Annotated in this window: 61 protein-coding genes and 1 tRNA gene (1 of these 62 cut by a window edge); 41 read left to right on the forward strand and 21 right to left on the reverse strand. The window is 66.9% G+C overall.

What is annotated here, in order from left to right; genetic code table 11:
* Positions 1–136: 136 nt before the first annotated feature.
* Positions 137–1129 (reverse strand): NADP-dependent oxidoreductase, encoded by a 993-nt coding sequence (locus ABD683_RS13320; RefSeq protein ID WP_344770439.1) that lies wholly within the window; start codon positions 1127–1129, stop codon positions 137–139.
* A gap of 59 nt (positions 1130–1188) precedes the next feature.
* Between ABD683_RS13320 and ABD683_RS13325 the strand changes: the two genes are divergently transcribed.
* Positions 1189–2070, forward strand: a complete 882-nt coding sequence (locus tag ABD683_RS13325; protein WP_344770440.1) for an SDR family oxidoreductase — start codon at positions 1189–1191, stop codon at positions 2068–2070.
* Here ABD683_RS13325 and ABD683_RS13330 read toward each other — a convergent pair.
* On the reverse strand, positions 2054–2725 hold the full coding sequence (locus ABD683_RS13330; RefSeq protein WP_344770441.1) for a TetR/AcrR family transcriptional regulator: 672 nt from the start codon (positions 2723–2725) through the stop codon (positions 2054–2056). The two genes, ABD683_RS13325 and ABD683_RS13330, sit on opposite strands and share 17 nt — an antisense overlap.
* A gap of 125 nt (positions 2726–2850) precedes the next feature.
* Between ABD683_RS13330 and ABD683_RS13335 the strand changes: the two genes are divergently transcribed.
* From ABD683_RS13335 to ABD683_RS13350, 4 genes are all read left to right on the forward strand, one after another.
* On the forward strand, positions 2851–3840 hold the full coding sequence (locus ABD683_RS13335) for an enoyl-CoA hydratase/isomerase family protein (protein WP_344770442.1): 990 nt from the start codon (positions 2851–2853) through the stop codon (positions 3838–3840).
* Entirely contained in the window at positions 3837–4739 is a 903-nt protein-coding gene (locus ABD683_RS13340) for an alpha/beta hydrolase (RefSeq protein WP_344770443.1), read from the forward strand. The genes ABD683_RS13335 and ABD683_RS13340 overlap by 4 nt, the downstream gene beginning before the upstream one ends.
* A gap of 3 nt (positions 4740–4742) precedes the next feature.
* The gene (locus ABD683_RS13345; protein ID WP_344770444.1) at positions 4743–6200 is read left to right on the forward strand and encodes a class I adenylate-forming enzyme family protein; all 1458 of its coding nucleotides are present in this window, start codon (positions 4743–4745) and stop codon (positions 6198–6200) included.
* A 163-nt stretch (positions 6201–6363) separates the two neighbouring features.
* Entirely contained in the window at positions 6364–6651 is a 288-nt protein-coding gene (locus ABD683_RS13350; protein ID WP_344770445.1) for a 4a-hydroxytetrahydrobiopterin dehydratase, read from the forward strand.
* Here the strand turns inward: ABD683_RS13350 and ABD683_RS13355 are convergent.
* Positions 6648–7388, reverse strand: coding sequence for an SHOCT domain-containing protein (locus tag ABD683_RS13355; protein WP_344770446.1), 741 nt, complete (start codon positions 7386–7388; stop codon positions 6648–6650). The two genes, ABD683_RS13350 and ABD683_RS13355, sit on opposite strands and share 4 nt — an antisense overlap.
* A gap of 22 nt (positions 7389–7410) precedes the next feature.
* Positions 7411–8004, reverse strand: coding sequence for a vitamin K epoxide reductase family protein (locus tag ABD683_RS13360; RefSeq protein WP_344770447.1), 594 nt, complete (start codon positions 8002–8004; stop codon positions 7411–7413).
* A 107-nt stretch (positions 8005–8111) separates the two neighbouring features.
* On the opposite strand from ABD683_RS13360, the gene ABD683_RS13365 reads away from it, so the two are divergent.
* A complete protein-coding gene (locus ABD683_RS13365) occupies positions 8112–9578 on the forward strand; it encodes a flavin-containing monooxygenase (protein ID WP_344770448.1) in 1467 nt (488 codons plus the stop codon).
* Here ABD683_RS13365 and ABD683_RS13370 read toward each other — a convergent pair.
* Positions 9575–10378: a DNA-formamidopyrimidine glycosylase family protein gene (locus tag ABD683_RS13370; protein ID WP_344770449.1), complete on the reverse strand. Its 804-nt coding sequence runs from the start codon at positions 10376–10378 to the stop codon at positions 9575–9577. The two genes, ABD683_RS13365 and ABD683_RS13370, sit on opposite strands and share 4 nt — an antisense overlap.
* A complete protein-coding gene (locus ABD683_RS13375) occupies positions 10375–14877 on the reverse strand; it encodes an ATP-dependent helicase (RefSeq protein WP_344770450.1) in 4503 nt (1500 codons plus the stop codon). The genes ABD683_RS13370 and ABD683_RS13375 overlap by 4 nt, the downstream gene beginning before the upstream one ends.
* Before the next feature lie 113 nt (positions 14878–14990).
* Between ABD683_RS13375 and ABD683_RS13380 the strand changes: the two genes are divergently transcribed.
* The 3 genes from ABD683_RS13380 (at position 14991) to ABD683_RS13390 (ending at position 17880) form a co-directional block, all read left to right on the forward strand.
* A complete protein-coding gene (locus tag ABD683_RS13380; protein WP_344770451.1) occupies positions 14991–16010 on the forward strand; it encodes an OmpA family protein in 1020 nt (339 codons plus the stop codon).
* 2 nt (positions 16011–16012) lie between these two features.
* Entirely contained in the window at positions 16013–16744 is a 732-nt protein-coding gene (locus ABD683_RS13385) for a sunset domain-containing protein (RefSeq protein WP_344770452.1), read from the forward strand.
* Positions 16745–16827: 83 nt separating this feature from the next.
* The gene (locus ABD683_RS13390; RefSeq protein WP_344770453.1) at positions 16828–17880 is read left to right on the forward strand and encodes a DUF3048 domain-containing protein; all 1053 of its coding nucleotides are present in this window, start codon (positions 16828–16830) and stop codon (positions 17878–17880) included.
* Here the strand turns inward: ABD683_RS13390 and ABD683_RS13395 are convergent.
* Positions 17867–18547: a TetR/AcrR family transcriptional regulator gene (locus ABD683_RS13395; protein ID WP_344770454.1), complete on the reverse strand. Its 681-nt coding sequence runs from the start codon at positions 18545–18547 to the stop codon at positions 17867–17869. The two genes, ABD683_RS13390 and ABD683_RS13395, sit on opposite strands and share 14 nt — an antisense overlap.
* Before the next feature lie 141 nt (positions 18548–18688).
* Between ABD683_RS13395 and ABD683_RS13400 the strand changes: the two genes are divergently transcribed.
* Entirely contained in the window at positions 18689–19201 is a 513-nt protein-coding gene (locus ABD683_RS13400) for a hypothetical protein (protein ID WP_344770455.1), read from the forward strand.
* Between the two features lie 58 nt (positions 19202–19259).
* Here ABD683_RS13400 and ABD683_RS13405 read toward each other — a convergent pair whose 3' ends face one another.
* Complete coding sequence (locus ABD683_RS13405) at positions 19260–20030, reverse strand: MerR family transcriptional regulator (protein WP_344770456.1); 771 nt, start codon at positions 20028–20030, stop codon at positions 19260–19262.
* A 17-nt stretch (positions 20031–20047) separates the two neighbouring features.
* Between ABD683_RS13405 and ABD683_RS13410 the strand changes: the two genes are divergently transcribed.
* The 9 genes from ABD683_RS13410 to ABD683_RS13450 all read left to right on the forward strand — a co-directional run bounded on the left by ABD683_RS13410 (position 20048) and on the right by ABD683_RS13450 (position 29467).
* Complete coding sequence (locus ABD683_RS13410) at positions 20048–20596, forward strand: YqgE/AlgH family protein (RefSeq protein ID WP_344770457.1); 549 nt, start codon at positions 20048–20050, stop codon at positions 20594–20596.
* 74 nt (positions 20597–20670) lie between these two features.
* Positions 20671–20889, forward strand: coding sequence for a DUF3039 domain-containing protein (locus ABD683_RS13415; protein WP_056215665.1), 219 nt, complete (start codon positions 20671–20673; stop codon positions 20887–20889).
* The gene (locus tag ABD683_RS13420; RefSeq protein ID WP_344770458.1) at positions 20879–22570 is read left to right on the forward strand and encodes a DEAD/DEAH box helicase; all 1692 of its coding nucleotides are present in this window, start codon (positions 20879–20881) and stop codon (positions 22568–22570) included. The genes ABD683_RS13415 and ABD683_RS13420 overlap by 11 nt, the downstream gene beginning before the upstream one ends.
* Before the next feature lie 17 nt (positions 22571–22587).
* Positions 22588–23688 carry a lamin tail domain-containing protein gene (locus ABD683_RS13425; RefSeq protein WP_344770459.1) on the forward strand — a complete coding sequence of 367 codons (1101 nt, stop codon included), beginning with the start codon at positions 22588–22590 and terminating at the stop codon, positions 23686–23688.
* A 25-nt stretch (positions 23689–23713) separates the two neighbouring features.
* Entirely contained in the window at positions 23714–24646 is a 933-nt protein-coding gene (locus ABD683_RS13430) for an alpha/beta hydrolase (protein ID WP_344771604.1), read from the forward strand.
* 29 nt (positions 24647–24675) lie between these two features.
* Positions 24676–25548: an oxygenase MpaB family protein gene (locus tag ABD683_RS13435; RefSeq protein WP_344770460.1), complete on the forward strand. Its 873-nt coding sequence runs from the start codon at positions 24676–24678 to the stop codon at positions 25546–25548.
* Between the two features lie 76 nt (positions 25549–25624).
* A complete protein-coding gene (locus ABD683_RS13440) occupies positions 25625–28138 on the forward strand; it encodes an amidohydrolase family protein (RefSeq protein WP_344770461.1) in 2514 nt (837 codons plus the stop codon).
* A gap of 83 nt (positions 28139–28221) precedes the next feature.
* Entirely contained in the window at positions 28222–28392 is a 171-nt protein-coding gene (locus ABD683_RS13445) for an SRPBCC family protein (RefSeq protein ID WP_344770462.1), read from the forward strand.
* A 61-nt stretch (positions 28393–28453) separates the two neighbouring features.
* Positions 28454–29467, forward strand: a complete 1014-nt coding sequence (locus ABD683_RS13450) for an LLM class flavin-dependent oxidoreductase (protein ID WP_425548509.1) — start codon at positions 28454–28456, stop codon at positions 29465–29467.
* Here ABD683_RS13450 and ABD683_RS13455 read toward each other — a convergent pair.
* Both ABD683_RS13455 and ABD683_RS13460 read right to left on the reverse strand, forming a co-directional pair.
* Entirely contained in the window at positions 29464–30018 is a 555-nt protein-coding gene (locus ABD683_RS13455) for an isochorismatase family protein (protein ID WP_344770464.1), read from the reverse strand. The two genes, ABD683_RS13450 and ABD683_RS13455, sit on opposite strands and share 4 nt — an antisense overlap.
* A complete protein-coding gene (locus ABD683_RS13460; protein ID WP_344770465.1) occupies positions 30015–31319 on the reverse strand; it encodes a nicotinate phosphoribosyltransferase in 1305 nt (434 codons plus the stop codon). Before ABD683_RS13460 ends, ABD683_RS13455 begins: the two co-directional genes overlap by 4 nt.
* A gap of 61 nt (positions 31320–31380) precedes the next feature.
* On the opposite strand from ABD683_RS13460, the gene clpS reads away from it, so the two are divergent.
* From clpS to ABD683_RS13495, 7 genes are all read left to right on the forward strand, one after another.
* Positions 31381–31686, forward strand: a complete 306-nt coding sequence (gene clpS, locus ABD683_RS13465) for an ATP-dependent Clp protease adapter ClpS (RefSeq protein ID WP_425548510.1) — start codon at positions 31381–31383, stop codon at positions 31684–31686.
* 31 nt (positions 31687–31717) lie between these two features.
* Entirely contained in the window at positions 31718–32305 is a 588-nt protein-coding gene (locus ABD683_RS13470) for a DUF2017 domain-containing protein (RefSeq protein WP_344770467.1), read from the forward strand.
* Positions 32306–32388: 83 nt separating this feature from the next.
* Complete coding sequence (locus ABD683_RS13475) at positions 32389–33522, forward strand: sensor histidine kinase (RefSeq protein WP_344770468.1); 1134 nt, start codon at positions 32389–32391, stop codon at positions 33520–33522.
* Complete coding sequence (locus ABD683_RS13480) at positions 33519–34181, forward strand: response regulator transcription factor (protein ID WP_344770469.1); 663 nt, start codon at positions 33519–33521, stop codon at positions 34179–34181. Before ABD683_RS13475 ends, ABD683_RS13480 begins: the two co-directional genes overlap by 4 nt.
* 105 nt (positions 34182–34286) lie before the next feature.
* Complete coding sequence (locus ABD683_RS13485) at positions 34287–34538, forward strand: SHOCT domain-containing protein (RefSeq protein WP_344770470.1); 252 nt, start codon at positions 34287–34289, stop codon at positions 34536–34538.
* The gene (locus tag ABD683_RS13490; protein ID WP_344770471.1) at positions 34535–35437 is read left to right on the forward strand and encodes an ABC transporter ATP-binding protein; all 903 of its coding nucleotides are present in this window, start codon (positions 34535–34537) and stop codon (positions 35435–35437) included. Before ABD683_RS13485 ends, ABD683_RS13490 begins: the two co-directional genes overlap by 4 nt.
* Positions 35430–36287, forward strand: a complete 858-nt coding sequence (locus ABD683_RS13495) for an ABC transporter permease (protein WP_344770472.1) — start codon at positions 35430–35432, stop codon at positions 36285–36287. Before ABD683_RS13490 ends, ABD683_RS13495 begins: the two co-directional genes overlap by 8 nt.
* Positions 36288–36293: 6 nt before the next feature.
* Here the strand turns inward: ABD683_RS13495 and ABD683_RS13500 are convergent, their stop codons facing one another.
* Entirely contained in the window at positions 36294–37184 is an 891-nt protein-coding gene (locus ABD683_RS13500) for an alpha/beta hydrolase (protein ID WP_344770473.1), read from the reverse strand.
* Positions 37185–37208: 24 nt separating this feature from the next.
* Entirely contained in the window at positions 37209–37799 is a 591-nt protein-coding gene (locus ABD683_RS13505) for a TetR/AcrR family transcriptional regulator (protein ID WP_344770474.1), read from the reverse strand.
* A gap of 90 nt (positions 37800–37889) precedes the next feature.
* Between ABD683_RS13505 and ABD683_RS13510 the strand changes: the two genes are divergently transcribed.
* The 3 genes from ABD683_RS13510 to ABD683_RS13520 are packed head-to-tail and all read left to right on the forward strand — an operon-like array spanning position 37890 to position 39580.
* Entirely contained in the window at positions 37890–38351 is a 462-nt protein-coding gene (locus ABD683_RS13510) for a M67 family metallopeptidase (RefSeq protein ID WP_344770475.1), read from the forward strand.
* Positions 38351–38623, forward strand: coding sequence for a MoaD/ThiS family protein (locus ABD683_RS13515; protein WP_344770476.1), 273 nt, complete (start codon positions 38351–38353; stop codon positions 38621–38623). The genes ABD683_RS13510 and ABD683_RS13515 overlap by 1 nt, the downstream gene beginning before the upstream one ends.
* A 9-nt stretch (positions 38624–38632) precedes the next feature.
* On the forward strand, positions 38633–39580 hold the full coding sequence (locus tag ABD683_RS13520) for a PLP-dependent cysteine synthase family protein (protein ID WP_344770477.1): 948 nt from the start codon (positions 38633–38635) through the stop codon (positions 39578–39580).
* A gap of 7 nt (positions 39581–39587) precedes the next feature.
* On the opposite strand, the gene ABD683_RS13525 is transcribed toward ABD683_RS13520, so the two are convergent.
* Positions 39588–39884: a DUF4287 domain-containing protein gene (locus ABD683_RS13525; RefSeq protein WP_344770478.1), complete on the reverse strand. Its 297-nt coding sequence runs from the start codon at positions 39882–39884 to the stop codon at positions 39588–39590.
* 148 nt (positions 39885–40032) lie between these two features.
* Here ABD683_RS13525 and ABD683_RS13530 point away from each other — a divergent pair, with 148 nt between their 5' ends.
* From ABD683_RS13530 to rdgB, 6 genes are all read left to right on the forward strand, one after another.
* Complete coding sequence (locus ABD683_RS13530) at positions 40033–40941, forward strand: hypothetical protein (protein WP_344770479.1); 909 nt, start codon at positions 40033–40035, stop codon at positions 40939–40941.
* 148 nt (positions 40942–41089) lie between these two features.
* Entirely contained in the window at positions 41090–42067 is a 978-nt protein-coding gene (locus ABD683_RS13535) for a ribose-phosphate diphosphokinase (RefSeq protein WP_344770480.1), read from the forward strand.
* 61 nt (positions 42068–42128) lie between these two features.
* Complete coding sequence (gene murI, locus ABD683_RS13540) at positions 42129–42935, forward strand: glutamate racemase (protein ID WP_344770481.1); 807 nt, start codon at positions 42129–42131, stop codon at positions 42933–42935.
* 115 nt (positions 42936–43050) lie between these two features.
* Positions 43051–43812 carry an MBL fold metallo-hydrolase gene (locus tag ABD683_RS13545; RefSeq protein ID WP_344770482.1) on the forward strand — a complete coding sequence of 254 codons (762 nt, stop codon included), beginning with the start codon at positions 43051–43053 and terminating at the stop codon, positions 43810–43812.
* A 22-nt stretch (positions 43813–43834) separates the two neighbouring features.
* The gene (gene rph, locus ABD683_RS13550) at positions 43835–44554 is read left to right on the forward strand and encodes a ribonuclease PH (protein WP_344770483.1); all 720 of its coding nucleotides are present in this window, start codon (positions 43835–43837) and stop codon (positions 44552–44554) included.
* Between the two features lie 48 nt (positions 44555–44602).
* Complete coding sequence (rdgB, locus tag ABD683_RS13555; protein WP_344770485.1) at positions 44603–45238, forward strand: RdgB/HAM1 family non-canonical purine NTP pyrophosphatase; 636 nt, start codon at positions 44603–44605, stop codon at positions 45236–45238.
* 137 nt (positions 45239–45375) lie between these two features.
* On the opposite strand, the gene ABD683_RS13560 is transcribed toward rdgB, so the two are convergent.
* The 3 genes from ABD683_RS13560 to ABD683_RS13570 form a co-directional block, all read right to left on the reverse strand.
* Positions 45376–46095 (reverse strand): SGNH/GDSL hydrolase family protein, encoded by a 720-nt coding sequence (locus ABD683_RS13560; RefSeq protein ID WP_344770486.1) that lies wholly within the window; start codon positions 46093–46095, stop codon positions 45376–45378.
* Between the two features lie 86 nt (positions 46096–46181).
* Positions 46182–46658, reverse strand: coding sequence for a tRNA (cytidine(34)-2'-O)-methyltransferase (locus ABD683_RS13565; RefSeq protein ID WP_344770487.1), 477 nt, complete (start codon positions 46656–46658; stop codon positions 46182–46184).
* Complete coding sequence (locus ABD683_RS13570; protein ID WP_344770488.1) at positions 46658–47860, reverse strand: benzoate/H(+) symporter BenE family transporter; 1203 nt, start codon at positions 47858–47860, stop codon at positions 46658–46660. Before ABD683_RS13570 ends, ABD683_RS13565 begins: the two co-directional genes overlap by 1 nt.
* A 26-nt stretch (positions 47861–47886) precedes the next feature.
* Between ABD683_RS13570 and ABD683_RS13575 the strand changes: the two genes are divergently transcribed.
* A complete protein-coding gene (locus tag ABD683_RS13575; RefSeq protein WP_344770489.1) occupies positions 47887–48309 on the forward strand; it encodes an SRPBCC family protein in 423 nt (140 codons plus the stop codon).
* Positions 48310–48395: 86 nt separating this feature from the next.
* Positions 48396–49157 carry an SDR family oxidoreductase gene (locus tag ABD683_RS13580; RefSeq protein WP_344770490.1) on the forward strand — a complete coding sequence of 254 codons (762 nt, stop codon included), beginning with the start codon at positions 48396–48398 and terminating at the stop codon, positions 49155–49157.
* Positions 49158–49215: 58 nt separating this feature from the next.
* On the opposite strand, the gene ABD683_RS13585 is transcribed toward ABD683_RS13580, so the two are convergent.
* The 3 genes from ABD683_RS13585 to bcp form a co-directional block, all read right to left on the reverse strand.
* Positions 49216–49296, reverse strand: a tRNA-Leu gene (locus ABD683_RS13585).
* 118 nt (positions 49297–49414) lie between these two features.
* Positions 49415–49594, reverse strand: coding sequence for a hypothetical protein (locus tag ABD683_RS13590; RefSeq protein ID WP_344770491.1), 180 nt, complete (start codon positions 49592–49594; stop codon positions 49415–49417).
* A 38-nt stretch (positions 49595–49632) separates the two neighbouring features.
* A complete protein-coding gene (gene bcp / locus ABD683_RS13595) occupies positions 49633–50109 on the reverse strand; it encodes a thioredoxin-dependent thiol peroxidase (protein WP_344770492.1) in 477 nt (158 codons plus the stop codon).
* Between the two features lie 63 nt (positions 50110–50172).
* Between bcp and ABD683_RS13600 the strand changes: the two genes are divergently transcribed.
* The 3 genes from ABD683_RS13600 to ABD683_RS13610 all read left to right on the forward strand — a co-directional run bounded on the left by ABD683_RS13600 (position 50173) and on the right by ABD683_RS13610 (position 52147).
* The gene (locus ABD683_RS13600; protein ID WP_344770493.1) at positions 50173–50421 is read left to right on the forward strand and encodes a DUF3618 domain-containing protein; all 249 of its coding nucleotides are present in this window, start codon (positions 50173–50175) and stop codon (positions 50419–50421) included.
* 7 nt (positions 50422–50428) lie between these two features.
* Positions 50429–51544: an FUSC family protein gene (locus tag ABD683_RS13605; protein WP_344770494.1), complete on the forward strand. Its 1116-nt coding sequence runs from the start codon at positions 50429–50431 to the stop codon at positions 51542–51544.
* A 342-nt stretch (positions 51545–51886) separates the two neighbouring features.
* Positions 51887–52147 carry a hypothetical protein gene (locus tag ABD683_RS13610; RefSeq protein WP_344770495.1) on the forward strand — a complete coding sequence of 87 codons (261 nt, stop codon included), beginning with the start codon at positions 51887–51889 and terminating at the stop codon, positions 52145–52147.
* A 59-nt stretch (positions 52148–52206) separates the two neighbouring features.
* Here ABD683_RS13610 and ABD683_RS13615 read toward each other — a convergent pair whose 3' ends face one another.
* On the reverse strand, positions 52207–53076 hold the full coding sequence (locus ABD683_RS13615; protein ID WP_344770496.1) for an HpcH/HpaI aldolase/citrate lyase family protein: 870 nt from the start codon (positions 53074–53076) through the stop codon (positions 52207–52209).
* Positions 53077–53083: 7 nt separating this feature from the next.
* Entirely contained in the window at positions 53084–54133 is a 1050-nt protein-coding gene (locus ABD683_RS13620) for an HpcH/HpaI aldolase/citrate lyase family protein (RefSeq protein ID WP_344770497.1), read from the reverse strand.
* A gap of 451 nt (positions 54134–54584) precedes the next feature.
* On the opposite strand from ABD683_RS13620, the gene ABD683_RS13625 reads away from it, so the two are divergent.
* Positions 54585–55271, forward strand: partial view of an LPXTG cell wall anchor domain-containing protein gene (locus ABD683_RS13625; protein WP_344770498.1) — the 5' portion only. 882 nt of this gene lie beyond the right edge of the window; only the first 687 of its 1569 coding nucleotides appear in the window; it begins with the start codon at positions 54585–54587; its stop codon lies beyond the right edge, outside the window.

Here is a 55271-nt window from a genome sequence, read left to right on the forward strand (position 1 = left end):
GTTGCTGCGCGAGGGATCCCGGCAGCTCCACGACGAAACAGGACCTCCGTCCACAGGGCGGAGGTCCTTCGTCGTGCTCGTGAAACAAGCAGGGTGAATCGAGTCGGGCCCCACCAACGCAACGTCGTGACCTCGGTCAGTGCGTGACCACGACTTTGCCCTTGGCATTGCCCTGCTCTACGTAGGTCATTGCCTCGACGGTCTCGTCGAAATCGAACGTTCGATCAAGCACCGGCCGAAGAGCGCCGGACTCATACAGTGTGGCGATGTCGGCCAACTGCTTGCCGTCGGCTCTCATGAAAAAGAACGAGTAACGTACTCCGAGGCTTTTGGCCTTGCGGCGGATCTTGCGACTCAGTAGTCCCATGACCGGTGCCAAGATTGGCTGGCCGAGCTGCTTTGCGAACGACGCGTCTGGCGGGCCAACGACGCTGATTGCCAGACCGCCACGCTTGAGAACAGTGAGGGACTTCTCGAGATTGGCTCCGCCGAGCGAGTCGAGTACGACGTCATATCCGGCGATGACGTCCGAGAAGTCCTTGCTGGTGAAGTCAATGACCTCGTCGGCACCCAGATCGTAGGCTCGATCCACCTCAGTCGTGTGCGCCGTGGTTGCGACATAGGCGCCCAGGTGCTTGGCAAGCTGGACCACCGTCGAGCCGAGGCCACCTGCACCAGCGTGGACCAAGATCTTTTGTCCCGGCTGGAGCTGGGCAAGTTCGACCAAGGTCTGCCATGCAGCCAGAGCCACGAGTGGAACTGCCGCGGCTTCCTCAAACGACAGGGTGCTCGGCTTGAGCGCGACGTCGTCTTCGTGGATCGCAATGAATTCGGCGAAGGTTCCAATGCGAAGATCGCGCGGGCGCGAGTAGACCTCGTCCCCGACCTTGAAGTTCTGGACGTCGGCGCCGACCTCGGTGATGACGCCAGAAACGTCATGGCCCAGCACGAAGGGGCGCTTGTATTTGAGGAGCTGCTTGAATTCCCCGTTGCGCACCATCTTGTCCAGAGGGTTGATGCTGGCCGCCCGGATTGCCACCAATACGTCTTGAGACCCGGTCACGGGACGTGGAACTTCGGCGGCCTTCAGCGTGTCCTCGCCGTACTTGCTCACGATGAACGCCTTCATGTCTTCCTTCTTTCATTGGTCGTGTTGCAACTCTACTATAACCAAGTTATTCTCGCCGGATGGTGAATCAGAGCTTGGCCGGAAAGCGACTTGTCATCACGGGTGCGGCTCGCGGCATCGGCGAGCAAGTAGCTCGTCAGGCGGCCGCACGCGGGGCGTCGGTCGGTGTCATTGGACTGGAGCCCGAACGCCTTGCAGCACTGGCCGGTGATCTGGGTCCGATGGCGACCTGGCAGGAAGCCGACGTACGCGAGGTCGACTCACTCCGAGCCGCGATCGACGGGTGTGCGGCGACCCTCGGGGGTATCGATGTGATCGTCGCCAACGCAGGAATCGTGTCGTATGGAACGGTGCGCCATGCGGATGAAGCGGTTTTCGAGCGCGTCATCGACATCAATCTGAATGGCACCTTTCGTACTCTCAAGTACGCGACGCCCCATCTCGAACGAAGCAAGGGGCACGCGGTCGTCATCGCGTCTGCGCTGTCATTCCTTGCGCTGCCGGCGATGTCCTCATACTCGTCGAGCAAAGCTGGTGTCGAGATGCTTGCACTTGCCTATCGCCAAGAAGTCGCCCATCTGGGCATCACCGTTGGCTTGGTTCACCCATCCTGGATCGAGACCGACCTGGTCAAGGGTGCCGAAGCGGATCTGCCATCGTTCCCAGCCATGCGCAAAGATCTCCCCTACCCGGGCAAGGTCACGACTCGAGTCGACCAGGCAGCCGAGGCGATCGTGAGTGGGCTCATCCGCCGACGCTCCAGGGTGTACGTGCCGCGCGCCGTGGGCGCTGCAGGTTGGGGCAAGTCCCTTCTGGGCTCCCCTGCGGCATGGCTTTGGTCACGGCGCTTCGCTGCGAAGTGGGTGCCTACGCTTGAGCGTGAGATTGCCGAACTTGGCCGCAATGATCAAGTGGCGCCCAGCATCAACGCGCGAGACTAAGGTTGAGCGCCATCTCGTGGGAGGCCAAGGCGGATGCGCGCTCATCTCCGAGCCCGACGCAGAATGTCACGCCCATCGGGAGGAGGACTTCTTTCACGGGGTCGTTGAAGTCGGTGAAGTGGTTGGCCAGTTCCAAGGTGATGTATCCATGGACGAAACTCCACAGTGCTGCGGCCACTGCCACCGGATCGATGTCAGAAACTCGGCCCGAGGCGGCGACCCGTTCGCATGCACCGGTGACGTGCGCGTACGCCGACTGAAACGCTGGGGAGTGGCCGCTCAGGACTTCAGACTTCCCGCGAGTTGGCCTGTAGGTGGCGCGGTTGGACAGTCCGAACATGGCGTCATACAGGTGAGGGTTGGCTCGCGCCATGGCGCGAGCCACGAGAGCCATACCAAAGAGGTCGGCGATCGGGTCGTCGGTGATCTCAGCCTGCTCGAAGCTCCGCCGCATCTCGTCGAAGCCGTAGTCAACGGTGGCGCGAAGGAGTTCTGGAATGCCCCCGAAATGGCTGTAGACGACCATCGTCGACATGCCCGCCTCCGCTGCGACCGTGCGGGCCTTGATGGCAGAGGGGCCCTCGGAGGCCAGCAGGCTGATGGTCGCTTGGATCAAGCGCTCTGGAATGCCGCTCGGCATCGGTTCCTCCGACATGGGTCTCATATTTGCATCGGTCGTGTCCTGGTCACGCATCGCCATCGAAAAAGAACGGTTGCCCTTTGGAGATAACCTCGTTATTCTAGCGACGCTAGCACACTCCACCCACCAAGGATTCAGTCATGGCAGCAGAAGTCAGAGGCAATCTCGACGTCGAGAATCACGGGTCCGTGCTGGTCGCGCGTATCGACGGCGGCCCCCTCGGCTTGTTCGGCAATCAGATCGCCGAGCAGCTGGACGCATTGGTTGATCGGGCCGACGCTGACCCAGATATCCATGCCATCGTTTTCACCGGCACCCATCCGGACCGGTTTGTCAGCCATGCCGAAGTTCGCTGGCTACAAGAAGGCGGCGCCAAGGTGCCATCGGTTGGCCGCAAAGGCGCGTCGGCACTCTCGCGTACCGCCAAGGGCGTCACCCGCACGGGAGGTATGAAGCCCCTGCTTGGAAGAACGCCACTGTGGCCCGCCGTGCAACTGGAGCGACTTCACCGAACATTCCTGAAGATGAATCGCAGCGGGGTCATCTTCATCGCGGCGCTCAATGGTTCGGCTCTGGGTTTGGGTGCCGAGTTCAGCTGGGCCAACGACCTGCGAGTCATGGCTGACCGTGATGACATCTTTATCGGCCAACCCGAAGTCTTGCTGGGAATCATGCCGGGCGGTGGTGGCACCCAGCGGTTGACCCGACTGGTCGGCACGCATCGTTCGCTCGTCGCCATTCTCGAGGGCAAGCCGTTTACGCCAGCCGAGGCATTGGCGAACGGCGCAGTCGACGACGTCGTTGCTCCTGATCAGGTGCTGTCTCGCGCGATTGAACTCGGCGAGCATTTTGGCTCGCGGGCGAAGGAGTCACGGGCATCGATCAAGCGCGCGGTCTACTTCGGTGGCTCGATGTCACTGACCGACGGGCTCCATGTCGAAAGCACAGAGTTCCTCACCACCGCGCTGTCCACGATTGGCCAAGAATTGATGCTCGACTACATGGCCAACACCGAGGAGGCCGGCGAATTGCCGTTCTACCTCCCGGGTGGCTACAAGGAAATCTTGGAGTCCGGCACGACGCGTGGAGTGGGCAAAGTCGACGCTGTTGGAGCGGGGGACGGGAAATGAGCAACCTTCACACGTTCACCCGCCACAACGTGTCGTTCGCGTCAGGCAAAGACACGTGCGCTGCATGGCTGTACCTGCCCGATGGCGTCGAAGCCCCACCAATTGTCATTTTGGGTCACGGGCTCGGAGCAACTCGAGACATGCGCCTCGACGCTTTCGCCGAGCGGTTTGCGGCGGCGGGTATCGCATCTCTCGCCTTCACGTACCGCCATTTCGGCGACTCAAGTGGCGAGCCACGCCAGTTGCTCTCCATCAAGCGACAGCTCGCGGACTGGGATGCGGCGATCGCTCATGTGAAGACCCGCGCGGATGTGGACACCTCCAAGATCGCCGTTTGGGGCAGTTCCTTCGGAGGTGGACACGCCATCACCGTTGCGGCCCGCCATCCTGAGCTTGCGGCCGCTGTTTCACAGTGCCCGTTCACCGATGGCATCGCCGCTGCCCGGGTGATCGGTCCTCGACGGTCGATGGGAATGTTGCCGATCGTGGCGCGAGACCTGTTCGCCGGAGTCCGCCGAGGTGAACCCGTTCGGATCGCCCTGGCCGGCGATCCTGGTGACAAGGCGCTGATGACTGCCCCGGACGCCAAGTCGGGGTATTTCGCACTGGTGCCGAAAGGCGGCACTTTGATCAACGAGGTCGCTGCTCGCGTGGTGCCGACCATCACGGCCTACCGTCCGGGACGCTCCGCCAAGAAGGTCGCCTTGCCGATCCTCTTCTGTGTCTGTGACCACGACTCAGTCGCGCCTCCAAAACAGACACTCGAGTACGCGCGAACGGCACCGAAGGGCGAAATCAAGTCCTACGACTTTGGACACTTCGACATCTACCTCGGTGAGGCGTTCGAAACGGCAGTCGCCGATCAGCTGGAGTTCCTGATCCGTCATCTGAAGGGCTGAGTCATGACCTTTTCGACCCTCCCGGATCGGCGGGCCGCGACTCACCCCGATGACCCGGCCCTGGCGGACAGCAGGCGAACCCTCACGAATGGGGACTTCTTCGTCCACGTCCAGATGGCCGCAAGTCAGCTCAGCGGTCTGGGCATCACCGTCGGTGATGTCGTGGCGCTGAAGCTCACCAACCGCGTCGAGTTCGTGATCTTGCTGTTTGCGGCATGGCGTATCGGTGCAACCATCACACCAGTCAATCCAGCTTTGACCGACCTGGAAGTTGCGCGGCAGCTTGACGATTCGCGTGCACGCCTGATGGTGGTCGAGGACGGCATGCCTGCGATCGGAACGGTCCCACGACTAGAAGTGGGCAGGCTCGGGCAAGGCGACTCGGTCCCCGATGGTGCCCCGCACGCCGATGCTGCTGCGCTTGCACTGCTGATCTACACATCTGGCACGACGGGCACACCCAAGGGCGTCATGCTCGACCACGCCAATCTCGACTCGATGACGGAGATGGGTAGCAGGGCTCTCGAGGTGACGTCAGACGATCGGTGCCTCCTGATCCTGCCGCTGTTCCATGTCAACGGAATTGTGCTCAGCGTCCTCACGACGTTGCGGGCTGACGCCAGCGTCGTGATCGCAGAGCGTTTCAACCCCGAGACGTTCTTCGGCACGCTTGAGGAACACCGTCCGACGTTCTTCAGCGCCGTTCCAACGATCTACTCGATGCTCGCCGCTCTCCCCGACGCGGTACGGCCAGATACCTCTTCGGTCCGCTACGCCGTATGCGGCGCAGCTCCCGCTTCGGAGGAATTGCTCACCAGGTTTGAAGCCAGGTACGGATTCCCGCTGGTCGAGGGCTACGGGTTGTCGGAGGCGACCTGCGGCTCGACGATCAATCCGCTCGCCGGGCCCCGCAAAGCTGGCACGGTTGGGTTGCCGTTTCCGGGGCAGGAACTTCAGATCCGTGGTGCTGATGGCAGCTGTGTGGCCGATGGCGAAACAGGAGAGGTTGTCGTGCGAGGTCCCAACGTCATGCGGGGCTATCTTGGCCGTCCCGAGGAGACAGCTGACGTGCTCGTTGACGGATGGCTTCACACCGGCGATGTCGGATATTTCGACACCGATGGCTATCTGACCTTGGTCGGTCGCTCCAAGGAAATGATCATCCGGGGCGGCGAGAACATCTACCCCAAGGAGATCGAAGATGTCTTGGCCGCTGATTCGACAGTCCTTGAGGCGGCCGTGATCGGAGTTTCCGACGAGACTTGGGGCGAGGTTGTAGTCGCCTTCGTCCAACCACGTCCAGGAACGGCGGTCGACATCGCCGAGCTGAATAGGCGGTGCAAGGAGTCGCTGAGTGGCTACAAGCGGCCCACGGCGATTCACGTGCTCGAAGCGCTCCCGAAGAACGCAGTCGGAAAGCTCGACAAGAAGTCACTGCATGCTGTGCTCGTTGGCTCCTAGGTCTGGCGCGCTGGGATGTCCCATGTAAGAAAGCGAGGTGATCGTGATGTTGTAGAAGATCTTGCGGACGGGCTCGGCGAGGCCCACCCGGCACGCATCGCCGCCGGCGGACCCACCGCTCTGATCAGTGGCGACTTCTCTCACGTCACGTACCGTCGGGGACATGAGCACTTTCACGGATGACGAGATCACCGCTGCGCTTGCGAGCCTGCCAGGGTGGTCAGCCGACGGTGACGCGATCACCAAGACGTACGAGTTCGCCGACTTCCGGACGGCGCTGGACTTCATCAACCGTGCAGCGGGCCCGATCGAGGAGATGGATCACCACCCGGAGTGGACCAACGTCTACAACCGCGTCGACGTACGGCTCAGCAGCCATGACGCCGGCGGCGTCACCGACCGTGACACTCGCCTGGCAACGGTTCTGGATCGGGTCGCTGCCGCGAGCTAGATCGAGCCGAGGATGCGCTGCCGCTGGGCGGCGTACTCCTCGTCGGTGACCTTGCCTGCCTGGTGCAGACGATCGAGCTCCTCGAGCCGGGCGGAGGCGTCACCCGAGCCGTCGGCCGGCTGGTCCCAGTGGATCTCCATCGTGGTCGGTTCTTCCGGTCCGACCACGAGCGCCTTGAAGCCGCCGCCGGCCTTGACCGAGCCGAGAGCGGTGAACGGGACGGTCGCCAGCTTGGTGACTTCGTACGGGGATCCGGACTCCGGTTCGACGGTGAGCTCCAGCTTCAAGCGGGGACGTTCGTTGATGAACGTGCCGGTCTCCTTGGCTGACCTGATCCGGATGGTCGCCGGAACCGTCGCCGGGGTCCCTGCCTTCGCCTCGACGGCGGAGCCCAGGGCGTAGAGCACACCGCCCACACCGCCGATCACCAGTGCGAAGCCGCCGACGACGATCGGCAGCCAGCGCCACCCGTCGTGCTCGGCGGAGATGCCCCACGTGAACAGGCCGACCAGCAGCGAGGGGACACCCAGTGCGAGCCACAGCAGGGTGCCGTACGAGAACGTCCGCGCGTCGACGGTCGGCTTGCCGTTGGCGTCCTTCAACGACGCGAGCTTCAGGCCGTACCGCCGCATGGCGGGACCGAGGAGCACCCACAGGGCTCCGATGACGATGAGTCCGGACTCGCCGAGGACGAGGCCGATGGCGACGGTGATGGCACCGAGGGCTGCAAGTTTCATGGAAACATTGTGGCCCAGCGGCTCAGGCCCAGAGGCGTGATCCGAACTCGAACCAGATCGCGGCGGCGACCGCGACGTACCAGAGGCCGATGATCAGCACGGTCCAGTCGGTGAAGAACCGGGTCAAGCTGCTCGTGGGATGGAACTCGCGCAGTATCCATGCCGTGACCAGCACGAACAGTGGGATCATCACGGCCCACACGACCATGCAGTAGGGGCAGAGCTTGCCGATCTCGTAGATGCTCTGGAACTGCAGCCAGGTCACCAGGCCGATGCCGAACAGCGTGCCCAGCCACAGGCCGGCCTTCACGAACGACGGGACCCGGACCCCGAGGAGCAGGGCAAGGCCGATCAGCGTGACCCCGGCGAACCCTGCGATGCCGATGTAGGAGTTGGGGAAGCCGAACGCCGAGGCCTGGTCAGAAGCCATCACACCGGCGCAGCTGACGAAAGCGTTGATGTCGCAGCTGAACGTCTTGGTCGGATCGTCTGACAGGCGTGCCTTGTCGATCGTCAGGACGATCGAGGCGACGAGACCGATTGCGCCACCCAACAGGAGGAGCCACCGCGGGGGATAGGTCGGCTCGGTGACGGTGTCGACGGTCTGCTCAGTCATAGCCACGATCCTAGGGCGCGTCAGCAAGCCGATCACCGCAGACTCGTGACCGAGCGATGGATCTGGGCTAGTGTTCGCATACCGAGGGTATGCGAACGAGGAGAATCATGACGGATCACGTGGATGTCATCATCGTGGGAGCTGGGCTCTCGGGCATTGGCGCGGCCTATCGCCTGCAGACCGAGTGCCCCGGCAAGACGTACGCGATCCTCGAGTCGCGCGACGCGATCGGTGGTACGTGGGACCTGTTCCGCTACCCGGGCATCCGCTCCGACTCCGACATGTACACGCTGAGCTGGCCGTTCCGCCCGTGGAAGAACCCCAAGTCGATCGCCGACGGTGACGACATCCGTACGTACATCCGCGAGGCCGCCGACGACTACGGCATCGAGAAGCACATCCAGTTCGGGCACCGGGTCACGTCGGCCGCCTGGTCGACCGACGACGCGAGGTGGACCGTGACGTCGACCGCCAACGGCAAGACCGTCACGCAGACGGCGTCGTTCGTCTACCTCTGCAGCGGCTACTACTCGTACGACAAGGGCTACACGCCGGAGTTCCCCGGGCTCGACTCGTTCAAGGGCCAGGTCATCCACCCACAGTTCTGGCCCGAGGACCTCGACTACGCCGGCAAGGAGGTCGTCGTGATCGGGAGCGGCGCCACCGCCGTGACCCTGGTCCCGTCGATGGCCGACGACGTCAAGCACATCACGATGCTCCAGCGCTCGCCGTCGTACGTCATGGCGCTGCCGCAGGAGGACAAGATCGCCGACATCATGCGCAAGGTCCTGCCTGATGGCTTCGCGCACCGGGCGATCCGCCGCAAGAACGCCTTCTTCTCCGTCGGCATATACCAGTTCTGCCAGCGCTTCCCCAAGGCATCGCGCAAGCTGCTCACCCGCCTCGCGAAGCGCAAGCTCCCCAAGGGCTACGACCTCGACCCGCACTTCACCCCGGTCTACGATCCGTGGGACCAGCGCCTGTGCATCGTGCCGAATGGTGACCTGTTCCGCACGATCCGCCGCGGCAAGGCCTCGATGGTCACCGACCACATCAAGACGTTCGACGCCAACGGCATCCAACTGGAGTCGGGCAAGCGCCTCGACGCCGACATCGTCGTCACGGCCACCGGCCTGCAGGTTGTGGCGTTCGGACAGCTCAAGCTCAGCGTCGACGGCAAGGACATCGACCCGCACGAGCTGTATGTCTACAAGGGTCTGATGTTCAGCGGCCTGCCCAACTTCGCCTGGTGCGTCGGCTACACCAACGCCTCGTGGACGCTGCGCGCTGATTTGTCGTCGCAGTACGTCTGCCGCCTGATCAACCTGCTGGACAAGAAAGGCGTCGACTACGGCATGCCTGATCCCAGGGGCGCCGGCGAGGCGCCGCGTCCGATCCTCGACCTCACATCGGGGTATGTGCAGCGCGTCGTCAACGAGCTCCCGCAGCAGGGCACGTCGTCCCCGTGGACGATCCGGCAGAACTGGTTCCAGGACTCCCGCGACATGAAGAAGACCGATCTCGAGCAGGCCATGGTCTTCGGCAAGGCGGCTGTGGCCTCGCTCGCGTCCTAGGTCTGGCAGCTCGGGCACCAGAAGGTGTTGCGCATGCGGGTAGGTGCGTCTCCGAGCTCGCCTCGCAGGATCGTCGTGCCGCATCGACGGCAAGGTTGGCCGGCGCGCCCGAACACCCACTCGTTGTGACCCTTGCGGGCGATGCCCGTGAACGTACGGATGGCCCGCTCGCGGTTGGCCAGGATCATCGTCCGACCACGCGAGATCAGGTGTCGTGGGTCCGTGAGCCCACCGACGGGACGGGTCGGCAGCACGCCGTTGAGGAAGCAGATCTCGTTGACGTACTCGTTGCCGAATCCGGCAAGGTTGCGCTGGTCGTGCAGAGCCACGAAGACGGGGATCGACGGATCGGCGGTGACACGGCGTACGGCCTCGTCGAGGTTCCAGTCGGCACCGAGCAGGTCAGGCCCGAGGTAGGCGAGTGCCTCCGCCTCGGCCTGTCGATCGAGCACCTCGGTGATGCCGAGCGAGAAGCCGACCGCCTGCCGCTCGGGTGTCGACAGCACGACGCGTGCCGTGTGGGCAGGTCGGCGCCAGCGCTCGTCGAGCCCGTAGACGTGCCACGCGCCCTCCATCTTGAGGTGCGTGTGGATCGAGTGGCTGCCGACGCGGATCAGCAGGTGCTTGCCGCGGCTCACGGCTTCGTCGACGGTTTGGCCAGTGAGGTCGAGCGTCGCGAACGCAGGCACCCGGAAGTCGCTCACGGTCAGCTCGCGTCCGGCCAGCGTGTCGTGCAGCAGCCGGGCAGTGCGCCAGGCGGTGTCACCCTCAGGCATCGGCCCACCGGCCGCAGAGGTCACGCATCGAGTCGGAGGCCCTTGGGAGTGCGCTCGAACCCGGCCGTACGAAGCGCCTCTCCCAGCGGGGTGTCGGCGATCGACTCGCCGTCGACCGTCTCCACCGTGAGCCGGTGGATGCGACGTTCGCGTACGGTCGCCGCCAACGACTCTGCGGCGGGATCCAGTCGTGACTCGTCGAACACGAGGGCCTTCTTGCCGCCGCGTTCGAGATAGAGCACGAGGCGACCGTCGTGCATGACGACGAGCGATCCGGCCTTGCGGGCCGGGCGATGCCTGGAATCGGTCGTACGCGCGGGCCAGGGCAGGGCCGCACCGAACGGGTTGGCCGGATCAGTGGCAGCCAGGGTCACGGCCGCGGCATCGGTCACCGCGTCGTCATCGGAGACATGGGTGCGCATCCGGTCGATCGTCGAAGGTGCGGCGAACTGGGCCGCCCCGAGCGTGTCGATGTAGTAGCCGCGCAGGCACGAGCCGGTCTGCTCCAGCTCACGGAGCACGCGATAGACACCGGCGAAGCCACCGGGCGTTCCCTCGGCCATCACGGACCCGCGGGTGACGACGCCGTAGCGGCCGAGCAGCGTCTCCGTACGGGCCAGCTGCAGCGCGGTCGAGTCGGCCGGGGCGTGGGGGAGGGCGAACCAGCGACCGCTCACGGTCGGCGGACCCTGCAGGGCGACCCGCGGAGCGAGCCGGCGACCGTGGATGCGACCCCGCGGGGCAGGCCGAGTCGTACGGTGCGCTCCGCCACGACCGACCAGGGTGCGCATCGGTGCGAAGGTGTCGTTGCTGACCCGGCCGGACCAGACGAGTTCCCAGAGCGCGTCGGCGGTCTCCCGGTCGTCGTCGGCGTCGAGCAGGTCGGTGAGCTGGCGGAACAGGAACGCGCCTCCGCCCTCCAGTGCCTCGACGATCGCGGTGTGCAGCGGTGCAGGGTCGAGCGGCGGCGCGGTCGACGGGAGGACGAGATCTGCCGGCGAGAGCTGGACCCAGCCGTCGTTGCCGGGCAACGAGCCGGCACCGGACCAGATCACCTCGCCGGCCGAGGTCAGCTCGTCGAGCATCGTGGGGGAGTAGTCGCGTACGCGGGCCGGCAGCACCAGCGACTCCCAGGCCGAGGCCGGAAGCGCGAGACCGGCGAGCTGGTCGACAGCTGACAGGACGCCTTCGGCACCCCGCAGCGACGAGCCGACTCCTTGCCATGCCGGCAGGAACCGGGCGAACGTCGCCGGATCGACCGGCTCGACCTGCTGGCGTGCCGCCGCGAGCGAGCGAGACCGTATGCGGCGCAGGATGCCGGGCTCGATCCATTCGGTGCCGGTGGCCTGGGGCCGGAACTCACCCTCCGTCAGACGGCCGTCGCGGGCGAGTCGCCGCAGGACCTGCAGGGCGATCGCGCGGCCGATCCCGAAGCGTGACGCCACCTCGTCGGTGGTGAACGGCCCGTGCGTGCGGGCGAAGCGGGAGACAAGATCGGCGAGCGGATCGGCAACCGGTGTCAGCAGGGCCTCGGCGATGCCCAAGGGCAGGGATACACCCAGGGCGTCGCGCAACCGGCCAGCATCCTCGACGACTGCCCAGCGTTCGTCGCCAGCAATCACGACCGCTACGGCGCGACGAGCATCTCGCAGCTGTATGAGCCACGACTCGGCATGAACGGCAACCTCGGGCTCGAGCCTCTGGGCGATCTCGGTGACTGAGAGGGGGCCCAGCATGCGGAGCAGGTCGGCGATGCCTTCGAGATCCTTGGCCCGCCGATCGGGTGCCAGGCGTTGCAGCTCGCGCTCGGTGCGCTCGATGACCTCCGGATCGAGCAGCTCGCGGAGCTCAGCGCGGCCCAGCAGCTCGGCCAGCAGCGTCGGGTCGAGGGTCAGCGCGGACGCGCGCCGTTCGGCGAGCGGGGTGTCTCCCTCGTAGAGGAACGCCGCGACGTAGCCATAGAGCAGCGTCTGCGCGAACGGCGACGCCTTGTCGGTCGTGACCTCGAGGATCGAGATCTCCCGCGAGTCGATGCGGCGTACGAGTGCTGTGAGAGCGGGCAGGTCATAGACGTCCTGCAGGCACTCGCGAGCGGTCTCGAGCAGGATCGGGAACTCGGGGTAGTTGCGGGCGACGTCGAGCAGCTGCGCCGAGCGCTGTCGCTGCTGCCACAGGGGTGCACGCGATCCGGGGTTGCGCCGGGGCAGCAGCAGGGCTCGCGCGGCGCACTCGCGGAAGCGGGAGGCAAACAGCGCCGAGCTGCCGACCTCCTCGGTGACGATCTTGTCGAGCTCGTCGGCGTCGAACACGAACAGCTCGCCACCGGGTGGCTCGAGCTCGGTGTCGGGTATGCGGGCGACGATGCCGTCGTCACTGGCCACGACCGATCCGTCGATGCCATAGCGCTCCACGATGCGCGCGCCGACAGCCAGCGCCCAGGGCGCGTGCACGCGGCGGCCGTAGGGCGAATGGAGCACGACCCTCCAGTCGCCGAGCTCGTCACGGAACCGCTCGAGGACGAGGTTGTGGTCGGACGGGATGTGCCCCGTGGCCTGGCGCTGGTCATGGAGGTAGGCGATGAGGTTGTCGCTGGCCTCCTTGCCGAGGCCGACCTCGGTCGACCGCGAGGCGAGCTGCCTGGGCGTCAACCTCGACATCTCGCGGACGAACCCGCCGATCGCCTCTCCCAGCTCGTAGGGCCGCCCGACGCTGTCTCCCTTCCAGAACGGCAGACGTGCGGGCTGTCCGAAGGCGGGGGTGACGACGACGCGGTCGTGGGTGATCTCCTGGATGCGCCAGCTGGTCGCACCGAGTGCGAACACGTCGTTGATGCGGGACTCGTAGACCATCTCCTCGTCGAGCTCGCCGACCTTGCGTGAGCCCGTCTCTTCCGTGCCGGCCGCAAGCGTCACCGAGAACATGCCGCGGTCGGGAATCGTGCCGCCGCTCGTCACGGCGAGTCGCTGGGCACCCGGTCGTCCCGTGATGGTGCCTGCCTCGCGGTCCCAGACGAGCCGCGGTCGCAGCTCGGCGAACTCGTCGGTCGGATAGCGGCCGGACAGCAGGTCGAGGGTCGCGTCGTATGCCGTGCGGGGCAGCGTCGCGAACGGTGCGCTGCGGCGTACGACGTCGAACCACTCCTCGACGTCGAGCGCGTCGAGAGCCGTGGCGGCAACCGTCTGCTGGGCGAGGATGTCGAGGGGGTTGGACGGTATGTCGAGGCGCTCGATGAGCCCATCGGCCATCCGTGACGTGGTGACTGCCGCGGCGAGGAGGTCGTGGCGCGACGTCGGGTAGACGACCCCGCGTGACACCTCGCCCACCTGGTGCCCCGCGCGACCGACGCGCTGCAGGCCGCTCGCCACGGACGGCGGTGTCGACACCTGGATGACGAGGTCGACCGCTCCCATGTCGATGCCGAGCTCCAGGCTGGAGGTCGCGACGACGCAGCGCAGCCGGCCGCCCTTGAGGTCGTCCTCGATCAGGGCGCGCTGCTCCTTGCTCACCGATCCGTGGTGCGCCCGCGCCAGGACCGCTTCGGCGCCTGTGGTCTGTGCGCTGCCGCCCATCAGCTGTGCGGGTTGTCGCTTGGCATCGGAGCCGAGGTCGACGCCGAGCAGCGCCGCATAGGTCTCGTTGAGCCGCGCCGTCAGACGTTCGGCGAGGCCACGGGAATTGACGAACACGATCGTCGACTGGTGCTGAAGCACCCGCTCGACGATCGAATGCTCGACGTGTGGCCAGATGCTGCCGCGAGGAGCATCGGGGTCGTCGCCCGCTGACGGCGATGCCGGCAGGTCGGTCATGTCGTCGACCGGCACGGTCACCTGGAGGTCGAGAGTCTTGGTCGACTCGGGGGCGACGATGCGTACGGGAGCGACTCCGCCGAGGAACCGGGCGACCTCTTCATGGGGCCGCACCGTGGCGCTCAGGCCGATGCGCTGAGCCGGTTTGTCGAGCAGCTTGTCGAGGCGCTCGAGCGACACCGCGAGATGTGCCCCTCGCTTGGTGCCGGCCACGGCGTGGATCTCGTCGACGATGACGGTCTCGACACCGCGCAACGTCTCGCGTGCCGCCGAGGTGAGCATGAGGAACAGCGACTCGGGGGTCGTGATGAGGATGTCGGGCGGCCGCGTGACCAGCGCTCGCCGATCGCGTGCGGGAGTGTCGCCGGAGCGCAGCCCGACCGACACCTCGCGGAACTCGTCACCGCGTCGGGCCGCAGCGTGGGTGATGCCGACGAGAGGCGACCGGAGGTTGCGTTCGACGTCGACTGCCAGCGCCTTGAGCGGAGAGATGTAGACAACCCGCGTGCCGGACTGGTCTCCGGGCTTCATCAGCCGGTCGATCGCGGTGAGGAATGCGGCGAGGGTCTTGCCCGAACCGGTGGGTGCCACGACGAGGACGTGGTCGTTGCCGCCGATGCCGTCCCACGCGCCGACCTGCGCCGGCGTGGGCGCAGCAAATGAGCTGTCGAACCATTCGCGCGTCGCCGGGGCGAACGTGGTGGGCGTGCCGGGCATTTCACCATTGTCTCAGCGACATCCGACATGGAGCGTCGTAGCGCTGGCTGACCTGCGTCGCTAGGGTGGTCTCGCACTCGGCGCTGCCGAGCTTCACACCAGGGGATGGTGAAGTGACAACACCGCAGACCAGGACCAAGCAGCTCGCGGGACTGACTGGGCTCGCGCTGGCGGCAGTGATCGGCGTCGGTTCCATCGTCGGATCCAACTCGGCCCGAGACGATCTCACTCCCAAGGCCTACAAGGCGCTTGTCGACGGAGGACTCGCCAACGTCAAGGTCGACTTCGACGGACGCGAAGCCAAGCTCAGCAACGGCACGCCCCAAGAGCTCGCCCGGGCCGAGAAGATCGTCGAAGGTGTCAAGGGCGTCCGCTGGGCCAAGGTCGATTCCAGCCGCACCACGAAGCTGCCCCCGCCGCCGACCTTCTCGATCTCGACCGACGCCGACGGCGTCAACATCTCGGGCGTGGTTCCCAACGCCGAGGTCGCCGCCCAGATCAAGGCTGCCGTCGGGTCGCTCGGCAAGGTGACGGGTGACCTCAAGGTCGATCGGCAGGTCGGTACGGCCGACTGGCTCACCACGTTGCCCAAGGTCATCTCCAGCGTCGAAGGCGTCAATGACCTCTCGCTCAGCGTCGACGGAGACTCGCTCTCGGTTGGTGGCTCGCTGCCAAGCCAGGGACAGATCGATGCGGTGGCCGACCTGGTCGAGCCGTCTCTCGGATCGTTGAGCCTCGACAACAACCTCAAGGTCGGCGCGGCCGTGGTCAGCGCCCAGCAAGCCGCTGACCTGAAGGCCGCAACGGTCTACTTCGCCCGGGGCTCGTCCACATTGGACACCGAGGGCGACGCCGTCGGGAGCAATGAGGCGGCGCTGCTCACGGTGGTCGACATCCTCAAGCGGGTTCCGGGGCTTGAGCTCGAGATCGGTGGCCACGCCGGCCCGACCGATCCGGCTCGCGGCAAGATCCTGAGCGACGAACGAGTTGCTTCGGTCAAGGACTATCTCGTGGCGGCCGGCATCGATGCCGACCGTCTTTCAACCAAGAGCTACGGATCTGATCCAGAGACCGGCGCCGACGCATTCGCAGAGCAGTACCGTCGCGTCGACTTCATCGTGAAGGGGAACTGAGCATGTCGGGTTACACCATCGGAGAGATCATCGTCTGGCTCCTTCTCGCCGCGCTTCTCGGTGGACTTCTCGGCTGGTTCCTTCGCCAGCTGAAGTGCCAGCGTGAGCACGGCGAGGCGAGGCAATCCGCCACCGCAGCACCCGCGAAGGCCGAGGCCGTCACGCCGCCGCCCGCCAAGGCGGCAGCCCTGAGCGGTGCGGGCACGGTCGAGTCGGCCGGCTTTGCCAGGTCGGCGAAGCCGCTCGCAGGCGGCAAGGCGCCTTCGCCCGAATACACGATCAAGGGCAATGCCGACTCGATGTACTTCCACACGCCCGACAGCCCGTCGTACGGTCGGACGATCGCCGAGGTCTGGTTCAAGACCGAGGCCGACGCCCGCGCGGCCGGCTTCACGGCACCCGGTACGGGAGGCGGCACCAAGAAGGCGCCGGCCAAGAAGGCTCCGGCGAAGGCTGCAGCCAAGAAGGCTCCGGCCAAGACGGCTGCCAAGAAGGCGCCCGCCAAGAAGGCGCCGGCCAAGAAGGCTGTGGCTCCGGGAAGGTTCCCGGGATCGGCCAAGCCGCTGTCGGGTGGCCGCGCCCCGTCGGCCGAATACACGATCAAGGGCAACGAGGACTCGATGATCTATCACGCGCCCGACAGCCCGTCCTACGGGCGGACCATCGCGGAGACCTGGTTCAAGACGGAGGCCGCAGCGGTCGCAGCCGGCTTCCGCAAGCCGCGCAACGCCTGAGTCATCCAAAGTTCACCAGAACCGCGCATCACCCACCGTGGGTGATGCGCGGTTCTGCTTCTCCCATGAGGCATGCTGAGGCAATGCCTGTTTCGAAGACATCCGTGCGCCTCGCGCTCCTGGCCACCGCAGCCACGCTGGCGCTGGCCGGCTGCTCCGGCAGTGACCCCAAGGCCACTCCAGACCCTGACAAGGCCACCGCGGAGAAGATCGTCGAGATCTCGCCGCTGACCGGCGTGGCGATGCCCGAGGGGCGTCCCGCCAACCCGGTGTTCATCGTCAAGATCGAGAACACCTACGGCGGCGAGCCGCAGATCGGTCTCAACAAGGCTGACATGGTGGTCGAGGAGCTCGTCGAGGGCGGGCTCACGAGACTCGCGGCGTTCTACTACAGCAACCTGCCGACCAAGGTCGGGCACGTGCGCTCGATGCGTACGACCGACATCGGGCTGGCCGCTCCCGTCGGGGGACAGGTCATCGCCTCCGGTGGAGCCAACAAGACCTACAAGGAGGTCAAGAAGGCCGGCACCACGATCTTCTCCGAGGACCACGGCGCTCCCGGCTTCAGCAGCGACCCGTCCAAGTCGCGCCCCTACAACCGGCTGATCAACCTGCAGACGGTGGCGCGCAAGGCCAAGCCGACCACGATCGTCGGCCCCTACTTCACCTGGACGCCGACGAACGCCAAGAAGAAGCCGACCGAGCCGGCACCGAGCGACTCGGCAACGCCGACGCCCACGGTGGCACCCAAGACCGCGACCGGCGCGACCGTACGCTTCTCGCCCGGCACCCGTACGGAGTGGGCTTTCAAGGGCGGCAAGTGGGTCCGCACCAACAGCCATGCGCCGGCCGCGAGCGACTTCGGCGCCGACACCATGATCGTGATGTTCGCCAAGATCGTCGATGCGGGTTACACCGACGTCGCCAACAACCCGGTGCCGGAGACCGTGGTCAAGGGCACCGGTCGCGCGATGATCTTCAAGGGCAACCAGGTCACCGAGGCGACCTGGTCCAAGCCCGATCTGTCTTCGACCATCTCGTTCACCGGCGCCGATGGCCAGCCGATCACGATCGACCCGGGCCATGTGTTCGTAGAGCTGACGCCTCAGGGCAACGGAACCGTCAAGCTTCGTTAGCCGCGGGAGCGGTCGGCAGGTCGAGCGTCGGGAGCAGTCGCATCCCGGCGAGGATCGCGCCGATCGCCGCCTGGACCTCTTCACTGGCCGCGCTCGGGTCCTCAGCATCGGCGACGTACTCCGAGGCTGACTTGATCGACCCGTAGAAGATCATGCCGAACGCCTCGTTGAGCTCTTCGCCGCCACCGAGGTCTTCGAGGAGGGCGTCGACCGTACGCTGCACGATGCCGAGCGTCGAGGCCTTCTCGGCCTCCTGCCACCGCTCGTGGCCCAGGGCGACGGGGCCCTCCTGGATGCAGATGCGTCGGAACTGCGGCTCGCGGCAGACCTCGAGGAACTTCTCGAGGCCCAGCTGTGCACGCTCCCACGGGTCCTTGGAAGCGCTGATGGCCTTCTCGACCTGCGAGGTCGTGCTGCTCTGGACCCGGTCGAACACCGCCTCGAACAGCGCCAGCTTGCTGGGGAAGTGGTGGTAGAACGCGCCCTTGGTCACCCGGGCTGCTGCGACGACCTCGTCGAGTGACGTCCCGGCGTAGCCGTGGTCGGTGAACAGCTTGGTGGCGTTGTCGAGCAGCGCACGCTTGGTGCTGGAGGAGTAGTCCTGACGTCGCGTCGTCTTGCGGGCGGCGCGAAGGGTCTTGTGGACCACTTTTGTCGAGTGCGGCATCTGGCCAGTCTATGACCCCGGCCGTCATGTGCCTCGGATCACATACCGAGGGTTTGTATTTTGTCCCGGTATCGAACATACTGAGGGTACGTACCGAGAGTATGGAACTCTCGATCCGACGGTAGACGAAAGGAGCACCCCATGACCTGGAATGCTTACAACCGTCGCAAGGAAGTACTTCGCGAGATCCTCGCCATCGCTGACAAGCGCCGCGAGCTCTCCATCACTGAACTGCTCGACACGGTCGACGGAGGCCGCGAGGCCTACGCGAACGAGACCGAGCTCCTGTTCGACATCCAGATGAACTGGTTCCAGCGCCTCAGTGGCCAGCTGGATCGTCAGCTCAGCGAAGGTGTCGACACCCCCGAGATCATGGCCGTCAGCGCCTGGGTCAACGCCGCCAGCGACATGCCCGGCGCGCGAGCCCTGCTGGACGCCCAGATCGACAACCCCGCACTCGGCAAGGCCTTCGTGAAGGAGCACACGCTTCTCGCCGCGTCGGCCGGAGTGCCCTGGAACCACCCGGACCTCAGCGGTCACGGCAAGCGACTGCAGGACTCCGCTCGTGAGTCGGTCGTGTACGCCGAGCCCGTCGAGGCTGAGTCCGCACCCAGCGGGTCCCTCCTCAGCAAGCTGCGCAGCCGCGCTGCCTGACCGGGTCAGCGATCACCCTGCCCTGGCGCCATCTCCCTCCCCTCGGCGCCGGGCGGGGTTATCTCTGTCTTGACGACTTCTTGCTGAGCACGGTGAGCTGTTCGCCGATCTCGGTGTCGATCGCCTCGCGGAACTGACCGCGGAAGATGCCGAGCGTGATCTGGCTGGCGATCGGTACGAGGTTCTCGATCGTGTGGAGGAGATGTGGCCACTCGTCCTCGGGCAGTCCCGCCTCGACGAACGGGCGGACGATCTCGGCTGACACCTCGTTGACGAAGGCGTCGGCGATCTCGCGCAGCCGCGACTGGATGATCGGGAACAGTCCGATGACCGTCTCGGGCGCGAGTCCCAGGGCGACAGCTGCTGCTCCCGTACGGACCACAACCGGCTCCAGCAGGCGTACGACGTCGCGGTTGCCGTCGACCCACTCGACGAGTCCGAACTGCTCCATCGAGTCGATCAGCTTGTCGTCGCGGGGGACACCCGCCAGCGCGGCGAGGTCGTCGCGCGACATCACCTGGGCGTCGCCGTCGTCCTGGGGGAGCTCAAGGATGTTCATCAGGTCGAGCGCGTGACGGGCGCCATCCTTGGGCGTGCGTGCGATCGCCTTCTCGACCGCGGCGAGGGTGTAGCCCCGATCGATGAGCTGGCGAATCAGCTGCAATCGTTGCAGGTGCTCGAGCGTGTAGTAGCCCGTACGGCCCTCGAGCCGTGGCGCCGCAATGAGCCCTCGACTCGCGTACGCCCGCACGTTGCGGACCGTCATCTGGGCCCGGGCAGCCAACTCGTCAACGGTGAATTCCTCGACCGCCGACGTGTCTGTGGACATGGCTGCATCATAGAGGCATGGACTCGATGCGAGGACGGCTTCTGGTCGCGACTCCCGCGATCCACACAGGCCCGTTCTCGCGCAGCGTGGTGTTCCTGCTCGACCACGACGGCGACGGTGCGCTGGGGGTGATCGTCAACCGCCCGCTCGACTCCGAGGTCGACGACGTGCTGCCCGACTGGGCGGACCTGGTCAACGCGCCGGTGTGCCTGTTCGACGGGGGTCCCGTGGCGATGGACTCGGCGCTGGCGCTCGGCGTCATAGCCGACATCGCACCGCCCGTCGGGTGGCGGCAGATGGCCGGCCGGGTCGGGCTGGTCGACCTCGAGGGTCCGCTGCCGACGCACGGCGAGTTCATGGGCCTGCGGGTGTTTGCTGGCTATGCCGGATGGGGTCCCGGCCAGCTCGAGGACGAGATCGAGGAGGGCTCGTGGATCGTCATCGACGCCCGCGACGAGGACCTGGTGTCGCCGCAGCCCGAGACGCTCTGGCGCGAAGTCCTGCGACGCCAGGACAACGACTCGAGGTTCCTCACGACATACCCCGACGACCCCACGGCCAACTAGCCCGAACTGTTTAGGATGGATTCGTGGCTTTCTTCCGAAGTGGTACAGAGACGGTGGTCGACGAGCGCACTGACATGCGCACGGAGGAGGGAGACCACGAGAAGTTCTCCCACTACGTCCCCAAGGACGAGCTCACCGAGGCCATGATCATGGGCCACCCCGTCGTCGCGCTGTGCGGCAAGGTGTGGGTGCCCAGCCGCGATCCCGAGCGGTTCCCGGTCTGCCCCGAGTGCAAGGACATCTGGGAGAGCCTCAACGACGGCGACGAGGGGGACCCGTCGGGTGACGCGTAGCCAGCACCTCCGGGTCTGGCAGCGAGACGCTCTCGAGCTCTACCAGCGCACGCAACCCCGTGACTTCCTCACGGTGGCGACGCCTGGTGCGGGCAAGACCACGTTCGCGCTGACCATCGCCGCAGACCTGATGTCCCGGGGCATCGTCGAACGAGTCGTCATCGTCACGCCGACCGACCACCTCAAGACCCAGTGGGCGCTCGCCGCGTCCGGCATCGGCATCACCCTCGACCCCACGGTGACCGGGCACGGCCGCCTCGGCGACGACTTCGATGGTTTCGCGGTCACGTACGCGGGTCTGGCGGTCAACGCCAACGGGTTCCGTACGCGCATCGACAACCGGCCGACGATGGTCATCCTCGACGAGGTGCACCACGCCGCCGACGCGCTGACCTGGGGTGACGCCGTCCAGGAGGCGTGTGAGCCAGCCGTACGCCGCCTCTCGCTGACAGGTACGCCGTTCCGCTCCGACGACAACCCGATCCCGTTCGTCACCTACGCACCTGCGGACGACGGGACCGTCTCGAGCGTCGCCGACTTCTCGTACGGCTACGGGCACGCACTGCGCGACGGTGTCGTACGCCCCGTGCTGTTCATGGCCTATTCGGGTCAGATGCACTGGCGCACGCGCGCCGGCGACGAGGTGGCCGCCAGGCTGGGGGAGCCGCTCGATCGTGCGGCGACGGCGCAGGCACTCCGTACGGCACTCGACCCGCAGGGTTCCTGGATCCCGGCCGTCCTGCAGGCGGCGCACACCCGGCTGATGGAGGTGCGTCGCGACGTACCCGATGCCGGCGGACTCGTCATCGCCAGTGACCAGGACACCGCGCGCCAGTACGCCGCCGTGCTGGCCGAGCTCACTGGCACCCAGCCGACGCTCGTGCTGTCGGACGAAGCCGGCTCGAGCGCGCGCATCGCCGACTTCTCCGCCGGGATGACGCCGTGGATGGTCGCCGTCCGCATGGTCAGCGAGGGCGTCGACATCCCGCGCCTCTCGGTCGGCGTCTATGCCACGACGACCGCGACCCCGCTCTATTTCGCCCAGGCGATCGGCCGATTCGTCCGTACGCGCCGACGCGGAGAGACTGCGTCGATCTTCGTGCCCAGCGTTCCGGCGCTGCTGGCGCTCGCGGCTGACCTGGAGGCACAGCGCGACCACGTGATCGGTCGACCGATTGCGGACGAGGCCGACCTGTTCGCCGCCGAGGCCGAGCTCATGGCGCAGGCGCAGCAGGCCGAGGCGGCCTCCGACCAGCTCGGTGAATATCGCGCGCTCGGCAGTGATGCCTCGTTCGACCGCCTCGTCTACGACGGCGGCGAGTTCGGCTATGACGACCTGGCCGACGACGACGGTGAGCTCGACTTCCTCGGCATCCCCGGTCTCCTCGACCACGACCAGGTCGCCGAGCTGCTGCGCACGTCGCGCAGCAAGCGCGCCAAGGCCGCGCCCAAGAACGCGCAGGCTGCCGCCGATGTCGCGTTCGAGCGGCGGGCAGCGCTGCGCAAGGAGCTGCACTCCCTGGTCGGCGCCTGGCACCACCGCACCGGCACGCCGCACGGTGTCACCCACACTCGTCTCCGTCAGGAGTGCGGGGGTCCCGCAGCCACGGCAGCGTCAGCGGCCCAGCTGCAAGAACGCATCGACGCGTTGCGCGCGTGGGCTCTCAAGGCCTCCGGCTGAGTCATACGTTCTTGGCCATGCGATCCCTGCGGCTGTTCATCACGCTGGTGGTCATCGTTGCGGCCGGCTACATCGCGTTGACCAATCCGGATCTCTTGACCTCAGAACCGTCTTCGACCGACTCGACCGCACCCACCACGGCGCCCCCGGCGAAGCCGCCGCCGGGCGTGACCGTGACGTCGTTCCACCAGGGGTCGAGCTTCCTCACGGTGGTTCCGGAGGACCGACAGAAGTATCTCCGGGCGTTCTTCGGCACAGGGTGGATCGATGCCGACAACAACTGCCGTGACACCCGCCAGGAGGTGCTCGCCCGTGAGTCGCAGGTGCCGGTCGGCAAGGGTTGCAAGATCTTCCGGGGCAAATGGCTGTCCTACTACGACAACAAGACGTGGACCAAGAGCTTCGAGGTGCAGATCGACCACCTCGTGCCCCTCGCGGAGGCGTGGGACTCCGGTGCCTACACGTGGGACCTCGCGACTCGCATCAGGTACGCCAACGACCTCGGCGAGCTGCGAGCCCTCGTACCCACCACGACCGACCTCAACTACGCCAAGGTCGCTGACGATCCGCAGTGGTACGTGCCCAAGGTCAACCAGTGCAAGTACATCGCCGCATGGATCGCCGTGAAGGGCCGCTGGAACATGACGGTCGACAAGCGTGAGAAGGAAGCGATCGACGCGGTCATGAAGGGCTGCCCCGACTCCAAGCTGACCATCACCCGCGCCAAGATCACGTTGCTGCCGTTCGCCGCCGGCACCGGCAACGCCAACAAGGACATCACGATCGAGGAGATCGTCTACGGCGGCAAGTCCGAGAGGATCGTTCTGCGCAACAACGGCAAGGGCCCGGCGACCCTTGAAGGCTGGGTCGTCCACGATGCGGCGGGCTACGGGCAGTTCCGCATGTCCAAGACAGTGATCCCCGGCGGAGGTACGCTCACGATCTTGTCGTCTGCAGGCACCAACCGGTTCGACAAGGCCGGCAACCCCATCCAGCACGCCTCCTGGGGTGACGTGTGGAACAACTCCGGTGACACTGCGACGCTGATCGACGGCAAGCGCAAGGTCACCGACACGTGCCGCTACAAGGGCAATGACACCGGAAAGGCACGCTGTTGAAGCAGAAGGGCAAGCCGTGAGCGCCATGCCGATGCGTACGCGCATCTTCGCCGCGATCCTGGGACGCATCTCGACCCCCGTCGAGGAGGCCGAGGACTTCGCCAAGCTCCGTGCCGGCCGTCGTGCGCTGCAGTCGTCCACGATCGGCCGGCGTGTCTTCGGTGCCGTCGACAAGGGTGCCGACGTCGAGACGATCGAGTGGGGCGGTGGACGCCGTGCCATCGTCTACCGGCCCAAGGGTTCGATCGCGCCGCTGCCGTGCGTCGTCAACTTCCACGGTGGCGGCTGGGTCCAGGGCAATCCCGAGCAGTCGGGGTGGCTGGCGAGTCGTGTCGCGGTGCGCAACAACGTCGTGGTGGTCTCGACCGACTACCGCCTGGCCCCCGAGGAGCCGTTCCCCGCCGCCGTCGAGGACTGCCGCGACGCCGTCGACTGGGTCGTCAAGAACGCTGACGAGCTGGGCATCGACCCCGAACGCCTCGCCGTCATGGGCGACAGCGCCGGCGGCAACCTGACAGCCGTCGTCGCCCTTCTCGCACGCGATGCCGGCGGGCCCGGCATCCGTGCGCAGGTGCTGATCTATCCCGGCGTGGAGATGTATGACAAGTGGCCCTCAGAGATCCGCAATGCTGAGGCGCCCGTGCTGACCAGCCGCAACATGCGAGCGTTCGTCCGCCTCTACCTGGGGGAGCAGTACGGGACCGAGGACTTCCGCGCCTCGCCGATCCGGGCGTCGTCGCACGCCGGCCTTCCCAAGACGTTCATCGTGACCGCCGAGCTGGACCCGCTGCTCGACAACGGCGCGCGCTACCGCGACGCGCTGTCGGCCGCGGGCGTACCGGTTCGCTATGCGGAGTACCGCGGCGCGCTGCACGGTTTCATGAGCCTGCCGGGTGTCTCGCCGCCGGCAAAGCGGGCGCTCGACGACATCGTCGACTTCCTTCGCCAAGCATTGTGACAGTGTCACTGTCACGGTAAAGTCGTGGCATGAGGCGCGACCACTGGCAGCGCAAGATCGCTGAACTCGATCCCGAGACCGATTTCGAGGAGATCTCGCGGATCGTCAGCTACTACGAGTTCCCCTGGGACGTCCAGCAGGCGCTGAGCTTCGCGCTGTTTCGTACGTACGCCGTGCCGTCCATCGGGCGGCTGCTGCATGACACCGGTGAGTTCACCACCGACACGCAGAAGCGCCACGACGACACGGCACTCGTGCTCGAGTCGGTGCTGGTCGAGGGCATGGAGACCCAGAAGGGTCGCTCCGCCGTGCGCCGCATGAACCAGATGCACGGCAGCTACGACATCTCCAACGACGACATGCGATATGTGCTCGCGACCTTCGTGGTGATCCCGGTGCGCTGGATCCGCGACTACGGCTGGCGCAAGGGCACCGACACCGAGCGCATCGCCGCCGTCCGCTATTACCAGCGCCTCGGCGCGCTCATGGGCATCAAGGACATCCCGGCCGACTTCGCCGGGTTCGAGGAGCTGCTCGACACCTACGAGGACGAGCACTTCGCCTACGACGACAAGTCCCGCGCCGTCGCCGACGCCACACTCAAGCTGCTCGTGTCGTTCTATCCGCGCATCTTCGCCAAGGGCACCAACGCCTTCAGCCGGGCTTTGATGGACGACCACCTGCTCCGCGCGTTCGACTACCGCAAGCCGTCGCGCGCGGTGGTCTGGCTGTCACGGGCCAGCCTGCGCACGCGTGGCCGCATCGTGCGTCTCCTGCCGCCGCGCCGCAAGCCGCGACACGCGATCGACCTCAAGCGCATCAAGTCCTATCCGGGTGGCTACCTCATCGAACGGCTCGGGACGTTCCCCGAGACGATGAAGGACGAGTCGTCCGTGGCCTGACTCGTAGGTGTAACTCCACGTGACCTTTGTGGCGTACGTCTCGTTGTGACAAACGGGTCTCCGGAAGAGGGAACGCATGTCACGCATCTGGCGCCACCGTCATTTCTGGCCGTTGTCGATCGCAGCCGTCACGATCGCACTCACGATCGGGACGTTTCCCGCCTACGCGGCGTGGACGCAGCAGTTCCACGGCGGCACCACGACGAAGGCCGACACCGGCAGCGTGATCGACGAGTCGAAGCCCCACTCGCACACCGATCCCGCCACCAAGAACGCCATCTCGCGCGCCGCGGTCGAGCCCGGCACCGCCGACTCGACGTCCGCACTCCAGGCGTTCGCCGGGATGTCGTCGGTCGAGGCGCAGCGCCTCGAGGCCGACCCCACCCTGATCAGCACGCCGTCCCCGGCAGCGCGAGCCGCCGTACCGCAGGACCGATACGCGATGGCTGGTGGCTGCTACGCCCTGCAGTCGACCACGAACGGCAAATGGATTGCGCGCTCGGGCAGCGGCTACTTCGCGTCCGCGGCGACCATCGCGCAGGCTGAGCCCTTCCGCTTCCAGGCAACCGACCTCGGCACCTACCTGCTCTACAACCGTCCCCAGCGATTCCTGACGCTCGGGCTGCTCAATGACATCAACCCCGTGGCGAGCCCGTCGGCAGCATCCACCTGGACGGTCGAGCGCACGGGTACGACGTTCACGTTCTCCATGCCGTCCAGGAGGACCGCGATCAGCATGCGGGCGGACGGACGACTCAAGGGCGGCGCGGCCACCGGGTTCGCATTGAAGATGACGACGGGGTGCGACCCGTGGCCCGAGGTCAGCGTCAACGTCTCCGGCAATCCGTTCGGCGGTGCGTCGTCGTTCCAGGAGGTGCGCGGATACCTCGACGGGCACACGCACGGCATGGCGTTCGAGTTCCTCGGAGGACAGCTCCACTGCGGTCGCCCGTGGCACCCGTACGGAGTCAAGGCGGCCCTGCAGGACTGCCCTGACCACACCCTCACCGGTGGTGCCGGCGCGGTCGTCGAGAACTTCCTCAAGGGCGGCGTTCCCGTGGCCCCGCACGACACGGTCGGCTGGCCGACGTTCAAGGACTGGCCCGCCCCCAACTCGCTGACGCACGAAGGCACCTACTACAAGTGGCTCGAGCGCTCGTGGCGCGGCGGCCAGCGCATCCTGGTCAACCTGCTGGTCGAGAACAACCAGCTGTGCACGATCTACCCGCTCAAGCGCAACTCGTGCGACGACATGACGTCGATGCGCCTGCAGGCCGCCGACATGCGCAAGCTCGAGCGCTACATCGACGCCCAGAACGGCGGGCCGGGCAAGGGTTGGTACCGCATCGTCGGCGACCCGTTCGAGGCACGCAAGGTCATCAACGAGGGCAAGCTCGCGGTGGTCATGGGCATGGAGACCAGCGTCCCGTTCGGCTGCTCGGAGAAGCTCGGCGTGCCGCAGTGCAGCCCCGCACAGATCGACCAGCAGCTCGACGACGTCTACGCGATGGGCGTACGGCAGATGGAGCTCGTCAACAAGTTCGACAACGCTCTCTCGGGCGTCGCGGGTGATGCCGGCACGATCGGACCGCTCGTCAACGCGGCCAACTTCCTGGAGACCGGCTCGTTCTGGGACATGCGCAAGTGCACCGACCCGGATCCCGAGGTCGCGGACAACGAGCAGCTCGCCGCACCGACGATCCTGCCCGAGCAGGACGCCCTGTTCGGCGCGGTCGCCAGCTTGGCGCTGCCGATCAAGCTGCCGCTCTATCCGTCGGGCCCGCACTGCAACGCCAGCGGGCTGACGACGTTGGGGGACCACACGATCGCGGGGCTGGCCAAGCGCCACATGCTGTTCGATCCCGACCACATGAGCGTCGCGGCTCGCAAGGCCTCGCTCGATGCGACCGAGAAGCTCAACTACCCCGGCGTCATCTCGAGCCACTCGTGGTCGACCCCGGACGCCTACCCGCGCATCTACAAGGCGGGCGGCATCATCACGCCGTACGCCGGCGACAGCTCCGGATTCGTCGCCAAGTGGAAGAGGCACCTGACCTGGGCGGACCCGCGGTTCTACTTCGGCATCGGGTACGGCGCCGACATCAACGGACTCGGTGCGCAGGGCAACCCGCGCGGCGCCGACGCTGCCAACAAGGTGACCTACCCGTTCAAGGGACTCGGCGGGGTGACGATCGACAAGCAGGTCAGCGGCCAGCGGGTCTATGACATCAACGTCGACGGTGTCTCGCACTACGGCCTCTATCCCGACTGGATCGAGGACCTCCGCAAGCAGGGAGGCCAGGCGATCGCGGACGACATGGCACGCGGTTCCGAGGCCTACCTCGAGATGTGGGAGCGTGCGACGGGCGTCAGCAACGACGCGTGCCGTGACCCCCGGGCGCTCAAGGCCGAGTCGGTGATCAAGGGCATCGCCAAGGGGACGTCGGTCAAGGACGTGCTCCTCAAGGCGGGCCAGCCGCACACGCGCCTGGGCACCAAGTTCACCTACTGCGCCAAGAACGCGGCGGGCGCCAAGGTGACTCGCACCGTCACCTTCACGTCCGGTGGCGCGGTCGCCAGCATCACCTGACCCGCCTGTCCGGCCACGAGTGCCGCGAGGTTGTCGAGCTCGTTGGTGCGTCCGCCGAGGAGGCGCTCGGTCCACACCTCGTCGTGGGCGGACGCATGCGGGTGACGATCCGCGAGGGTGACGGTCGAACCCTCGTGTGGTTGACGATCCGGGTCAAGGACGTCACGTCCGCGCTGGCCGAGGTGCTGGCGGGGATACCGATCGGGTGGGAGCAGTGCCTCGACAAGCTCGCTGCAGTGGTCGAATCGGCCTGAGCGGAAGGATTCGGGGCGCCGGCACGTTGACCCTGAGGTGAGACTCTCCGTCCTTGACCTCGTGCCCGTCCGTACCGACCAGTCCACCGGTGATGCGATCGCCGCAACCGTCGGCTTGGCGCAGGTCGCCGACCGTCTCGGGTTCACCCGGTTCTGGGTGGCCGAGCACCACAACATGCCTGCCGTCGCCGCGACGTCGCCGCCGGTCCTGATCGCCCACCTCGCGGCCCAGACCGAGTCGATCCGGGTCGGCTCCGGCGGTGTGATGCTCCCGAACCACGCGCCGCTCGCCGTCGCCGAGCAGTTCGCGCTGCTCGAGGCCGCGCACCCCGATCGCATCGACCTGGGCATCGGTCGCGCACCGGGCTCCGACCCCGTGACATCGATGGCGCTCCGCGGTGCAGCAGGCCGCGATGACACCGACATCGAGAACTTCCCGCAATACCTCGACGACGTCATGGCGCTGATGGGCACCGAGGGCGTACGCGTCGCGATCCCGCGGCAGGACTACGTCCTCAAGGCGACCCCTTCGGCATCGTCGGAGCCCAACATGTGGCTGCTCGGCTCGTCGATGTACTCCGCGCACCTCGCGGCGGCGAAGGGCCTGCCGTACGTCTTCGCCCATCACTTCTCGGGTCAGGGGACGGCGGAGGCTCTGGCGGTCTACCGCTCGGAGTTCCAGCCCAGCGAGCTCACCCCCGAGCCCGTCACGTTCCTGACGGTCAACGCTTCGGTCGCGGAGACGGCGGAAGAGGCGGCAGCGCTGATGTTGCCCAATCTGCACATGATGGCCAAGCTGCGTACCGGTCAGCCGCTCACGGCACTCGATCTGGTCGAGGACGCCGAAGCGGTTGAGCTGCACCCACAGGCGTTGGAGCTGGTCGAGTCGGCGTTCGGCCGGGCCGTCGTTGGCACGCCGGAGGAGGCTGCGTCACAGGTTCGCCAGCTCGCCGACCAGTTCGGCGTGGACGAGGTCATGGTCAACCCGGTGGCGTCGGCGCGGCGCGGCACCGATCCGCGTACGGCTCCTGGCCGCAACCGCACCCTCGAGCTGCTTGCCAAGGAGCTGCTCTAGGCGGTGGTGGTGATTCCCGCGGCGGCGAACTCGTCGCGCACGGTCGGCAGGTTGTCGGCCGAGACCGCGGCGGTCAGCCCTCCGAGCACCGTGACCGTGAACCCCTCGGTTGCCGCGTCGAGCGCCGTCGCTCGTACGCAGTAGTCCGTGGCGATGCCGCACACGTCAACGGCATCAACGCCGGCAGTGCGCAACCAGTTGGCCAACGGAGCGCCGCTGGCTGACTTGCCCTCGAAGCCGGAGTAGGCCGCGGCGTACTCGCCCTTGTAGAAGATCTCATCGAACATCGACGCTTTGAGCGGGTGGTGGAACTCCTCGCCGTTGGTTCCTACCACGCAGTGCGGGGGCCACGAGTCCACGAAGTCAGGGTTGTCGGAGAAATGGCTCCCGGGATCGATGTGATGATCACGGGTCGCGACGACTATCTCGTACGTATCCAGGTCGATCCGCACGGCGACCTCAGCAGCCACCTGTGCGCCTCCGGCCACGGCGAGAGATCCGCCCTCGCAGAAGTCGTTCTGCACATCAACGACGATCAAGGCTGTGATCATGTGACCTCCTCGAAGACTGTCTCGATCACGGGTTCGCCACGCGAGAGCTGTTTCGCGGCTGGGGGCAGTTCGCCGAGTGCTGTCTTGAGACGTGTGCGCGCTGCGTCGAGGGACTCGTGGTGGATGCGTGTGCCGCCTCGGACGAGTTCGACGAGCAGGAGGCGACCTGGACCTTCGGGTTCCCCGCCGATGCCCAGGACCTCGGCCGTGGCTGTGCCGTTCTCGTCGTGGCGGCGCAGGGCGTACTTGCGACCGCCGACCGAGACCTTGTCCTTGCTGGCCTTGGCCACCGACACCATCTCACCGTCGTCGCCGGCACGGGCGACCAGCTTGTAGACGAAGCTGCTGGTCGGCACTCCGGAGCCTGTCACCAGGGCCGTGCCGACTCCGTAGCCGTCGACGGGTGCCGACGCCAGCGCCGCGATCGCGTGCTCGTCGAGGTCGCTGGTCACGGTGATCCGGGTGGATGTGGCGCCGAGTCCGTCGAGCTGCTTGCGCACCGTCTTGGCCAGCGACACCAGGTCGCCGGAGTCGAGTCGTACGCCGCCGAGCTGCGTACCGGCGACCTCGACCGCCAGCCGCACACCTTCGGGGATGTCGTACGTGTCGACCAGCAGCGTCGTGTCGGTGCCGAGGGCGCGGACCTGTGCCTCGAACGCGTCACGCTCGGTGTCATGCAACAGCGTGAAGGAGTGTGCGCTGGTGCCGGTGGTCGGGATGTCGTACGTCCGACCCGCCTCGAGGTTGGAGGTCGCGGCGAATCCCGACACGTACGCGGCGCGTGCGGCCGCGACAGCCGACCAGTCGTGCGTACGGCGTGAGCCCATCTCGATGCACGGCCGATCGCCGGCGGCACTGACCATGCGCGCCGCCGCTGAGGCGATCGCCGAGTCATGGTTGAGGATCGACAGGAGGATCGTCTCGAGGATGACGCACTCGGCGAACGTGCCCTCGACGATCAGCACGGGGGAGTAGGGGAAGTAGATCTCGCCCTCGGGGTAGCCCCAGATCGAGCCGCTGAACTCGAAGTCGGCCAGCCAGGCGATGGTGTCTTCGTCGACGACGTCGGCCTCGCGCAGCCACGCCAGCTCGGACTCGCCGAACCGGAAGCTCTCCAGCGCGTCGAGGAGCCGGCCGACCCCGGCGATCACGCCGAAGCGGCGGCCACCGGACAGGCGCCGGGCGAACAGCTCGAACACGGACGCTCTGTGAGCCGTTCCGTCCCGCAGGGTCGACTGCAGCATCGTGAGCTCATAGCGGTCGGTCAGCAGGGCGGTGCTGGCAGTCGTATGCGCTGTCATGCGAGCCAGACTATGCCGTGCGTGTTGCTCCCATTTCGCCGCGCCGTGCCGCTGCGCCACAATGGGAGACGTGACCACACCCACTCCGATCGAGATCGTGGAGCCCGAGGTCGACGACATCGTCGAGCTCGAGGATCCGTGGGTCACGATCGTGTGGAACGACCCGGTCAACCTGATGTCCTACGTCGCCTACGTGTTCCGCAACTACTTCGGCTACACCGACGAGAAGGCCCACGAGCTGATGCTCGCGGTGCACCACGACGGCAAGGCCGTGGTCTCCAGCGGCAGCCGCGAGCAGATGGAGCGACACGTGCAGGCGATGCATGAGTACGGTCTCTGGGCCACCCTCGACCGGGCTGATGCATGAGTGAGCGCCAGCCAGTGATCGGATCGGCAGAGTGAAGCCCTTCAAGCGACGTCGCCGCGGCGGCGTGACTGCCACCCTGACCTCCACCGAGGCGCATCTGCTGGCCAACCTCGCCGGCCAGGTCGTCGAGCTGCTGCGTGACCGCAACGGTGCCGCGGAGTCCGACGCCGATCCGCTGGCGGTGCAGCTCGGCATGGGCGGCTCGGCCATACCCCCCGACGACCCCGTGCTCGCCCGGCTGCTGCCCGACGCCTACCGCGGTAGCGACGACGACTCGGGTGAGTTCCGACGCCTCACCGAGCGGTCGCTGACGTCGACCAAGGTGCACCACGCCGAGACGCTGATCGGCTCGCTGATCGACGGTGGGCTGACGTTCGAGGTGCCCACGGCCGACGACGAGGGCGATGACGTCGAGGTCGAGCTCGGCGCCGACGCAGTGCAGTCCTGGCTCAAGTCGCTGACCGACATCCGGCTCTCCCTCGCCGTCCGCCTCGGCATCGAGAACGAGGAGGACGCCATGCTGGTCGGCGAGTCCGGCGACGAGGCGATCGTGGCGATGGCCGAGATCTATGACTGGCTCGGCTACGTCCAGGAGACCCTCATTGCTGCCCTCGACTGAGTCGGGCGTACTCCCGCAGGCGTAGTCCGCATTGCTCCGCGCGTCCGATGACGCGCCGAGCGGAGTCGCCTACCGTGAGGTCCATGCCCATCGATCTGCGCTCGCTGCCGCGAGGTGCGGTCTTCGGATCGCTGGGCCTTCTGGTCTTCCAGGTGATTGGTACGGTCGGCGCCAGCCACAACCAGACCGGACACCGCGATCTCGACCCGCTGGCGATCGTGCTGGTCCTGCTCGGCCCGCTGTCGCTGCCGTTCCTCGCTCGATGGACCCGCCCGGTCCTGTGGTTCGTCGTGGGCCTGACGGTCACCTACCTGCTGCGCGACTACCCGTACGGCCCGGTGCTGGCGAGCCTCGCCATCGCCACGATCGTCACGGTGATCCGCGGCCACCGGGTCACCGCCTGGCTCGGCCTGAGCACCGTCGCGGTGACGCTCTTCGCGATCCAGCGGCCGATCCACGACCGCCCGTTCGAGTGGGGCCTGCTCTCGGGGGTGCTGGCCTGGTCGCTGCTGATCTTGTCGGCCGGTGAGTTCGTACGCATCCGCCGCGAACGCAGTGCGGTGGCCCGTCAGGCCCGTGCCGAGGCATCGAAGCGGCAGGCCAACGAGGAGCGGCTCCAGATCGCCCGTGAGCTGCACGATGTGGTGGCGCACCACATGTCGCTGATCAACGTGCAGGCGGGAGTGGCGCTGCACATCGTCGACCGTCGCCCCGAGCAGGCGCAGACCGCGCTGGTGGCGATCAAGGACGCCAGCAAGGAGGCGCTGGTCGAGCTGCGTGCGCTGGTCGGCATCCTGCGCGACGTCGACGACGAGGCTCCCCGCCGGCCCACTGGCACGCTCGCCTCGCTCGACGACCTCGTCGAGCGCAGCCACCACGCGGGTCTCGAGGTCGCCAAGACGGTGACCGGCGACGTACGTCCGCTGTCCTCGTCGGTCGAGCTGGCCGCGTTGCGGATCGTCCAGGAGGCGATCACCAACGTCGTACGCCACTCCGGCGCGACCGCGGCTGTGATCGAGCTCGGCTACGGCCTCGACGCGCTGACAGTGAGCGTCACCGACAACGGTGCCGGGATCACGCCGAGCGGTTCGGACGGCACCGGCATCATCGGGATGCGCGAGCGCGCGGAGGCGTTGGGCGGCTGGCTCGACGTCGGTCCGGGTCCCGACGGCGGGACCCGTGTACGGGCCTCCCTCCCGCTGAGGAGTCACACATGATCCGCGTCGTGCTGGTCGACGACCAGGCCCTGCTGCGCGCGGGTTTCCGGGCGCTGCTCGACGCCGAGGACGACATCGAGGTCGTCGCGGAGGCCTCCGACGGTCGTGAGGCGCTCGAGGTCGTCGCGCTGCACCGGCCCGATGTCGTGCTGATGGACATCCGCATGCCCGGCGTCGACGGGCTCGAGGCCACGCGGCGGATCAGCGCCGACCCGGAGCTGCCCGACGTCCACGTCGTCATCCTCACGACGTTCGACCTCGACGAGTACGTCTTCGAGGCGATCCGCATCGGCGCCAGCGGTTTCCTCGTCAAGGACACCGAGCCCGCCGAGCTGCTGGCCGGCATCCGTGCGGTGGCCGCCGGAGACGCGCTGCTCTCGCCAGGGGTGACCCGAAGGCTCATCGCCGAGTTCGCCGACCGCAGCCGTGGCACGGCCGATCCGCAGAGTCTCGAACCGCTCACGGAGCGCGAACGCGAGGTCGTCGCGCTCGTCGGCGAGGGACTCAACAACGCCGAGATCGGTGAGCGGCTCTTCATGAGCCCGGCGACCGCCAAGACGCACGTCAGTCGGGCGATGATCAAGCTCGGAGCGCGAGACCGCGCACAGCTGGTCGTGATCGCGTACGAGTCGGGCCTCGTACGCCCGGGCTGGTCCTGACTACTCCGCTCGGCGTAGGCCAAGTGACTCCGTCGGGCCGATGTGGCAGGGCCCCGAGCTCGGGAGTCTTGAAGGGTCAGCAACACACCCTCAAGGAGAAATGCCATGTTGTCCTCAACACTGCTCACCAACCACGATCACTGGGACGGCCCCGGGCCCTGGTGGCCGCTCATCCCGCTGTTCTGGTTCGCTTTCATCGTCGTCGCCTTCGTCCTGCTCGGTCGCTTCGGCCGCCGCCGCTGGCACCGTGGCTCGTACTCGGGTGAAGCCAGGCTCGCCGAACGCTTCGCCGCCGGTGAGATCGACGAGACCGAGTACCGTACGCGGCTCGCGGTCCTGCGCGAGAACGGCAAATGAGCGCGGTCGTCGAGATCCGTGACCTGTCCAAGAGGTACGGCGCCGTCACGGCTGTCGATCACGTCAGCCTGAGCGTCAAGCGCGGAGAGGTCTACGGATTCCTCGGACCCAACGGCGCAGGCAAGACCACCACGCTGCGCATGCTGCTGGGACTGATCCGGCCGACGAGCGGGGACATCACCGTCCTCGGCCGTCGGCCGGGCGACCCCGGCGTTCTCTCGACGACCGGATCCATGATCGAGGGGCCGGCGTTCTATCCGTTCCTGTCCGGCCGCGACAACCTGAAGGTGGTCGCCCGATATGCGGGAGTCGGGGCGGGCCAGATCGATGCCGTGCTCGAGACCGTCGACCTCGCGACACGCGGCGGCGACAAGTTCTCGACCTACTCGCTCGGCATGAAGCAGCGTCTCGGCGTTGCCGCGGCACTGATCAAGGATCCGGACCTCGTCGTGCTCGACGAGCCCACCAACGGTCTCGACCCGGCCGGCATGCGCGACATGCGCGCGCTGATCCGCAGGCTCGGCGACTCCGGTCGCACCGTGATCCTCTCGAGCCACATGCTCGGCGAGGTCCAGCAGATCTGTGACCGGGTCGGCGTCATCAACAACGGCACGATGGTGGCCGAGAGCACCGTCGACGAGCTGCGCGGTGACAGCGAGCTGCTGGTGCGCGCCACACCCGCCGATGTCGTGCTGTCGACCCTCGACCGGATCGCCGACGTCGAAGCGATCCGTACCGTCGACGACGAGCTCCGGCTCCGCGTCGACGAGCGGCACACCGCCGGCGTCGTACGCGCGCTGGTCGCCGCCGGTGCCGACGTGCACGAGGTGCGCCGGCTCGACCGCCAGCTCGAGGACGTGTTCTTCGAGATCACCGCCACGGAGGCAAGCCATGTCTGATGTCATCAACGTCGCCCGGGCCGAGCTGTTCAAGCTCGTACGCCGGCCCGCCGCCTGGACGCTGCTCGCGGCATCCGCCGTGCTCAGCCAGGTGTTCGGCTACCTGATCCCGTACCTCTCCTACGCCGGAGGCGACTCAGGCCCGATGGAGGGCGCATCGAAGGAGGCGATCCTCGCCAGCACCTTGCCGGACCAGCTGGTGTCCAACACGCTCGGCGGGTTCCCGGTGTTCGCCGGCGCTCTCGCCCTGGTGTTCGGGGCACTCGTGTTCGGCGGCGAGTACGGCTGGGGCACCGTCAAGACGGTCCTGACCCAGCGCCCGGGACGAGCTGCGTCGATGGCGGGCCAGTTCCTGGCCCTCGCCTCTGCAGTCGCCGTCGGCGTCGTCATCCTGTTTGCGCTTGGCTCTGTGAGCTCGACCGCCATCGCCGTGGCGCAGGACCGCTCGATCGACTTCCCGTCGTTCGTCGACCTGACCGCCGGATACGGCGCTGGCCTCGCGATCATGCTGATGTGGGCCAGCCTCGGCGCGCTGCTCGGCGTGGTGCTGCGCGGCGTCGCGCTGCCGATCGGGCTGGGTGTCGTCTGGGTGCTGGGGGTCGAGAACCTCGTCACCGGAGTCTCCAGCTCGGTGCTCACGGCGTTGCGGCCGCTGCGCGACGTGCTCCCGGGTGTCAACGCGGGATCGCTGGCCTCGGCGGTCATGCCGACGCGCCCTCCCGGCATCGACGCTCCTCCCGGCGTCAGCTCGTACGTCAGTGACGGCCGTGCTCTCGTGACGGTGGCGTGCTATGTCGCGGTGTGCCTGGTCGCGGCGATGCTGACGTACCGGCGTCGCGACGTCGTCTGACCGCGGTCAGGCGGTGGCCTCCTGCAGCTCGTCGGACGAGACGAACGCCACGACCTGACGGATGATCGCCGGATCTCGAAGCGCCCGGCGGTGCCCCAATCCTTCGATCGTCGTGAGGCGGGCACCGCTCCAGTGCGCCACCAGCGACGTCGTGGAGGCGTACGGGGTCTCACGGTCCGCCGGATCGTGGATCACCAGCAGCTCCGGCCGCTCGATCTCCTCGGCGACCCGATGCAGGTCAACGGCATCGATCGGCAGCCCGACACGGTTGAGGACGCGGGTCTCGAGCCGGCGAAGCGTACGGGGGCCGAAGCCGAGCCCGGCCTGGACCACCGTGACGTAGTCGCTGATCCGTACGGCCGGGGCGATCATGACGAGCCGGTCGGTCCCGAGCCACCCGTGCTGGAGTGCCAGACCCGTGGCGAGGCTTCCCATCGAGTGGGCCACCACAGCATGTGCGGGTCCGAACTTGGCGGCGACGTCGTCGAGCGCCTTGCCCATCTGGACTCCATCGCTGTTGCCCGCGCCGGTGGGACCGGGATCGGAACGACCGTGGCTGAGCGCGTCGTGTGCGACGACGCTGAATCCGGCAGCAACGAGCGGTGCCACGAACGAACCGAGCTGCGAGGAGTTGCCACCCCAGCCGTGCACGAGGTAGACGACGGGGCCGGATCCCCATCTCGTACCGCGCACGACGCCACCCTGCGACGCAACCTCGAAGTGTGTGCCGCCGCCGACGACGGCCTGGACGCGCGACGGGGTGATCGCGAACCAGAACCGCTCTGCCCACAGGGCGCCCAGCCGTGGTGACACGAGCTCGAGCACCCGGAAGGCGCTGCGCAGGCCCGCAGTCTTGATACGAACGATCGTGCTTTTAGTTGACGATGTGAATGCCATGATGTCCTTCTCGGTCGGGGATGGTCAGGTCGTGAGCGCACGCTCGACGATCGAGTCGAAGGCCCGGCGGGCGCGTTCGAGGGCTCGAGGGTCTTGCATGAGGCGTGACGTGTGCTGGTGGTTGAGCATGATGGCGTGCAGCTCGTAGGCGATCTGCTCGACATCGACATCGCTGCGGAACTCGCCCTCGCTGACTGCGGTTGCGGCGATCGTGACGATGAGCTCGAGCCAGTCGCGCTCGTCGCGTACGAGGGCGTCACGTACGGGCCCGGGCTGGTCGTCGAGCTCCGAGCTGGCCGCGACGAACAGGCAACCGCCGTCCTCGAACGCCTCGGACCAGGCCAGCCACGACTCGAACAGGGTACGAAGCCGGTTGAGCCCGCGAGGGGATTGCAGGGCCGGCCGTACGACCCGGTCGACGAAGCGCTCTCGGGTGTGGCGCAGGATCTCGATCTGCAGTGCCTCCTTGGAGGCGAAGTGCGCATACAGGCCACTCTTGGACATGCCGGTGTGGGCGGCGAGCTGGCCGATCGACATGCCGGTGAGCCCGACCTTGGAGGCGACGCTGGTGGCCTCGGTCAAGATGGCGTCGCGCGTCTCGTCACCCTTCGACATGATCCATTTATAGCACGGACGTGCTTTTTGCGCCGTCTCAGCGGACGGCTGCGCGCTCGGGCGTCCCGGTGAGCCCGATAAACTCCGTGGGTGCTGACGATCGACCAGGCGACGCGTGACGCGATCATCGCCCACGCACGTCGTGACCATCCCGACGAGGCGTGCGGCGTGGTCGCGGGTGCCATCGGTTCCGACCTGCCCACGCGGTTCGTCCCGATGCTGAACGCCGCGATGTCGCCGACGTTCTACGAGTTCGACTCCGGCGACCTCCTCAAGCTCTATCGCGAGATGGACGACAACGACGAAGAGCCGGTCATCATCTATCACTCGCACACCGCGACGGAGGCCTTTCCGTCGCGCACCGACATCAATCTCGCGGGAGAACCCGGCGCGCACTACGTGCTCGTGTCGACCCGTGACGGCGCGCACGAGGGTGGTCCCGTCGACTTCCGGTCCTTCCGGATCACCGGCGGCGAGGTCACCGAGGAAGAAGTTCGCGTCGTGGACAGTTATGCAAACGGCACAGCCACCGAGCAGAAGGCAGAACACTGATGGCCATCGAGGTCCGCATCCCGACGATCCTGCGTCCCTACACCGACGGTGAGCGTGCCGTCGACGGCGCCGGTGCCACGGTTGCCGAGCTGATCGACCAGCTCGAGGTCGACCACCCCGGCATCAAGGAGCGCCTGGTCGAGGGCGACGAGGTGCGCCGCTTCGTCAACATCTACGTCAACGACGAAGACATCCGGTTCACGGGTGGACTGGGCACCCCGGTCGCCGACGGCAACACGGTGGTCATCCTGCCGGCCGTCGCCGGCGGCTGATCGGCGCACATGCGTTTTGACTCGCTGATCGACTCCGTCGGAGGCACTCCGCTCGTCGGTCTCCCGACACTCTCTCCGAGCAATGACGTACGCATCTGGGCCAAGCTCGAGGACCACAACCCGACCGGCTCGATCAAGGACCGTGCCGCCCTGGCGATGATCCTCAAGTCCGAGGCGGACGGGCTCCTCCAGCCCGGCGCGACGATCCTCGAACCCACCAGCGGCAACACCGGCATCTCGTTGGCCATGGTCGCCAGCCAGCGGGGCTACAAGCTGATCTGCGTGATGCCCGAGAACACCTCCATCGAGCGCACGCAGCTGCTCACGATGTGGGGCGCCGAGATCATCCCGTCGCCTGCCGCCGGCGGGTCCAACGAAGCCGTACGGGTCGCCAAGGGCCTTGCCGCTGACAACCCCGACTGGGTGATGCTCTACCAGTACGGCAACCCGGCCAACGCCGACGCACACTACGCGGGGACGGCCCCGGAGATCCTCACCGACCTTCCTGAGGTCACGCACTTCGTCGGCGGCCTCGGCACGACGGGCACGCTCATGGGTGTCGGCAGGTACTTCCGTGAGCACAAGCCCGACGTACGTATTGTCGCCGCGGAGCCGCGCTACGGCGAGCTGGTCTACGGGCTGCGCAACCTCGACGAGGGCTTCGTGCCCGAGCTGTACGACGACTCACTGATCGACTCACGGTTCTCCGTGGGACCCCGCGATGCCGTACGCCGCGTGCGCGAGCTGATCGCCGCCGAAGGCATCTTCGCAGGCATCTCCACCGGCGCGATCCTGCACGCGGCGTTGGCGCAGGCGGCCAAGTGTGTCGCGGCCGGCGAGACCGCCGACATCGTGTTCGTCGTCGCCGATGGCGGATGGAAGTACCTCTCGACAGGTGCCTACGAGGGCACTCTCGACGAGGCCGAGGACAAGCTCGACGGCCAGCTCTGGGCCTAGGGCGTCCCTAGGCCTGGGCCGGCTTGGTGGCCTTGCCGTCGAGCCACAGGTCTACCGACTCGTCGCGGTGCACGCCGTCCGTACCGACGTGCTTCTCGCTGATCGTCGGCCCCTTCGTGAGGATGTGCACGAGCGCCATGGCGTGGCCGCGGCCGAGGTCGTGGTCGGCCTTCAGCCAGTCGACGATCTCGCCGGCCTTGGTTGAGGGCTGGTCGAGTCCTTTGGCTGACGCCTGTGCCAACAGCTCGCGGGGCGTGAATCCGGTCTTGTCCTCGATGTTGTCGAGGTAGGCCTGGAACGACATGGGATGTCCTTTCGTCGGGATGTGCTTTCACCCTCACGTCGATTGACGATCGAACAATTCGACACTGTGATCCGAACCATTTTCGACTCTGTAGGCTATCGCTCGATCCACCCCGCTTCGCCACACTCCCACCCCCTGGAGAAGATCCATGTTTGCTGTGTCGCCGCATGCCCAGGACGTGATCCAGATCGGCAGTGCGGCGCTGATCGGGGCGGCGGTGGCGTTCCTGATCGGGTCAGGTGTCGCGGCCCGCAGGAAGTCCTCGAAGGAACAGGCGTCCGTCGCCGAGACGGACACCGTGGCGGCGGGCGCCGTGGCGGCGGGCGCCCTGCCGGAGGGCGCCGTTCTGGAGGAGGCTGTACCGGAGGACACCGTGCCGGAGCAGGCTGTACCGGAGGACGCCGGACCGGAGGAGGCTGTTCCGGAGGAGGGCGGTGAGCCGAGCCGTGGCACATGGTTCTCGCGGCGCAGGATTGCAGCGTCCTCGGTCCTCGTGATCGCTCTCGCGGTGCTGCTCAGCACGTTGGTGTGGGCCGACGGATCTTCCGACGATCCGGCTCCTCGGCCCAGCCCGACCCCGGTTGCCGAGCCGGCCAAGACGCTTCCCACGTGTGACCAGGCAAAGATCGAGGTCGTCAGGCTCTACGAGCAGCTTCTGACGCGGGGATCCACCGGTGACGTCGATGGCATGACCCGTACGGCCGAGACACAGCTCTACACGATCTTCCAGAACTCGAGCTGCTTCTCGGGCCGTGAGGGCGTGGCCGTGGCAGAGGTCCTGGCCCAGTTGCGTATGTCCCCTCGTCTGCCGGCTGCGCTCACCAGGGACGTGTCGCCATCCTGTCGCGAAGTCGTCAAGGACGCGGTGCGTCTCCTGAACGTGGCGAAGCTCCGCAAGAGCCTCGGCGACGAGTCCGCAGCGACGGTTCTCGGCGGAGGTTTCGCAGCGCTGAGCCAGGACGATGGTGCGTGCCTGCCTCCGGCTGCCGTGAAGGTCCTCAACGATGACCTCGCGGGAGCGCCGACCGGAGGCGAGGGCGGCAAGCGCACGACATGACGGTTGTCGCCGGGACCGTGCCTTCTGCCCAAATCGGTCTCGGACTTTGAGGATCAGCTCGAGAAGGCACCACTGGGTCGCGCCGCCCAGTGAGACTCCCTGACAAAGTTGGTCGTTTGTCCGGGCAACGTCGGCTAGCCTCAGTCGTGTGAGCGAGATCGTCGTCTTCTCCGGAAGCGCGCACCGGCCCCTGGCTGACAAGATCTGCTCCGAGCTGGGCCAGCCGTTGTCGGCGTCCGACACCGTGCGCTTCAGCAACGACTGCCTCCAGGTGCAGCTGCTCGCCAACTGCCGGCGCAAGGACGTCTACATCATCCAGCCTCTGATCCCACCGACGCAGGACCACCTGATGGAGCTGTTGCTGATGATCGACGCAGCCCGCGGTGCCTCGGCTGCCTCGGTCACCGCAGTCATTCCGCACTATGCGTACGCGCGCTCCGACAAGAAGGACGCCTCGCGCATCTCGATCGGTGGCCGGCTCGTCGCCGACATGCTGACCAGTGCCGGAGCCGACCGCGTCGTCACGATGACGCTGCACGCGCCCCAGGTGCACGGATTCTTCAGCGTCCCGGTCGACCACCTCACGGCGATCGGCGAGCTCGCCGACCACTACCGCAACCGTGACCTGGGCAACGTCGTGGTGGTCTCGCCCGACCTCGGCAACGCCAAGACGGCATCGCTGTTCGCGCGCCTGCTGGGTGTACCCGTCGCCGCGGGCAGCAAGCAGCGCCAGGCCGACGACAAGGTCGTGATCGACGCGATCGTCGGCGATGTCGCCGGCAGGACGGCGATCGTCCTCGACGACGAGATCGCCACCGGCGGATCCATCGTCGAGCTCATGGCGAAGCTCGAGGAAGAAGGTTGCACCGAGGCGTCCGTGGCGTGCACGCACGGCCTCTTCACCGGCAAGGCCGTCGACCGGCTGCGCAACCACCCCAACATCACCGAGGTCGTCACGACCGACACGGTCCCGCCGCCGGCCGACTGGCCCGAGCTCCAGGTTCGATCCGTCGCCGGGCTGTTCGCCGAGGCGATCGCCCGCATCCATGCCGGCGAGTCGGTGTCGTCGTTGTTCGACGGCGTCGACCCCGCTCACGCACCACCCCAGCCCAAGCTCCCGCTCTGACCGTGTGTCGTTGGCCGCAATCCCTAGGGTGCGCTCCAACCCGAACGTAGGATGATTCGTCGTGAGCGACGCACCGATCGGCATCTTCGACTCAGGCTTCGGCGGCCTGACGGTTGCGCGCGCCGTGCTCGACCAGCTGCCCCACGAACCCGTGCTCTATCTGGGTGACACGGCACGGCAGCCGTACGGCCCCAAACCGATCTCCGAGGTTCGTGAGTACGCCCTCGAGTGCCTCGACCATCTCGTGGCCCAGGGTGTCAAGGCACTGGTCATCGCGTGCAACTCCGCCAGCGCCGCGGTCCTCCGTGATGCCCGCGAACGTTACGACGTGCCGGTCGTCGAAGTCATCGTGCCGGCGACCCGACGGGCCGTCAGCGCGACCCGCAACCGCCAGGTCGGCGTCATCTGCACCACGGCGACCGCGACCTCGCGCGCCTATGAGGACGCGTTCGCCGCCAACCCGGGCATCACGCTGCACACCCAGCCGTGCCCGCGTCTCGTCGAGTTCGTGGAGACCGGTGTGACCAGCGGCCCCGAGCTCCTCGAGGTGACGCAGGGCTACCTCCAACCGCTCATCGACCTCGGTGTCGACACCCTGGTGCTCGGCTGCACGCACTACCCGCTGCTGACCGGCGTGCTGTCCTACGTCATGGGCGACGGTGTCACCCTGGTCTCCAGCGCCGAGGAGACGGCCAAGGACGTCTACGCGCTGCTCGTACGTGAGGGGCTCGAGCGCGACCCGTCCCAGCCCGCGCCGAAGCACCGATTCCTGACGACCGGCACGCCCGAGGAGTTCCGCGAGCTCGGACACCGCTTCCTCGGCCCCGAGCTCGAATCAGTCGACCAATTCGCCTGGGTGACCGTATGAGCCACCCCACGAAACCACTCGCTCGAGCGAAGCTCACCTCCGCTCGAATCCTGTGTCCGCTCGCGCTTTCGCGGGGACACCGACTCCTGCTGCCAGCGTTTCGAGGTGAGCGCTGATGAAGCTGACCGTCGTCGGTTGCGCCGGATCGTTCCCCAGTGCGGAGTCACCTGCCAGCTGCTACCTGATCGAGGCGCCGTACGAGGGCCGCACCTTCCGTCTCGTCGTCGACCTCGGCAGCGGTGCGCTCGGTGACCTGCAGCGCTACGTCGACCTGCGCGACGTCGACGCCGTCGCGCTCTCACACCTGCACGCCGATCACTGCTTCGACCTTTCGGGGCTGTACGTCGTCAGCAAGTACCACCCCGACGGTGCACTCCCGAGGATCCCGGTCGTTGCCCCCGAAGGCGCCGCGGAGCGTCTCGCGGAGGCGTACGGCATCGACGAGCCGGTCGGCATGACGGAGCAGTTCGAGTTCCTTGCGCATGCGGACGGAGAGCCCGTACGACTGGGCCCGTTCTCGATCACCCCGCGCCTCGTCGACCACCCGGTGACGGCGTTCGCGATGCGCATTGCCAGCGACACCCACACGATCGCCTACTCCGGCGACACCGGTCCGACCGACGTGCTCGTCGACGTCGCCGCCGGCGCCGACATCTTCCTGTGCGAGGCCTCGTTCGTGGAGTCCGGGGCAAATCCGCCGCACCTTCACCTGACGGGCGCCGACGCCGGCACGGTGGCGACGCGAGCGGGTGTCGGCCGGCTGCTGATCACCCACATCCCGGCGTGGACCGACCGTGCCGAGGTCGAGTCCGACACCAAGAGCACCTGGGACGGACCCTGCGAGCTGGTCTCCGCGGGCTCGACCTACACCCTCTAGCTCGCCCGATAGGCTCGCCGTCATGACCCGCGAAGACGGCCGCAGCGCCGATCAGCTCCGACCTGTGACCATCACCCGCAACTGGCTCGACCACGCGCAGGGATCCTGCCTGATCGAGTTCGGCAAGACCAAGGTGCTGTGCGCCGCGAGTGCGAGCGAGGGCGTGCCGCGTTGGCGCAAGGGATCGGGCCTCGGCTGGGTCACGGCGGAGTACGCGATGCTCCCGCAGGCCACCCACGACCGCTCGGCCCGCGAGTCGGTCAAGGGTCGCATCGGCGGACGTACGCACGAGATCTCGCGTCTCGTCGGCCGCTCGCTGCGGGCCGCGATCGACTACGAGGCGCTGGGCGAGAACACGATCACGATCGACTGCGACGTCCTGCAGGCCGACGGTGGGACCCGTACGGCCGCGATCACCGGCGCCTACATCGCCCTCGCCGACGCCGTCGAGCACCTTCGCTCCAAGGGCGCGCTGGCCGGCGAGCCGCTCATCGAGTCGGTGGCCGCGATCAGCGTCGGCATCATCGACGGCGTGCCGCTGCTCGACCTGCCGTACGTCGAGGACGTCCGTGCCGAGACCGACATGAACGTCGTGATGACCGGGACCGGCAAGTTCATCGAGGTGCAGGGCACGGCCGAGGGAGCACCGTTCGACAAGGCCGAGCTGGACGCGCTGCTCGAGCTCGCCGCCAAGGGCTGCGCCGACCTGACCACCTTGCAAAAGGAAGCCCTCGCCCGGTGACCCCAGAAAACCGCGCCGGCTCGAGTCCTCGGCTCACGAGGCGCTGAGATGGCGCGCTTCCCCGGAGACCTCGGAAGGACAGTGGTCCTGGCGTCCAACAACGCCAAGAAGCTCACCGAGCTCCGCCGCATCCTCGAGCCGCTCGTCCCCGGCATCGAGGTGCTGGGCCTCGCCGACGTGACGCCGTACGACGAGCCGGCCGAGACCGAGTCGACGTTCGAGGGCAACGCACTGCTCAAGGCGCGCGCCTGTCTCGCCGTGACGGGCCTGCCGTCGCTCGCCGACGACTCCGGACTCTGCGTCGACGAGCTGAACGGCATGCCCGGCGTGCTCTCGGCCCGTTGGTCCGGAGTGGGCAAGGCTGACGGGGGAGACGCAGCCAACAACGCGCTGCTGCTGAGCCAGCTCGGCGACGTACCCGACGAGCGGCGTGCCGCGCAGTTCCGCTGCGCCATGGCGTTCTGCACGCCCGACGGCAACGAGATCGTCGAGGTCGGCGTGATGCCGGGCCGGATCCTGAGGGCCGAGCAGGGCGAGGGCGGCTTCGGCTATGACCCGCTGTTCGCCGCTGACGGCTACGACGTGTCGACCGCCGAGCTGTCTGCCGAGGAGAAGGACCGCATCAGTCACCGTGGCAAGGCGCTGACCGCGATCGCCCCGGCGATCGTCGAAGCGCTCAGCTAAGAGATCCCGCCAGCAGGGAGAGTCGCCTGACTCGCGGGTCGCAGGCACCGTCCCGGCGGCGTTGTCGTCGGTCGCCGCACAACCCCGGTGCGCCTCCCTCCTCTGCCTTGTCGGCCCAGCACCTGCGACCCGCTCGCTTAACCGGCGCCCCTGCTGGCGGAACCTCTTAACGCGCTGATCACCTTGTCGGCGATCGCGATGCAGCCCTGACGGTTGGGGTGGATGCCGTCCACGACCCGCTCGTCGTTGAGCGCGCCGGTCGTGGGGATGAACTCGAGGCCGTGCTGGGCCGCTGCCGCCTCGATGATGCGGGTGACTCGTGTCCCGTCGTACCGGTCGACCGGGCCCCACGGCGGACCCATCACGATGATGCGAGTCGACCGGGGCAGGAACGTGCGCAGGGTCGTGAAGTAGGTGTCGACGGCGTGCGCGATGGCATCGTCCGTGGCCGTGACGAACCGGCCATCGACGCAGTCGGCCCAGTCGTTGCGCCCGCCCTCGATGACGAACAGCGACGGCGCGTTCGACGTGAACGCCTGCACGCGGTCGATGAACCGGTCGCCGGTGCACAACCTGCCCGGACGGAGATAGCCCGAACCCGACTGCGCGTATGTGGTGACGGTCGCGTCGTAGTGCCGGCCCACGATGCTCCACCAGCCTTGCATCGCGTCACCGGGCTTGTCGTTGTAGCGGGCCGTGATCGAGTCGCCCACCACGACGATGCCGCGTGGGGCGAGCACGGATGAGGCGGCCGCCTTGCCGCCGTCGGCGTTGAACGCCAGCAACGGGGCCAAGAGGAGAAGGAGGGCGAGGACAGCGACAATCGGTGTGCGTACGGCCATCCGCGGCTTGGTCATGCTGCTCTTGCTTCCTCCCGAGAGAGCAGCAGCCTAGGTTGCGGATCCGCCGGTTGTTCGCAGATTGGCCGAAAGCAATCGAAAAGTCATCCGGGAGGGCCATCCGGCATGGCGAACGCCTGCTGTCGCCAAGCCTCGTACACCGCGATCGAGGCCGAATTGGCGAGATTCATGGAGCGCCGGCCGGGCAGCATCGGCAGCCGTACGCGCGCCGTGATGCGCGAATCGTCGAGCACCTCCTCAGGCAGCCCCGTCGGCTCCGGGCCGAACAGCAGCACGTCTCCGGGCTCGTAGGCGATGTCGGTGTAGAGCACGTCGCCCTTGCCGGTGAAGGCGTAGACGTTGGCGGGGAGCAGGGCGTCGTACGCCGCCTCGAGATCGGTGTGCACCGTCATCACCGCGAGGTCGTGGTAGTCGAGTCCGGCCCGGCGCAGCTTGGGCTCCTCGAGGTCGAACCCGAGCGGTTCGACCAGGTGCAGCTCGGATCCGCTCACCGCCGCGAGGCGGATCGCGCTGCCGGTGTTGCCCGCGATGCGGGGTTCGAAGAACGCGATGCGAAACATCAGCGTGAACCGTTCGGCGACCAGCTCAGCACGGCGTGGACGACCAGTCCCGCGAGGATCGCCCATGCCGCCGAGCCGACGCCCCACGCAGTGATGCCCGAGGCGGCGACGAGGAACGTGGCGATCGCCGCCTCGCGCCCCTTCGGCTCCTTCATCGAGCTCTCCAGCGCCGAGCCCAGGGTGCCCAGCAGGGCGAGTCCGGCGATCGTCGCGATCACTCCGCTCGGTGCCACGCCGACCAGCGCTGCGACGGCGATCGACGCGGCAGCGAGCACGCCGTACGTCCAGCCGACGGCTTGTCCGGCGATCCAGCGACGGCTCTTGTCGGGTCCTGCGTCCGGTCCCGCGACGAGCGCGGCGCTGATCGCCGCCAGATTGACCGAGTGGGCGCCGCCGGTGGCTCCGGCGATCGTGCTGACGCCGGCGGTGACGATCGAGTCGCGCCACGGCACGTCGTAACCGATCGCCTTCATGATCGCGACGCCCGGGACGTTCTGCGACGCCATCGTCACGAGATAGAGCGGGATCGCGATGCTGACGACCGCCTCCCAGCTCAGCGTCGGCGACGTCAGCGAGAGGTGGGGGAGCAGGTCCGACGAGGCGATGCCCTCGCCTCGGCGGACCATGTCGATGCCGATCACGATGCCCGCGGTCAGGAAGGCTGCCGGAACCGCCCAGCGAGGAGCCAGTCGTACGCCGATCAGCCACACCAGCACGATCGGGACGATCGCGCCCGGATTGTCGACGAGGCTCCGGACCGGTTCGATGCACAGGTTGAGCACGACACCGGCGAGCATGCCCTGTGCGATCGGTGCGGGGATCCGGGCGATGAGCCGCCCGAGCGCCGGCCACAACCCGGTGACGACGTAGGCGACGCCGACCAGCACGAACGCGCCGACGGCGGCCGACCATCCGCCGTCCACCGTGGCCATGCCGGCAAGCAGGGCTGCGCCGGGCGTCGACCACGCGAGCATGATCGGCATGCGGTGCCGACGGCTGAGCCAGAGCGTGCCGACGGCCTGGACCGTGCAGAGCGCCAGGAGCCCGGATGCGGCCTGCTCGTGCGTGGCGCCGACAGCAATGAGTCCGGTGAGCACGACGGCGAACGAGCTGGTGTAGCCGACGACGCACGCGATGATCCCGGCGCTGATCGGCTGCTGGAGCGATGGCGTCTCGCCGTTGTCGTTTGAGCGCCGCTCCATGGGAAATCACCCTAGACTGCTCCGCTATGGCCACTCCCCAGCGCGTCCACGTCACGCACACCTACACGTCCGATCCGGCGACCGTCTTCGAGAAGCTCTCCGAGCATGAGAACCTCGGCCCCCTGTTCGGGGCCAAGATCACCCGCGTGTGCGATGGCGACACCTCACGCAACGGTGTCGGCTCGACCCGCAGCCTCAAGATCGGCCCACTGCCCGCGTTCCACGAGACGACCACGAAGTCTGAGCCCCACACGCTGATCGAGTACAAGATCACCAAGGGCAGCCCGCTGCGCGGTCACTGGGGCAAGCAGGTCCTGACTCCGACCGCTGATGGCGGAACGCTGCTCGACTACACGATCGGCTTCAACGTGGCGCCAGGCCTCTCCGGACTGGTCGGCAGTGTCGTCGCCAGGAATCTCAAGAAGGGCCTCCCCAAGCTCACTGACTGAGTGTCACCCAGAGTCGGCGCCCAGTCGGCTGCCTGGACGGCCGATTGCCGCCAGCAACGATGGTCTCGGCGGATCATCATTGAAATATGACGATCACACATGACCGCTCCACCAAGACCATCGCACTTGTCACGGGTGCCAATCGTGGTCTGGGTCTCGCGACGGCACAGCTGCTCGGCGAAGCCGGGACGACGGTGCTTCTCGGTGCCCGCAACGCGGCGAAGGCTGAGATCGCCGCCGCCCGACTGCGCGACCGGGGGATCGACTGCTGGCCGCTGACGCTCGACGTCGAGTCCGAGCTCAGCATTGCCGCTGCCGCAGAACGCGTACGCCTGGACCACGGGCGACTCGACATCCTCATCAACAACGCCGGGATCCTGCCGGAAGCCACGACAGCGGATGCAGCGCAGCCTCTTGATCTCGACCTGTTCCGCCGAACGTTTGACACCAATGTGTTCGGCGTGGCTGCCGTGTCGCAGGCGTTCTTGCCGCTGCTGACAGACTCGGAGGCTGGCCGGATCGTCAACGTGTCCAGCCGCATGGGCTCCCTCGCGGACCAGCTGGATCCGTCATCGCCGTATGCGGGGATGGTCGTTCCGGCGTACCAGACATCGAAGGCGGCGCTCAACGGTCTGACCATCGCCCTGTCCAAGTCGCTGAGCGGTACGTCGGTCAGGGTCAACTCGGTGTGCCCGGGCTGGGTGCAGACCGATCTGGGCGGACCAGACAATCGCGCCGCGGCGCCGATGAAGGCCGACGAGGCAGCACGTACGGTCGTCGACATGGCGCTGCCGACCGAAGGGCCCACGGGCACGTTCGTCGACCTCGACGGCGTCGTGCCGTGGTGAGTTCGCTGGCCCGCGCTGCGCATGGGTGTGCAGTAGGCCTCATGTGCTCTTCGATGGGTGCCGAAGGCGGGATTCGAACCCGCACACCCTGAGGCACGGCGTCCTAAGCGCCGCGTGTCTACCGTTCCACCACTTCGGCCGAGCGCCTGAGTTTAGTTGGTCAACGTGTCTTGGATGAACGTGCCACTGCTTCTTCCCGCGAACTTGATGGTGTGACTGATGTGTGAGCGTGCACCGACACGGCTTCTGGACGAGAGCTAACGGCGTGAGGGGTCGTGGTTGAAGGCCGGCGGTCCCCATCCCTGGGCTCTCAGACCCTCATGGTCTCCGTGCGACTGCTGCTGGGAATTGCAGAGGATGATGCCCTGCTCCTCGTGGGTCAGCGAGTCCCAGTCCGGCTTCTTCGGCCGTCTCCTGAACAGACTGCTGATCCACATGTGCGGAGTATGACTCCGCACGGAGGTCCTTGGAAGGGCTAGGCGGCGTCGAGCTTGAGGTCCTTGCGGAGCTTGGCGACGTGACCGGTGGCCTTCACGTTGTAGGCGGCGTACGAGATCGTGCCCTCGGCGTCGACGACGAACGTGGACCGGATGACGCCGACGACGACCTTGCCGTACAGCTTCTTCTCGCCGTATGCGCCGTATGCCTCGAGGACCTCCCGCTCGGGGTCTGACAGGAGCGTGATGCTGAGCCCGTCGCGCTCACGGAACTTCGCAAGCTTCTCGGGCTTGTCGGGCGAGATGCCGAGCACCGTGTAGCCCTCGGACTGCAGCCGGTCGATCGAGTCGCTGAAGTCGCACGCCTGCTTGGTGCAGCCCGGCGTCATGGCGGCGGGGTAGAAGTAGACGATCACGTTCTGCCCGCGCAGGTCCGACAAGGTGACGGACGTGCCGGTGTCGTCGGTGAGGGTGAAGTCGGGGGCGGTGTCTCCGGGCTGCAGTCGATCGGTCATACGCACTATCCTGACGTACGAGTCCACGATCGTGGCCTCGAGTCCAGATGAGTGAGGCGCGACGTGGCGAAGGCCGATTCAGACGAGCTGGTCAACGAGATCGAGCAGATCCGTGAGCGCCTGGCCGACACCGTCGACGCCTTGATCGACCGCGCCAACCCCAAGACGATCGCCCGCCGCACGCTGGCTGATGTCAAGGGACGCTTCATCGAGCCCGACGGCACACCCAGGCTCGCTGTCATCGCGCCGATCGCCGGCGGCATCGCGGTCGTCATCGCCGCGATCGCATTCGTGCGCCGACTTCTGCGCTAGCGCACCGATGAGCCCGGCGCGCGACATACCGCTTCGCCGACTGCGCCTGCGTCGGCCTGAGGGAACGCTCCGTGATCGGCTTTTCCTGCTGCGCCACCGCTGGCGCCTCCTGCTGCGCCTGAGCCTGGCGACCGCGGCGGCCTACTGGTTCGCGACACACGTCCTCGACCACCGGCAGGCGTTCTTCGCGCCGATCGCGGCGATCATCGTCCTGATCGCCGGTGCCGGTCTGCGCGGCCGCACGCTGTTCGAGCTCGTCCTCGGCGTCTCGACCGGCGTCCTCGTCGGCGAGCTGATCATCCTGCTCATCGGCCGTGGCACCTGGCAGCTGGCGCTCGTCGTGGTGCTGACGATGATCGTCGGCATCCTCGTCGGGCTGAAGGGGCTGGCGCTCACCCAGGCGGCGACCTCGTCGGTGCTGCTTGCCACCGTCATCCCGGTGGCGGGCAACACCAATCCGGCAGCCACCAGGTTCCTCGACGCTCTGATCGGTGGTGCGTTCGGGCTGGCGACGATCCTGCTCATACCGCGCAATGCCGTGCGTGACATCGACCGTGAGGTGCAGCAGTTCCTCACCAGGCTCGCCGGTATCCTCAGCCGCACCGCCCAGGCGCTGCGCACCGACGACGCGTCACTCGCCGACCTCGCGCTCAACGAGGCGCGCGCCATGCAACCCCAGGTCGAGACCATGACGTCGACGGCTGCCAACGTCACCGAGATCGCCCGCATGTCGCCGATGCGGTGGAAGCAGCGTGAGCACGTCGAGACGTACGTCGCCACGGTCCGCGACCTCGACAACGCGGTACGCGACGCCCGCGTGCTCGCCCGCAAGACCTCGGCGCTCCTGCGCCACGGCGAGCTAGTGCCGCCCGACATGGACCTGGCCATCGACGCCCTCGCCAAGGCGATCGGCATCTTCGCCGACGACCTGTCGCAGCACGACGACTTCGACGAGGCGCGTCAGGAGCTGGTGGAGGCGGCGCGGATGGCGTCCGCGGCCCTGCCCGAGGCGATGACGATGAACAGCGCATCGATCGCCGCACAGGTCCGGTCCCTCGCCGCCGACCTGCTCTACGCCAGCGGCTTCAGCAGGGACGAGATCGACGAGCGGCTCGAATTCTGAGGTCGGCTGAGACAGCGGCCAGCAGGATTCGGACATGTTGACACGCGACACGGCTCGGTGGTTAGACAACCCCGTCGGACCTGCGCTACGTTGGCACGACTGCTCCGAACGAGCACGAAACTGATGAAGGAGGTGGACCCATGAAGAAGATCATCACCATGACGAACGGCCGCGACAGCGGTCTTGCCGTCATGCCCTTTGCCGGTCCGACCTCCGAAGCAGTGCACCTGAAGTAGTCATCACTTCTTGGCACTTCTGCCGCTTCGGATCTCAGATCTGAAGCGGTTTTTTTGTATGTCCGACCGCTATTCATCCATCCATCCACACGAAAGGAGGCGCGCTATGACCACGAATCTCGAAACACGACTCATAACCGCTAAGAACCAGACCGACTACTCCTCACCGACGACCGGAACCGTTGGAGAGGGGGTGAAGTCAGTGGCAATCTTCGAAGCCCGACAGGCCCGCGGCAAGCGCGCCTGGGATGAGTTGTCCGAGATCGACCGAGCAGTGCTCCTGGAGTCGGTGCGACAGCGTCGTATCCACCAGAAGCGCAAAAGGTCCATCGAGTCGAACATCTACTCGCTGCGCAGCAGCCGGTAGAAGCGCCTGCACGACAGGGAGCGTCGTACGGAATCCCGTACGGCGCTCCTGTCGTGTTTCTAGCGTGCGGCGATGGCCTCGGCGGAGGCGAGGATGCGTCGCGCATCGCGTACGTGGAGCTCTTCGACCATCTTGTTGTTGAACGTCACGACGCCCTGACCTGCGGCTTTGGCTTCCTCGAACGCCGAGATCATGGCCTTGGCGTGCTCGATCTCGTCATCCGACGGTCCGAAGGCCGCGTTGGCTGGCTCGACCTGGCTGGGGTGGATCAGGGTCTTGCCGTCGAAGCCCATCTCGCGCCCCTGCTTCGCCTCGGCGACGAACCCTTCCTCGTTCTTCACGTCGTTGTAGACGCCGTCGAGGATGACCTTGCCGGCGGCGCGGGCCGCCAGCAGCGAGAGTGACAGCGAGGCGAGGACGACGGGGTTGCGGCCGGGCACGTGAAGCCCGTACGTCTCGTTCACGACGTCGTTGGTGCCCATCACGATCACGGTGAGACGTTCGTGTGCCGCAGCGATCTCCTCGGCGTGGAGAAGGGCAATCGGCGTCTCGATCATGGCCCACAGGGCCGTGTGCGCGGGGGCTCCGTTGAACTCCAACGCCTCGACGAGCTGCAACACCTCGGCGGCGGAGTTGACCTTCGGCACCAGGACGGCGTCGGGTCCGGCGGCGGCAGCCGCGGCCATGTCGGCCTCGTGCCACTCGGTGCCGATGCCGTTGATGCGGATTGCCAGCTCGCGGTGCCCGTACTCACCGGAGGCCACCGCAGCGCATACGCGATCGCGAGCGTCGGCCTTGGAGTCGGGAGAGACCGCGTCTTCGAGGTCGAGGATCAGCGCGTCGGCGTCGATGCCCTTGGCCTTCTCGAGCGCGCGCTCGTTGGCGCCGGGCATGTAGAGGACGGAACGGCGGGGGCGGAGATCAGTCATCTGAGTCCTAGAGGTCGTAGGAGGCGGCGAGCTCGGGATCGCGCTCGGCGAGGGCCTTGGCGAGGTCGAGCATGACGATGCACTGCTTGCAGGAGGCGTCATCCTCCATCTTGCCGTTGATCATCACGGCGCCGGAGCCGTCGCCCATGGCTTCGACGACCTCCTTGGCATGCGCCACGTCGGCGGGGTCGGGGGAGAACACCTTGCGGGCGATGTCGATCTGCACCGGGTGCAGGCTCCAGGCGCCGACGCAGCCGAGCAGGAACGCGTTGCGGAACTGGTCCTCGCACGCCACGACGTCCTTGATGTCCCCGAACGGACCGTAGAACGGGAGAATGTCGTTGGCTGCGCAGGCGTCGACCATGCGCGCGATCGTGTAGTGCCAGAGATCCTGCTGGTACGTCGTGCGGCCCTCGTACAGGTCATCGCCGGTCGGGTCCTGGCGCACGAGGTAGCCGGGATGTCCGCCACCGACGCGCGTCGTCTTCATGCGGCGGCTGGCGGCGAGGTCGGCGGGGCCGAGCGAGATGCCCTGCAAACGGGGGCTGGCTGCGGCAATCTCCTCGACATTCGTGACGCCTTCGGCGGTCTCCAGGATCGCGTGGACCAGGATCGGGCGAGTGAGGCCGGCGCGCGCCTCCAGCTGCGCGAGGATCCGGTCGATGTAGTGGATGTCCTGGGCGCCCTCGACCTTCGGCACCATGATGACGTCGAGCTTGTCGCCGATCTCGGTCACCAGGGTGATGAGGTCGTCGAGCGCCCATGGCGAGTCGAGGCTGTTGATGCGGGTCCACAGCTGCGTCTGGCCGAAGTCGGTCTTCTTGGCGATGTCGACGAGGCCCTGGCGGGCGGCCTCCTTGTTCTCGGTCTTGATGGCGTCCTCGAGGTTGCCGAGGATGATGTCGACCTTGGTCGCGATGTCGGGGACCTTGTCCGCCATCTTGGGGTTGCTCGGGTCGAAGAAGTGGATCATCCGGCTCGGACGGAACGGGATGTCGGCGACCGGTGTCGGAGCTCCGACGGCGAGGGGGCGGAGGAAGGCTCGGGGGTTGCGCACGCGGCTCACTCTTTCAGGCAGCAGAGTTCTGAAGGCAAAAGACCCCTCAGTATGTCGATCCGAGCGGGCCGAACGGTAGGGCGAGGGTCACACCAACCAGATCGATGGGCTCGAACGCTCGGCGCTCCCGGGCGCTAGGACGGTGAGCTCGAGATGCTCGTCCTCAGGGCCTTTCGGTCGGGGCGAAGACCCTCGCTAAAGCGTCTAGTCCTTTAAAAGTTATGGCCCGTTGGGACTAGTGCCGGTAGTACATCGTGATCAAATCTTCTGGCACGGCGAATTTTGGTGGCATTTCGGCCATTTCGAGCGTGACGTCTTCCCCGTAATCCCGTTGGAGATGCACGAGCTTCGGCGCACTCCCACATGCCGTCGGCTCGCGCAGCCGAGGACCTCCCTTGTCTACGAAACTCGACGCTTCCGTTCAGGGGCGATACGGATGGAGTTACGTGTAATGAAGAAGATTCTTCTCGTTCTCGCGATGCTCGCGGTCAGCGTGTTCATCGCGCAACCTGCGATCTCCGCAGAGGGCGACGGGGCAGACACCCCGACAACAACTGAGACAACCACTGCGCCGGAGACGCCGGCAGCCGAAGAGCCTGCCGTTGAGCAGCCCGCGGCTGAAGAGCCTGCCGCTGAGCAGCCCGCGGCTGAAGAGCCTGCCGCTGAGCAGCCCGCCGCGGATGCACCTGCCGCCAGGACCAAGAGTGTGCCTGAGGGTGATGACGCCAAGAAGGCCAAGGACAAGGACGACGAGGCGGATGACGAGGGTGGTGTCGTGGCTGCCGCCGCGGTCAACCTCAACGACAAGGTGGACATCTGTCATGTTCCGCCGGGCAATCCCGCTAACGCTCAGTCCATCTCGGTGAGCTACAACTCGATCGTCAAGGGCCAGGGACACGCCCAGGACAACGCCGCGCATGCCGGCGACTGGATCCCGAGCTTCGACTACATGGTCGGCGACGACGTCGTCACCTACCCGGGCCGTAACACGAGCCAGGCCAACCCGTGCGCGCAGATCGTGGCGCTCATCGAGGTCGACACGGAAGATCCGCTGCTGATCGCGCCGACCTGCTCGGCCGATGGTCTCGTCGACGTGCCCACCACCGAGGGTGTTGTCTACACGGTCACCCCCGCCAAT

The sequence above is a fragment of the Aeromicrobium panaciterrae genome (assembly GCF_039537165.1).
Lineage (GTDB): Bacteria > Actinomycetota > Actinomycetes > Propionibacteriales > Nocardioidaceae > Aeromicrobium > Aeromicrobium panaciterrae.

Bases quoted from the DNA above. Each gene is read 5' to 3' on its own strand.
- ABD683_RS13570 (WP_344770488.1), bottom strand. From the start codon at position 47,860: ATGGAGCGGCGCTCAAACGACAACGGCGAGACGCCATCGCTCCAGCAG.
- ABD683_RS13455 (WP_344770464.1), bottom strand. From the start codon at position 30,018: ATGATCACAGCCTTGATCGTCGTTGATGTGCAGAACGACTTCTGCGAG.
- rdgB (WP_344770485.1), top strand. From the start codon at position 44,603: ATGGCGCGCTTCCCCGGAGACCTCGGAAGGACAGTGGTCCTGGCGTCC.
- ABD683_RS13440 (WP_344770461.1), top strand. From the start codon at position 25,625: ATGTCACGCATCTGGCGCCACCGTCATTTCTGGCCGTTGTCGATCGCA.
- ABD683_RS13480 (WP_344770469.1), top strand. From the start codon at position 33,519: ATGATCCGCGTCGTGCTGGTCGACGACCAGGCCCTGCTGCGCGCGGGT.
- ABD683_RS13460 (WP_344770465.1), bottom strand. From the start codon at position 31,319: ATGACAGCGCATACGACTGCCAGCACCGCCCTGCTGACCGACCGCTAT.
- ABD683_RS13515 (WP_344770476.1), top strand. From the start codon at position 38,351: ATGGCCATCGAGGTCCGCATCCCGACGATCCTGCGTCCCTACACCGAC.
- ABD683_RS13365 (WP_344770448.1), top strand. From the start codon at position 8,112: ATGACGGATCACGTGGATGTCATCATCGTGGGAGCTGGGCTCTCGGGC.
- ABD683_RS13410 (WP_344770457.1), top strand. From the start codon at position 20,048: ATGGACTCGATGCGAGGACGGCTTCTGGTCGCGACTCCCGCGATCCAC.
- ABD683_RS13355 (WP_344770446.1), bottom strand. From the start codon at position 7,388: ATGAAACTTGCAGCCCTCGGTGCCATCACCGTCGCCATCGGCCTCGTC.
- ABD683_RS13575 (WP_344770489.1), top strand. From the start codon at position 47,887: ATGGCCACTCCCCAGCGCGTCCACGTCACGCACACCTACACGTCCGAT.
- ABD683_RS13350 (WP_344770445.1), top strand. From the start codon at position 6,364: ATGAGCACTTTCACGGATGACGAGATCACCGCTGCGCTTGCGAGCCTG.
- ABD683_RS13520 (WP_344770477.1), top strand. From the start codon at position 38,633: ATGCGTTTTGACTCGCTGATCGACTCCGTCGGAGGCACTCCGCTCGTC.
- ABD683_RS13500 (WP_344770473.1), bottom strand. From the start codon at position 37,184: ATGGCATTCACATCGTCAACTAAAAGCACGATCGTTCGTATCAAGACT.
- clpS (WP_425548510.1), top strand. From the start codon at position 31,381: ATGGGAGACGTGACCACACCCACTCCGATCGAGATCGTGGAGCCCGAG.
- ABD683_RS13385 (WP_344770452.1), top strand. From the start codon at position 16,013: ATGTCGGGTTACACCATCGGAGAGATCATCGTCTGGCTCCTTCTCGCC.
- ABD683_RS13605 (WP_344770494.1), top strand. From the start codon at position 50,429: ATGAGCCCGGCGCGCGACATACCGCTTCGCCGACTGCGCCTGCGTCGG.
- ABD683_RS13345 (WP_344770444.1), top strand. From the start codon at position 4,743: ATGACCTTTTCGACCCTCCCGGATCGGCGGGCCGCGACTCACCCCGAT.
- ABD683_RS13360 (WP_344770447.1), bottom strand. From the start codon at position 8,004: ATGACTGAGCAGACCGTCGACACCGTCACCGAGCCGACCTATCCCCCG.
- ABD683_RS13560 (WP_344770486.1), bottom strand. From the start codon at position 46,095: ATGACCAAGCCGCGGATGGCCGTACGCACACCGATTGTCGCTGTCCTC.
- ABD683_RS13425 (WP_344770459.1), top strand. From the start codon at position 22,588: ATGCGATCCCTGCGGCTGTTCATCACGCTGGTGGTCATCGTTGCGGCC.
- ABD683_RS13405 (WP_344770456.1), bottom strand. From the start codon at position 20,030: ATGTCCACAGACACGTCGGCGGTCGAGGAATTCACCGTTGACGAGTTG.
- ABD683_RS13375 (WP_344770450.1), bottom strand. From the start codon at position 14,877: ATGCCCGGCACGCCCACCACGTTCGCCCCGGCGACGCGCGAATGGTTC.
- ABD683_RS13415 (WP_056215665.1), top strand. From the start codon at position 20,671: ATGCGCACGGAGGAGGGAGACCACGAGAAGTTCTCCCACTACGTCCCC.
- ABD683_RS13495 (WP_344770472.1), top strand. From the start codon at position 35,430: ATGTCTGATGTCATCAACGTCGCCCGGGCCGAGCTGTTCAAGCTCGTA.
- ABD683_RS13400 (WP_344770455.1), top strand. From the start codon at position 18,689: ATGACCTGGAATGCTTACAACCGTCGCAAGGAAGTACTTCGCGAGATC.
- ABD683_RS13525 (WP_344770478.1), bottom strand. From the start codon at position 39,884: ATGTCGTTCCAGGCCTACCTCGACAACATCGAGGACAAGACCGGATTC.
- ABD683_RS13340 (WP_344770443.1), top strand. From the start codon at position 3,837: ATGAGCAACCTTCACACGTTCACCCGCCACAACGTGTCGTTCGCGTCA.
- ABD683_RS13390 (WP_344770453.1), top strand. From the start codon at position 16,828: ATGCCTGTTTCGAAGACATCCGTGCGCCTCGCGCTCCTGGCCACCGCA.
- ABD683_RS13615 (WP_344770496.1), bottom strand. From the start codon at position 53,076: ATGACTGATCTCCGCCCCCGCCGTTCCGTCCTCTACATGCCCGGCGCC.
- ABD683_RS13335 (WP_344770442.1), top strand. From the start codon at position 2,851: ATGGCAGCAGAAGTCAGAGGCAATCTCGACGTCGAGAATCACGGGTCC.
- ABD683_RS13430 (WP_344771604.1), top strand. From the start codon at position 23,714: ATGCCGATGCGTACGCGCATCTTCGCCGCGATCCTGGGACGCATCTCG.
- rph (WP_344770483.1), top strand. From the start codon at position 43,835: ATGACCCGCGAAGACGGCCGCAGCGCCGATCAGCTCCGACCTGTGACC.
- ABD683_RS13485 (WP_344770470.1), top strand. From the start codon at position 34,287: ATGTTGTCCTCAACACTGCTCACCAACCACGATCACTGGGACGGCCCC.
- ABD683_RS13610 (WP_344770495.1), top strand. From the start codon at position 51,887: ATGACCACGAATCTCGAAACACGACTCATAACCGCTAAGAACCAGACC.
- ABD683_RS13590 (WP_344770491.1), bottom strand. From the start codon at position 49,594: ATGTGGATCAGCAGTCTGTTCAGGAGACGGCCGAAGAAGCCGGACTGG.
- ABD683_RS13475 (WP_344770468.1), top strand. From the start codon at position 32,389: ATGCCCATCGATCTGCGCTCGCTGCCGCGAGGTGCGGTCTTCGGATCG.
- ABD683_RS13320 (WP_344770439.1), bottom strand. From the start codon at position 1,129: ATGAAGGCGTTCATCGTGAGCAAGTACGGCGAGGACACGCTGAAGGCC.
- ABD683_RS13580 (WP_344770490.1), top strand. From the start codon at position 48,396: ATGACGATCACACATGACCGCTCCACCAAGACCATCGCACTTGTCACG.
- ABD683_RS13565 (WP_344770487.1), bottom strand. From the start codon at position 46,658: ATGTTTCGCATCGCGTTCTTCGAACCCCGCATCGCGGGCAACACCGGC.
- ABD683_RS13330 (WP_344770441.1), bottom strand. From the start codon at position 2,725: ATGTCGGAGGAACCGATGCCGAGCGGCATTCCAGAGCGCTTGATCCAA.
- ABD683_RS13545 (WP_344770482.1), top strand. From the start codon at position 43,051: ATGAAGCTGACCGTCGTCGGTTGCGCCGGATCGTTCCCCAGTGCGGAG.
- ABD683_RS13530 (WP_344770479.1), top strand. From the start codon at position 40,033: ATGTTTGCTGTGTCGCCGCATGCCCAGGACGTGATCCAGATCGGCAGT.
- ABD683_RS13505 (WP_344770474.1), bottom strand. From the start codon at position 37,799: ATGTCGAAGGGTGACGAGACGCGCGACGCCATCTTGACCGAGGCCACC.
- ABD683_RS13395 (WP_344770454.1), bottom strand. From the start codon at position 18,547: ATGCCGCACTCGACAAAAGTGGTCCACAAGACCCTTCGCGCCGCCCGC.
- ABD683_RS13435 (WP_344770460.1), top strand. From the start codon at position 24,676: ATGAGGCGCGACCACTGGCAGCGCAAGATCGCTGAACTCGATCCCGAG.
- bcp (WP_344770492.1), bottom strand. From the start codon at position 50,109: ATGACCGATCGACTGCAGCCCGGAGACACCGCCCCCGACTTCACCCTC.
- ABD683_RS13325 (WP_344770440.1), top strand. From the start codon at position 1,189: ATGGTGAATCAGAGCTTGGCCGGAAAGCGACTTGTCATCACGGGTGCG.
- ABD683_RS13490 (WP_344770471.1), top strand. From the start codon at position 34,535: ATGAGCGCGGTCGTCGAGATCCGTGACCTGTCCAAGAGGTACGGCGCC.